The sequence below is a fragment of the Propionivibrio pelophilus DSM 12018 genome, assembly GCF_059569095.1.
On sequence record NZ_JCANUT010000008.1, the window covers coordinates 1 to 57,671 of the forward strand.

The window sequence follows — 57,671 nt, forward strand, 5'->3', positions numbered from 1 at the left end:
CTCTGACGTGGTCGCCAGCCAGCCCAAAGGACGCGAGATTCACGTCATCTGCGACAACGTCAGTAGCCACAAGACCGCGGCAGTCGATACCTTCCTCGTCGATCATCCCAACGTCTCGATGCATTTCACGCCCACCTACAGTTCTTGGTTGAACCAGGTCGAGAATTGGTTCGGCCGCATCCAGCGCGACGTCATTGCGCGCGGCATCTTCACCAGCACCTCCGACTTGCACAAAAAACTCATGCGCTACATTCGCCAGTACAACAAAAATGCCAAACCACTCAAGTGGAAGTATGCCGATCCGTCCCGCCATATCCGGTGCGATTCTTCTGGTTCAATGGACTAGTCGAGGTCGCGCAAAGCACGGTAAGCATGTACGAAGGGCTAGCCACATCTGGAAGACTAAGTCAGGACGAGGCCAAGCACTTGGCGATCGACGCAGTGCGTGCGATGCGCTACGACGAGACGGAGTATTTCTGGATCAACGATCTGAATTCGGTCATCGTCATGCATCCGATCAAGCCGGAACTGGATGGCAAGGATTTGTCCGATTTCAAGGACAAGAGCGGCAAGCGCATGTTCTTCGAATTCAGCAACGTGGCAAAAACCCGGGGCGCCGGGTTCGTCAATTACATTTGGCCAAAGCCCGGACTCAAGGACGAGGTCGACAAGGTCTCTTACGTGAAGAAATCCGATACGTGGGGATGGGTAATCGGCAGCGGGATCTACATCGACGATGTCGACGCGCTGTTCCGGAAAAATGCGCTGAAGCTGCTTGGCTGGATCGTACTGATCGGTGGATTCATGGCGGTAACGCTGACGTGGGTCGGACGCAGCGTTCTGAAAGCGATCGGAGGAGATCCGCAGGAAGTTTCACAGGTGACCCGCCGGATCGCCACCGGCGACCTGAGTACGGATGTCGACTGCGCCGAAAACGACATAGACAGCGTGCTGGCTGGAATGAAGGAAATGCAAAATACGCTGCGAGCGATGATCGAGGAAATCAGGCGCAGTTCCGGACAACTATCTACCGCCTCGAATCAATTGCTGAAGGCGTCGGAAGAAGTAGCCAGCCGCTCGCAACGACAAAGCGAATCTGCCTCTTCCATGGCAGCCGCTGTGGAGCAAATGACTGTCAGCATCGACCAGGTTTCGGAAAACGCCCGCGAGGCGCACACGATCTCCGTGCAGGCCAGCGATCTATCCGGCGACGGGGCCGAGGTCACACAAAATGCCTCGAAGGAAATGACAAAAATCGCGTCGACGGTCCAGGTGGCGGCGCTGGTGATCGAAGAACTGGGGCGCCAGTCCGACCAGATCACCTCGATCGTCAATACCATCCGGGAAATTGCCGATCAGACCAACCTGCTCGCGCTCAACGCGGCCATCGAGGCAGCGAGGGCCGGAGAACAAGGGCGAGGCTTCGCGGTCGTTGCCGACGAAGTCCGCAAACTCGCGGAACGGACGAGCGCATCGACCGCAGAAATCGCTTCGACGATCGGTAAAATCCAGTCCGGAACCCATGAAGCGGTTTCGAGCATGGAACGCGGCGTCCAGCAGGCTGGAGAAGGTGTTGCGCTGGCAGGTCAGGCCGGCGATTCGATCACCGAGATTCGCAGCGGCGCCCAACGCGTCATGCAGGTCGTAACCAGCATCTCGGAGGCGATTCGCGAGCAGAGCACGGCATCGGCTGACATCGCCAAGAACATCGAGAACATCGCCCAGATGTCGGAGGAAAGCGCGCGGGCCGTTGCCGAAACTGCAAAAGCGGCCAGGCACCTGCAGCAGCTTTCTTCTGAGCTTGAAACATCGGTGAGCCGTTTCAAGCTTCACTGACGAGTCACGAAATCGAAGTTGACCTCGTTATTCCGGCGAACGCCGGGGTGACGGATAATTCACGTTCTTTTTTCTAAAACGCTGGAACCGTTCGCTCGCCCCGGCGCCACCACTGAATCCATCAGCCACACCGTTCAAATGCCAACCTTGATCGATTTCCACAGTCATACCACCCGCTGCTGCCACGCCAGCGGCAGCATGGAAGCCTACGTCGAGCAGGCGCTCGCCAAAGGAATTGCCGAATTCGGCTTTTCCGACCACAGCCACTGGATGCTGCACGCCAAGGAGCAGCGCTACGCGATGCGCGCCGACGAGCAGGACGACTACGTTGCCGACGTGCGTCGCCTGCAGGAACGCTACAACCGCGACGGCGAGACGCCGTTCTGCGTCCGTCTGGGCATGGAGATGGACTTCATCCCGAGCCGCCTCGACGTCGCCCGCGACACGGCGCGCCGCTACGAATGGGATTACCTGATCGGTTCAGTGCACAACATCGGCTTCGAAAAAATGCAGGAACCGGCGATGTACGACGACTGGCGCATCGAGGACGTCTGCGAGATCTACTTCCACTTCGTCGGCATGATGATCCGCGAACGTTTCTGCGACGTCGTCGGCCACCTCGACTTGCCGAAGAAGATGGGCAGCATGCCGGCCGGCGGCATGCTGCGCTACGTCGAGCCGTTGATCCCGGATCTGCTGGCCAACGACATTGCTGTGGAAATCAACACCTCCGGACTCGACAACCCGGCGCAGGAATTCATGCCGGGCTGGGACGTCGTCGAAGCGCTTGCCGCCTGTGGGGTGCCGCTCACCCTCGGCTCGGACGCACACGCCCCGCACCAGGTCGGGCGGCATTTCGACAAGGCGCTGGAGGGTTTGCGGAAGGCCGGGGTGAAGGAACTGGTGCGCTTCGAACGACGCCGGATGATCGCCGTGCCGATTTTCTGAGCGTCAGCCGTTTCCACTGAAAGTTCCCGGCAGATACGCGCTGCTACACAAGGTCGGACAAAGGCCCAAACAATCGCCACACAGCGTAGAACCATTCTCGATAAGATGATTTCCGTCAGATGGTGATTGTTTTCACTATGTGACATCAACCAACCCTGATGAAAGGAAACATCATGAAACCGCGTATCGTTGATTTTCTTCTCGAAAACCACGTTTTCTCGTCCCTCGCCTCACTCGCCGTGCTGATTCTGGCCATCGCCACATCGTCGCTGTTCCTGCTGTTCGTCAGCGGCGTCATGGCTTACGGCTGGCCGTTCTTCTACGTCTACCTGCTGGACACCAAGGAGAAGCTGGCCAAGGAAAGCAAGGCACCGGTCAAGCGTGCACGTTCGATCCCCGCGAACATCGCTGCCGCTCACTGAGCGTGGCCGCATGAGTGGCCAGATCCCGACCGGGGAAGCGGCAGCGGCGGTTTTACCCGTCCGACTTGCCTGCGTGAAGCACGCAACTTCTCCGGTCGGCCCTTATTACCTCGGACCTCGCGCCGACATAGCCAGCACGACACCGAGCGCTGCCAACGAAGCGATCAATCCGCTGACGGCATTCCATCCACCGTACTGCCAGAACCAGCCCCCCATCGAGCCAACGATGCTCGACCCCATGTAGTAGAAGAGCAGATAAAGCGACGCCGCATGCCCTTTGGCCGTCCCGGCAAGTGGCCCGATCGAGCCGCTGGCGACCGAATGTCCGATGAAGAAACCGGAAGTCACCAGCACGATGCCGACGATGATCAGCAGCAGCGACCCGGCGAGCGTCAGCACCACGCCGCCAAGCATCGTCACGAATCCGGCCACCAGCAGCGGCCGACGACCGAAGCGGTCGGCCAGTCCGCCCGCCATCGACGACGACACCATGCCGAAACCGTAAGCCAGGAAAATCAGGCTGAGCGCCGTCTGGCTCAGGTGATACGGCGCCCCGGAAAGCCGGAAGGTGGCGTAGTTCATCAGCGTCACGAAGATGCTCGTCAGCAGGAACCCGCACCCGTAGAGGCGCAACAGGCCGGTATTGCGCAGATGCCGCTGCCACGTGCGCAGATGGAACAGCGGATCGAATCCCGGCCGCGCCACGAAATTTCTTGAGCGCGGCAGCAGGATCAGGAAGCCGATGGCCGCTGCCAGACACAGCCCCCCGAGAATGCCGAGCGCCCAGCGCCACGAGGTGAATTCGGTGATCACACCCATGCCGACCCGCCCCATCATCCCGCCGAAGGCCGTCCCGGCGACATAGAGCCCCATCGTCCGCCCGAGATTCGCTGGTTCGATTTCTTCCGAGAGATAGGCGATCGCCACGGCGGGAACACCGCCGATGACGAAGCCTTCAACCGCCCGGGCGACCAGTAGCAGGCGCCAGTCCGGCGCCGCGGCGGCCGCGAAATCGCAGAGCACGGCCAGCACCATCGAGCAGAACATCAGGCCACGCCGACCGAGGGCCTGCGAAAAGGCTCCGGCCAGCACGATCGAAATGGCAAGCAGTCCGGTGGTCAGGGACAACGCCAGCGAACTCTCGGCGGGACTGACGCCAAAGGACTCGGTAAATGCCGGCAACAGCGGCTGAACGCAGTAAATCAGGGAAAAGCTGGCGAAGCCGGCCAGGAACAGCGCGAAACCGGCGTTGCGATACTCCGCCGTTCCCAGACGGATCCACTGGGGAACAGGTTCGTTCTTCAGCGGCGTTGCTGTTGGTGACAAAGCGTCGATGACTGTCGTTGCGGAATTCATGGATCAGGCGTTCGTTTATTCGATACGAACGGAGTATATCGACGGCCATTTCATATTTCCAATATATACTTCCTACGATCTTTATCTGTTTTATATATACCTATGGAACTCCGGCACCTCCGCTATTTCCTGGCGATCGCCGAGGAAGGAAACTTCACCCGTGCCGCCGCGCGCCTGGGCATCGGGCAGCCGCCGCTCAGCCAGCAGATCAAGGATCTGGAGGCCGAGGTCGGCGCGCAACTCTTCCATCGGGTGCCGCACGGGGCGGAACTGACCGAAGCAGGAAAGGCGTTTCTGGATCACGTCAAGGGGATTCCTTCACAGACGGCCGACGCGGTGCGCGCTGCCCAGCGCGCTGCCCGCGGCGAGACGGGACGGCTCAGTTTGGGATTTACAGGAACGGCGGCACTGAACCCGATAGTTCCGGCGTGTATCAGGGACTTCCGGCGGGCCTATCCGGCCGTCGAGATCCGGCTGGAGGAAGCCAATTCGGTCGCGCTCATGAATGGTCTGCTCGATGGGCGCCTCGATGTCGCTGTCCTGCGCCCCAGTGAATCGGACCCGCCGGAGATGGATTACGTCACGCTGGCCGTCGAGTCGCTGGTGGCCGTTTTGCCTGCCGCGCACCCCGCAGCAACGTCAGGCCGGAGCATCGAGCTCGCCAGCCTGCGCGACGATCCGCTGATCCTGACCCCGCGTGCGATCGGCATCAGCCTGCACGACACCGCGCTGGCGGCCTGCCGCAAGGCCGGTTTCGAACCGACGCTCGGTCAGCCCGCGCCGCAGATCGCCTCGATTCTGTCGCTCGTCGCCGCCGAACAGGGCGTATCACTCGTACCCGACTCGATACAGCAGTTCAGCATCAACGGCGTCGTTTTCCGCAAGATCAAGGGGAAGGCACCCACCGTCGGTCTGGCTGTCGCCTCGCCGCGCATCGGGCTTTCGCCGCCCGCGAGCAATTTCGTGAAACTGGCGAAGTCGCTGCGCCAGAACCGCTAAGCAGCGGCCCGGCTAGACCTGCTTGCGATAGTTCCGCACCGCCCACTCCGCGCGCGGGTCGTGCATGCTCATCTGGCGAACCTTGATCCGGGCCATGATCTTCTCGTACTCGGCTTTCTTGTCGCGGTCCATTGCTGGATCGACATCGGTCGGTACCCATGGATGCAGGTAGACCACTTCGCAGATCTTGGCCTGCGCAATTTCCTTGGCGCAACCGAAGCACGGCTGCATTGTCGTGTAAAGCGTTGAACCCGCCACAGCGATGCCGAATCGGGCAGCGGACAGGATGGCGTTCTGCTCGGCGTGCACGCAAATGCACAAGTCGTACCCCGTTCCGCTCGGAAAGCGACCGCCCGGATTCTGGCAACGCAGACAACCACCATCGAGGCAGTTAGGCATGCCCTCAGGAACACCGTTGTAGCCGGTGGAAATCACCCGGTTGTCGCGAACGATCACCGCTCCCACCCGGTTCCCCGTACAGTTCGCCTTCTCGCGAACGGCAAAGGCAATGCCCATGTAATAGGTATCGGCATCCGGCAGTGTCTCGCTCATGGCAAACCCCGAGGGTGTTGGGTGATATAGATTGAGGCGGATACTAGCCGAAAACCACAGATCCTGCAGAAGCGACGTTACAACCGAAATCTCTTCAGTCTCGCCACCACGCCTGCCCGGCATGGGGAGAAAGCAGCCCGATACGCTCACCCATTTCGGGCGTCGACACCGCCACTCCTCGCTCCGACGCCAAGCGAGCAACCCGCTCCATCGGATCATCCCAAGCATGCATGGCGAGATCGAAGGTGCCGTTGTGGATCGGAACGAGCCACTTTCCGCGGAGGTCGCCAAAGGCTTGCACGGTTTGTTCAGGAAGCATATGCACGGCTTCCCAACGGGTGTCGTACGCGCCCGTTTCCACGAAGGCCACGTCGAAAGGACCGAACATCCGGCCAATTTCCTTGAAGCCGTCGGAATAGCCGCTGTCGCCGCTGAAGAAGAGATTGAATCCATTCCCGGTGATGACCCACGAGGCCCAAAGTGTGCGATTGGCGTCGCCGGTACCGCGCCCGGAGAAGTGCCGAGCCGGCGTGGCGACAACGCGGATGCCGTCAACGCTGGCTCGCTCCCACCAGTCCAGTTCCTGCACCTTGCCCGCCGGCACTCCCCACGAGACGAGCGTGGCACCGACGCCCAACGGTGTAATGAAATGCTTGACGCGCTCATGCAGCGCCATGATGGTCGCGTGATCCAGATGGTCGTAGTGATTGTGCGAGATGATCGCTGCCTCGATCGGAGGCAGTTCGTCCAGCGTAATCGGCGGCGCGTGAAATCGCTTCGGGCCGAACCACTGCACCGGCGATGAGCGCTCGCTAAATACCGGGTCGGTCAGCCAGAACTTGTCGTGCAGCTTGAACAGTAGGCTGGAATGCCCGAGACGCCAAACGCTGTTGTCGGGAGCGGCAAGCAGTTCGGACTGCGTCAGCGTGCTCACCGGAATGACCCGATCGGGCGTCGTCCCGGCGGGCTTGTCGAAGAGGAAGGCGTACCACAGCGCTGCCCCGGCAAGAAAACTGCGTGCCGGCCGCGGCACGGTATTGTGAAAACGGCCGTCACGATACTGTGGCGACAGGTCATAGGCGGGCGGCTGAAAGCGCATCGCCCAGGCAAAAACACTCATGATCACAACTCCGGTCAACACGACCATTATTTTCCATCGTGAAGATCGACGACGGAGGGGCGGTTCGAGCTCAAGTGCAATTTCCTGCTGCATGTATCAACCTCGTTTGATGAGCGATTCGGTACTCGCGGTTCGCGAACGCAACGATCTGCCGAAACGCAGGGCGTAGTACGCGACGCTCGCGTGAAACGCGACGATCGCCAAATACTGGACAAAAAATTCGGCGACGGATTCCGCGAAATTCCAGTCGCCGAAGGAGTAGTACGCGATCATTCGCGCATACAGGGAGCGATCCAACGCGGCATGGAAACCAAAGGCAGAGATGGCAATGACACCGCCGACGATCGGCATCGCCCCCCACGAATAAACAAGGCGGAGGCATTTAGGGAACAGCCGCCGCACCTCGGCCATGATTTGAGTCCAATGCAGGCCCAGATGGATCGAAGCCAGGACAACCAACCAGTAGGCGGAGGCCGTGTGCAACACACGCGGCATCAAATTCAGTTCGATACCCGTCGTGCGGAACAGCAATTGCGAATTGACGATCCCGCTGACCATCATCAGCACTGCCGAAATCAGCAATGACGCGTTGATCGCAAACGTGGCAAACCGTATTCCGCGGTAACGCCCTTTGAGCAACCCGGCGAACCACCGCCAATTCCAGCCACCGTGCAGAGCGAAAAGCCCGAGCACCCCGAGACCGAGCAATTCATGCGCCGTACTGCCGGTCAAGCCATAGGCGAACTCGGCCAGGATCAGCGCGAGCATCACGCCATCCAGCGCGAATTTCCTTGAGAGCTGCCCCGGCCCTTTCATGCCGCTGCGCTGGACCCCAGACCAAGGCCACGCAACCACCCGCCGATTTCCTTTTGCGCAGACTCCCGAGCTACCCGTTCCACCCCGCCGCCGCGCAAGGCCAATCCGTCGAGGATGCGCGCACTGCCGCAATTGGCGCGAAGGTCGTCCAGACTGCGTCCAAAGCCGCTGCCTTCATGAGTGCAGAAAGGGATCACCGTCTTGCCGTCGAGCGGGTACTGCTCGAGGAAACTGAAGAACGCCATGGGCATCGTTCCCCACCAGTTCGGAAATCCGATGAACACGGTGTCGTACGTTTCCATGGCATTCACCGGTGTTGCGAGTTGGGGGCGATACCCGTCCTCCAGCTCACGCTTGGCCTGTTGCGTCGTAGGACGGTATTCGTCCGGGTAGTGGTGCACCGTGCGCAATTCGAAAAGTGCACCACCCACGGTTTTCTGAATCTGCCTCGCCACTTCACGCGTAGTTCCCGTACGCGAGTAGTAGGCAACCAGGATGCGGCGCCCGCCTGCCGGCTGGGCCGCGGCCGGCGGCACAAAAGACAGTCCGGAAAGGCTGCCGCCCGCAATAAGTCCGGCGGCGAGTTTGATCAGTTTCCGCCGCCCTGCCATCTCGGGCGGTATCAACCCATCCACAGACGGTGAATTCAATATTTCCTTGCTCATTTCATTCATTCCTATCCGCTCTCACGTCCGGATTCGTCATTGATTCAGCCTCAGCGTCTGACAAGCTGCTGCAGATGCTGCGGGTAGCGCTCGCCTTCAACCCTGATACCGGCAAGCGCTGCCTCGATGCCCTGCAGATCTGCAGCACTCAGCTCTACGGCCGCCGCCGCAAGGTTCTCTTCCAGGCGGAGCAGCTTGGTCGTGCCGGGAATCGGCGCGATCCACGGTTTCTGCGCCAGCAACCAGGCGAGAGCGATCTGCGCGCGCGTTGCGCCCTTGGCCGTAGCGATATCGCCGAGAACGTCGACCAGGCGCTGGTTTGCCTGGCGAGCAGCTTCGGCAAAGCGAGGCACGACGTTGCGAAAATCGGTCGCATCGAACTTCGTATCGGCATTGATAGCACCGGTCAGAAAGCCCTTGCCGAGCGGGCTGAAAGGCACGAAACCGATACCCAGTTCTTCGAGCAACGGCAGGATTTCCTTTTCCGGTTCGCGCCACCACAGCGAGTACTCGCTCTGCAACGCCGCAACCGGCTGTACCGCGTGCGCCCGTCGAATCGATTCGGCGCCGGCTTCGGACATCCCGAAGTGACGTACCTTGCCTTGCGCGATCAGTTGTTTCACCGCACCGGCCACCTCTTCCATCGGCACATCCGGGTCGACACGATGCTGGTAGAAGAGATCGATGACGTCAGTTCTCAATCGGCGAAGCGAAGCTTCCGCCACCGCGCGAATGTTCTCCGGCCGACTGTCCACACCATCGGCGACCGTGCCGTTGCGAAATCCGAACTTGGTGGCAATGACCACCTTGCTGCGGAAGGGAGCCAGCGCCTCGCCGAGCAGTTCTTCATTGATACCGGGCCCGTAGGCCTCGGCGGTATCAAAGAAGGTGACCCCCAGTTCATAAGCACGGCGGATCAGCGCAGTCGCCTGCGCTTTGTCGGTCGCCGGACCGTAGCCAAAGCTCAGCCCCATACAGCCCAACCCGAGGGCCGAGACTTCCAGCCCGCTGGTACCGAGTTTGCGTGTTTGCATGATGATTCCTTTCCTGTTCGCTGAATCAGGTGTTGCGTAACGCTTCACCGAGCCATTTCACAATGGCGGGATCGCGGTGGTCGAAAAAGGCGCTCTTGCCGGTATCCAGTGCGGCGATCGCGGCCATGTCGTCTGTAGCTAGAACGAAATCGAAAATGTTGAAATTCTCAGCAATGCGCTCCGGACGAACCGATTTGGGAATCGCCACCACACCCCGCTGCAGCAACCAGCGCAGCACGATCTGGGCAACGCTGCGACGGTGTTTTGCCGCCAAGGCGGTCAAGGTCGGGTCGCCGAACAGGTTGTTGCGCCCCTCGGCGAAAGGCCCCCACGATTCGACCTGCACGCCGTTTTCCCGCAGGAATTGCGCCGTGGCCGTCTGCTGGCAGAAGGGATGCGTCTCGATCTGGTTGACCGCCGGGACGACGCGGTTGTGCACGATCAGATCCATCACCCGATCAGGATGGAAGTTACTCACCCCGATCGCGCGAATGCGGCCGGCATCGTTGAGTTCTTCCATGGCCCGCCAGGCGCCGTACACGTCGCCGTAGGGCTGATGAATCAAATACAGATCGAGATAGTCGAGTTGCAGCCGGGCGAGCGAGCGCTCGAACGCCTGGCGGGTTTTCTCGTAGCCGGCGTCTGAAAGCCACAGTTTGGTGGTGACGAACAACTCCTCGCGCGGAATGCCGCTCGTGGCGATGGCACGGCCGACGGCCTCTTCGTTGCCATACGACGCTGCCGTGTCGATGAGCCGGTAGCCGACGCGCAACGCCTCGGCGACGGCCGCTTCGCATTGCGCGGCGTCATTCATCTGATAGACGCCGAACCCCAGCATGGGCATTACAACGCCGTTGTTCAAAGTGGTGAATTGCATGGTGCTCTTTCCTTTTTTCTATCGGAATGACTTAGCTAGCGCTGCTGTCTTGCGCGAGCTGTGGTGTGTGCCGTTCCTGCGATTTCACTCTGTCGAAACGGATGAAGCGGGCCGACACGATGAGCGCCACGAGCAACAGCACGGCCGCGACCTCCATCGTGACACCGGTGTGCCGTGCGATGCTGGCTGGATCGAACACGCTCCCCTGACCGCCGGCATAAGCCACGACCAGAATTGCCAGCCCGAGCGAAGCACCAAGCTGGTGAGCGACATTGACAAGGCCGGAGGCCGCACCGGCGTTGTGGCTCTCGACGCCGGCGACACCGGCGACCGTCAGCGGCGCCAGCACCCAGCCTTGGCCCAAACCAAGCAGCAGCATCGGTCCGACCACGCCGCCGAGATAGGACATCTGTGCCTCGGTGACGCTGAGCCAGGCGAGGCCGAGAACGCACAGCGCCAACCCGGTGAGCAGCACTCGGCGCTGCCCGAAGTGGCCTGTTGCGCGCGGCACGCTGACCGAGGCAATGAACTGCGGCACCGTCACCGGGATGAAGGCCAGGCCGGCCTGCATCGGCGAAAAGCCGAGCGAGCGCTGCAGGTACTGCGCGGTGAAAAACCAGAATCCCGCCATACCGGAGAGAAACAATAGCCGCGCGCCATAGGCACCGTTGCGTTGCGCATTGGCAAGCATCCCGAGCGGCAGCAACGGCTGGCTGGCGTGTCGTTCGATCCACACGAAAACGGCGAGCAGGATCACCCCGGCCATGAGGGAGCCCTGCGTGAGCGGCGATGCCCAGCCAGCTTCGGCGGCTTCGACGATGCCGAACACCAGCGAGCACATGCCAAGCGTGGACGTGAGCGCGCCTGCCAGATCGAAACGACCGCTGTGGCGCTCGGTCTCGCGGATGTTGCGCAGGGTGCCGGCGATCAGCAGTGCGCCGATCGGCAGGTTGATGAAAAAGCCGGCGCGCCAGGAGATCAGGTCCGCCAGCAGACCGCCGAGCACCAGCCCCAGCGTGGCGCCGATACCGGCCGCAGCCGCATACCAGGCGAGCGCTCGGTTGCGCTCATGGCCTTCCTCGAAATGCGTGGTAATCAGCGCCAGCGTCGAGGGCGCCAGCACGGCAGCGCCAAAGCCCTGAACGGCCCTGAAGGCGATCATCCAGAAGGGCGAAGTCGCCGCGCCGATGGCCAGCGAGGCGAGCGTGAAGATGCCGAGTCCGGCGATGAACATGCGCCGCCGGCCGAGGATGTCACCGGCGCGCGCACCGAGCAGCAGGAAGCCGCCGAAGGCCAAGGTGTAGGCGTTCTGTATCCACGACAACCCGGCTGGCGTAAAGCCCAGCGCGGCCTGGATGCGTGGCAGGCCGGTAAGCACGATCGAGATGTCGACCACCAGCATCAGGTAGCTGGCCATGATGATGGCGAGGACGGTGCGGTGACGGGGGTTATGAGTCATGTTTCGTAGGTCGCGACGGAGTTTTGGAAGTGCTGATGTATTGAAGATTCGTCATTCCTGCGAAGGCCGGAATCCAGAAAATCCAACGAACCGGACCCCGGCCTTCGCCGGGTGACGAATGGTTCAGCGTCTCTTTGAAGCCTTACAGCGCCTTCCTGAGAATCTCTTCCAGCACATCCTGCGTGTACGTCTCGGCCAACCCGAACCACCGCGCGTTGCCTTCCAGATTTCCGAGGATGGCCGGCAGGTCGGCAGCGGTGATGTTGAGTTGCGAAAGGCGCGTCGGCGTGCCGATCTTGTCGAACCACTTTTCCAGCGCGGCGATGCCTTCTTCTGCCGTCTTCAGACCGAACACCTGCCTGGCAAAGCGCTCGAACTGCGCCGGATTGCGACCGCGGAACCACTTCATCCAGGCCGGCATTACCACCGAGAGGCCTGCGCCGTGCGGCACATTGAACAAGGCTGACAACGAGTGCTCGATCATATGGTTCGGGTAGCCGAAGCCCGACGTGCCGGCGTAGGTGATGCCGTTGAGCGCCAGCGTCGCGGCCCAGGCGAATTCGGCGCGGGCGTTGTAGTCGTGCGGGTCCGCGAGCAGCACCTCGGTGGTTTCGATCACCGTCGTGATCACCGATTCGACCAGGCGCGACTGGATCTTCAGCTGTACCGTGGCGGTGAAATAGCCCTCGATCGAATGCGCAATGACATCGGCTGCCGAATACACGAGGTAGTCGCGCGACACCGTTTGCATCAGTGCGGGATTGACGATGGAGACCTTGGGGAAGGTGTGCCCGGAACCGATGGCAAACTTTTCCTTGGTTGCTTCGTTGGTCACCACGGCCCCGCTGTTCATCTCGCTGCCGGTGGCCGCCAGCGTAAGAATCGAAAAGATCGGCAGCGCGGCTTCGATGGCGGCCTTGCCGATGAACAGGTCCCAGACGTCGCCTTGATACAGCGTGCCGGCGGCGATCGCCTTGGCACTGTCGAGCACCGAACCGCCACCGACGCTGAGGACCGCATCGACCTGATGCCCCCGCGCCAGCGCGATGGCTTCGCGCACTTTCGAGACGACCGGGTTGCTGACGATGCCGCCGCACTCGACGAACCCGATGCCGTGCTGGTTCAGGCTCGCGCTGACGGTGGCGAACAGGCCGTCGCGCTTGATGCGGTCGCTGCCGAAGCAAAGCAGCACTTTCCCGACACCGTGCTCGGCGAGGATCTGGCCGATCAGTTGCTCCTTGTCGGTACCGAATTCAATTCGGGTCGGGTTGAAAAAGGTGAAATTGTCCACTTACGCTTCCTTTTCGAGATAACTGGGAATGACTGGCCGATGCCAGTTGACGGCCCGAACTTTAGCGCGACGATATACATTCAACTAGACACATAATAGTTGAATGATTTACAACTTAAATATACAAATACTGACCCGGGACAACCATGTCGATCAACGAACTACGCTCCATCACCACCTTCGTCCGCACCGTCGAACTAGGCAGCCTGAGCAAGGCCGCGACATCCCAGAACATCTCGCCGCAAGCGGCAAGCAAGGCATTGGGGCAACTGGAAAAGTATCTGGGTGTGCGCCTCTTTCACCGCACCACGCGCAGCATGTCCCTGACCGAGGAGGGGCAGAGATTCCTGGAGGCGGCCCAGCCCGCCCTGTTCGGTTTGCAACAGGCGCTGCAAGGGGCGAGAAAGACACGGGAGGACATCGCCGGGCCGTTGCGCATCGTCGGCCCGCGCACGGTGCTGCAGCCGATCATCGGGCCGGTGCTCGACGAGTACTGCCGGCTCTACCCGGAAGTCCAGCCCGACGTGCAACTCGACGACCGGATCGGCAACTGGGTCGAAGACCGGGTCGACGTCGGCTTCCGCCTCGGCCACGCGCCGCAGGAGGGACTGATCGCCCGGCGCCTGTTCCCCCTTCAGCTCATTATCTGCGCCGACCGAAGCTACCTGCGCAAGTACGGCCGCCCGAAAAGCCTAGCCGATCTCGGCGCCCATCGCTGCAGCGCCTTTCGGCCCTCCAGCGTCGGCCACATTGTCCCCTGGCGCGTCCGGGTGGGCGAGAGCATCCAAGACCAGTACGTCACCCCGGCCTTCTGCACTAACGACGAGGCATTCGAGTTACGCGCGGTGCTCGCTGGCGAGGTAATCGGACAACTGGCCGCACCGACCGCCGCCTCGCTGATTCGCGCCGGTCGTCTGGTGCCGCTGCTTCTCGAACATATGACCGACGTTCACAACCTGTACATCTACTACGGCAGCCGAACTGCGCAGCCGGCCCGCGTGCGCGCCTTCATCGACCTGGCGGTCGAGCGGCTGACCGACAATGCCGAATTCGTCCTTACCAACGAGGAATTGGAGCGAAGCCACGCCAGAGGAATGGAAGCTCTTCGCCCCTGAAAGGTTGAAACATGGGGCATCCGGAATATGGAGGACGATAGTCCCCGGTGATGTTCACCAGACCACTTTGGATTCCGGATCATCGGGGAGGGGGACGATGCTCGGCGAAGTTGCAGTTACACGATGCTTACTTGAATATCCTGGGTCTGAATTCGGCCATGAGCTATCGGTTACTGTTACATTTCAACCGCCAAAAGCGAAGTGTCGACCTTCCCGAATCGCTTGCTCAAAGGAGTGCGTGGGCGTGGGGCCAGTCATGTCTCGTGCTGTCGTCAACCTATCCATGGGAGGCAACTTCAATCGGTTGGCGTTCGGCTTGATCGCGGACGACGTTGAACCATCCTGGCGTGTCTTCGATGATGTTCCACAGCTTCTGCGGAATGGCAAGGCTGGTGACGTCCTGCAACGAAACCGGGGGTTTGCCATCGCTGCCATACCCAGATCTTGCGCGCACAACCCAGTCCGGGTTCATCACCAGTCCCTGACCAACCGCGACAAGCGCAAGCCCTTCATCGATGCCCCGTTCGGCCTGTTCAGCCGTTCGGATCTGCCCCGCTGCGATCAGCGGAACGCGCCCGTCGATGTGATCATGAAGAATGCGCACGATCGTGCGTCCGGACCTGCCGTCGACCGGCTTCTGGTCAATCGCGCTGCTGAGCGACGCGTGAACGTAGCTCACGCCGCCGTCGATGAGGCGATCAATGAGCTGGAGCGAGTCCGCAATCCGCAGACCGCCCTCGTTTACTTCTTCAACCGAGATGCGGTAGCCCAGCGCGAAGGGCCGATCGGCATGTGCCTCAATCGCGCTCTTTACGGCAGCGACGACAGTGAGTGGAAAACGCATCCGGTTTTCGAGCGAGCCACCCCAACGGTCATTACGGCGATTGGTCTGCGGGGAGAAAAAATTCTGGATCAGGAAGCCGTGCGCGCCATGCAACTCGATGCCATCAAACCCCGCAATGATGGCGCGGCGGGTTGCATCGGCGAAGGCTTGAATGACTTCGAGTATTTCTTCTTCGCGAAGCGGGCGCGGCGTAAGGGCGGGGGCAAACGGACCGGATTCACCCTTTACTGCGCTCGCACCCACGACGTCGGAGACCAAAGCTGGCTGTGTTTTCACGCCCGCATGGAAAATCTGAAGAAAAGCGGGAGCGCCGCCGCTTTTGGCAGCTGCTGCCAATCTTGTCAGACTCGGAATGAAACGATCGTCATGGGCGGCAAATTCACCCGTGAAACCGACGCCATTCGCCTGTACATGGGTGCACCCGGTAATGACTAGGCCAACGTCTTTGGCTCGCCGCCGGTAATAGGCCTCTTCATCGTCAGACACCGTGCCATCGTCGTTGCTGGCCCACGTGGTCATCGGCGCCATCGCAATGCGATTGCGCAAAAGGAGGTTAGGCGCGAGTGTAATTGGCTCGAATAATTTGCTGTGTTTCACTTGGCAACTTGCCTTTTGTTAGCGTTGTTCGGCGGCTGCATTAGATCGACAGGCTTGATGGGCCTGTCGATCGCGATGCCGGCAGCCGTGGAATCAGATCGTGTAATCGATCTGGCTCATGTGCTCCTCGCCCATGCGGTCGCCGTACACGACAAACCTGGACAGCGAGGTTTCGATCTCCTGCACGTCTTCCGCCGTAAGATGAACGCGCTGCGCACCGAGATTTTCGAGCAGATGCGCCTCGTTGCGCGTGCCGGGGATCGGGACGATGTTCGGCCCCTTTGCCAGCAGCCATGCCAGCGCAATTTGCGACGGGGTCGCCCCTTTCTTGGCCGCATACGCTTTCAGCCACTCAACGATCGGCATATTCCTGGGCAGGAATTCGGCCGACAAGCGCGGGAAGCCAGAGCGGAAATCCGTCTTCGGATCGAATCGGGTATTCGTGTCGATCTTGCCTGTCAGGAATCCTTCCCCGAGCGGCGCCCACGGCACGAAGCCGATGTCCAGCTCTTTGCAGGTGGCCAGAACACCGTTCAATTCGACATTGCGGGTCCACAGCGAGTATTCGGTTTGAACTGCGGCAACGGGCTGCACGGCATGCGCGCGGCGGATGGTTTTTACGCTCGGCTCGGAGAGGCCGAAGTGCAGAACCTTGCCCTGCCGGATGAGGTCTTTCACCGCACCGGCGACATCCTCAATCGGCACACTCGGATCGACGCGGTGCTGGTAGTAGAGGTCGATGCGATCAGTCCGCAGACGCTTGAGCGATTCCTCGACGACTTTTCTGATGTGCTCGGGTCGGCTGTTCAGCGCGATCGTGCCGTCGATGGCGAAGCCAAATTTCGTGGCGATCTTGACCTGATCACGGACCGACTGGAGGGCTTCACCCACCAACTCTTCATTCGTGTAGGGGCCGTAGACCTCGGCCGTGTCAAAGAAGGTCACGCCATTTTCAAAAGCCTTGCGGATTGTTTTCAGGCCCTGTTCTTTCGGGGCGGGCGGTCCATAGTTCGAGCTGATGCTCATGCACCCGGCACCGATCTCGGACACCTGCATCGTTCCTAGTTTTCGTGGTTTCATCGTGGTGACTCCATTGGGTTTAGTGTTTCTGTCCTGCGCCTGAGCTGATCCGCTTGCGAGCACTGGGCCTATCGCCAGGGATGCACCCAGGAAAGCCGAATTCTTCAAGAACTGACGACGCGCGTTGTCTTCAGATCCGCGTCGATCAGGCGCTTGACCCGTTGGTCGACCAGTTTCGTCATTTGCTGCCATCGCCTTTGCCTCCTGTCAGCAAGGTTCGTCTGCAACAGGTATTGCAGAGCACGTCGTCAAAGTAGCACTCTGCAACCCATATGATTAGAGCCTATAATCTACTTACGCTTATAACGAGGTGTTATCAATGGCGCGGGCGAGTGTGGATGATTTGATCTTCTTTCTGGAGGTGGCCCGGGAGCAGAGCTTCACGCGGGCGGCCGCGAAGCTTGGCGTCTCTCAACCTGCATTGAGTCAGACGATCAGGACTCTTGAACAACGGCTGGGCGTGCGGCTGCTCACCCGCACCACGCGCAGCGTCTCGACTACTGAAGCAGGCGAACGGCTGCTCAACACGATCGGGCCGCACTTTGATGGCATCCACGACGGATTGGCGGCATTGAGCGAACTCAGGGATACGCCGGCAGGCAGGTTACGCATCACCTCGGTCGAACACGCCTCCCAGACAATTCTCGCGCCTGCACTGGCGAAGCTGCTGCCCGACTACCCCGACATCGGTGTCGAAATCATCAACGACTATGGCCTCACCGACATTGCGGCCGATCGCTTTGATGCGGGCATTCGCCTTGGCGAGCAGGTTGCGCAGGACATGATCGCCGTGCGCATCGGGCCGGACTTCGACCAAATTGTCGTGGGAGCGCCCTCGTACTTCAAGAAGCGCAGCAAACCAAAAACGCCGCACGATCTGACCGAGCACCATTGCATCGCGCTTCGCCTACCGACGTCTGGCGGCTTTTGGTCGTGGCCGTTTGTGAAGAATGGGCGCGAGCTGAAGGTGCGCCCTGAAGGACAGTTGGCGTTCAACACGATCGCGCTTCACCTCGATACGGCACTGGCGGGGCTGGGACTGGCCTATCTGCCCGAGGATGTGGTGAAAGACCATTTAGCGAAAGGTCGGCTCGTGCGTGTGCTCGCCGATTGGTCTGTGCGAATGTCAGGCTACCACTTGTATTACCCGAGTCGCCGCCAGAACACTCCCGCATTTTCCCTGCTCGTCGATGCGCTGCGCTATCGGGGATAGCGTAATGGACAAGCCCAAATTATGACTTTTGGATCCCCGTCCCTGCGCCCGTGGGTGTGAACGCTGAACGTTCGTTTCGGAGCAAGCCGACTGGCTCGTTTGAGTCGGACGCTGCCTGACCTGCACGCCTGTTTTCGAGCACGGCAATCGCATGAACATCAAACGAGTCCGAGGAGGTGTTCGCGATAAGCAACGGGGGTAGCGGCGATGAAACGCCGGGCCTTGATGCCGCCTTCACGCTTGATTGGATCGAGGCGGATGAGGTTAAGGGTGATGTGCTTGAGGATGGCGAGGTTATGCGCGGCATGCTTGATCCGTGCGCGCATCTGATCATCGGCAAAGGCGACGGGACGACCGCCCTGACCCAGCGCCGGAAGGCGGCTTCGAATTCGTCCGGGTCGATCAGGCCGAACAGGCGACCGAAGGTGTCGTGCGAGGGAACGCCGTTTTCCAGGCGCAGGTACCGGCGCAACCAGTCGATTCGCTCCCGCGCCCACAGCTCGATCTCGACAAACGTATCCGCACCGACCAGTACCGCGTTAACCGCGATCACCAGCAATTCGACAAGGTCGAGCTCCACCTTGCTCGATTGTCTCGGATCCGTGATCGACACAAAGACGTCCGCGAGTCGCAGTCGGTTTTCTGTTTCCATGTACCACTCCAAAAAGACAGAAAACTACACAATTCAAGGTGCTGTGAACACCCCCTTTGCAACTCGTTGATCGTCAACCACTATTCCAACTGTTAACAACAGCGTCATTCATGCGACTACCCTGGTTTTCGAGTGATAAAGCCCCGTGGCAAACGTGTATCATGCGAACCTTTCCGGCCCGCGTGGTCTGCGGCCGGGATGCCGCGTAGCCAGCCATACGGAAACACACGGACAGCCACGTCATTCTAGGGAAAGCCGGAATGATGGTTTCTGAAAGGTCCGTTTGATTCCTCGTGGCCAACTACCCGTTTCACCCGCCAACATCCTCAGAACAGACAAAGACAACCGCCCTGCCGGAGTACGCATGTCCCAACCCGTTCCCCGCCTGGAATTGATCGGAATCACCAAGCGCTACCCGACCATCGTCGCCAACGAGGACGTGAGCCTCAGCGTCCAGACGGGGGAGATCCACGCAGTACTCGGGGAGAACGGCGCGGGCAAGAGCACGCTGATGAAGATCATCTACGGCGCGGTGAAGGCCGACGCCGGCACGGTGCTGCTCGACGGACACGAGGTCAACATCGCCAACCCGGCGCAGGCCCGGCGTCTCGGCATCGGCATGGTCTTCCAGCATTTCTCGCTGTTCGAGACGCTGACCGTCGCCGAGAACATCGCGCTGGTGCTCGACGAACCGTTCGACCTGCCGGCACTGGCCAAGCGTGTCAAGGAAGTCTCCGAGCACTACGGCCTGCCGCTCGATCCGAACCGGATGGTGCATAGCCTGTCGGTCGGCGAACGCCAGCGCGTCGAGATCGTGCGCTGCCTGCTGCAGAAGCCGAAGCTGCTGATCCTCGACGAGCCGACCTCGGTGCTCACGCCGCAGGCGGTCGTCAAGCTGTTCGAGACGCTGCGCCAACTGGCCTCCGAGGGCGTGTCGATCCTCTACATCAGCCACAAGCTGCACGAAATCCAGTCGCTCTGCGACCATGCGACGATCCTGCGCAACGGCAAGGTCACCGGCAAGGCCGTCCCGCGCGAGGAAACGCCCGGCAGCCTGGCGCGGATGATGATCGGCCGCGAACTGCCGGTATGCGAAGCGCCGATCTACGAAGGCGAGCATCGCCCGGTGCTGACCGTGCAGGGGCTCAGCCTGGAACCGACCTCTCCCTTCGGCACAGCGTTGAAGGACATCTCGCTGATCGTCAACGCCGGCGAGATCCTCGGCATCGCCGGCATCTCTGGCAACGGGCAGGCCGAACTGCTCTCGGCGCTGTCCGGCGAAGTGACGGTCGACAAGGAAACGATCCGCCTCGACGGCAAGCCGATCGGCCATCTCAATTCCGGCCAGCGACGCAACCGCGGCATCGTCTACGTGCCGGAAGAACGCCTCGGCCGCGGCGCGGTGCCGCCACTGTCGCTCTCGCACAACGCGCTGCTCACCGCGCACCGCCAGGGCATGAAGAACTGGGGTCTGGTGCGCTACGGCAAGGCGCGGGACTACGCCGACGAATGCGTCAACCGCTTCGACGTGCGCGGCGCCGACGCGTCGACCAACGCCCGCTCGCTTTCCGGCGGCAACCTGCAGAAGTTCATCGTCGGCCGCGAGATCATGCTGAAGCCCGAGGTGATGATCGTCGCCCAGCCAACCTGGGGCGTCGACGTCGGCGCCTCCGCGATCCTGCGCCAGGCCCTGCTCGACCTCTCGCGCACCGGCGTGGCGATCCTGGTGGTTTCCGAGGAACTGGAAGAGCTGTTCGAGATCGCCGACCGCATCGCCGTGCTCGCCCAGGGCCGCCTGTCGCCGGCACAGCCGCGCGCGGAACTCAACGCGGAAAAGGTCGGCCTGCAAATGGCCGGCCTGTTCGACCATGCCGAAGACGGCAGTGTCCCCGCATCGATGGAGTTGACTAATGCATCTGCTTGAACCCCGGCCCCATCCCTCGCGCGTGATGCGCTGGACTGCGCCGCTGATCGCCGTGGCGGCAACGCTGCTGACCGGCTCCTTCCTGTTCTGGATGCTCAGCAAGCCGGTGCTGACCTCGTTCCACGTCTTCTTCATCCAGCCGCTGGAAAGCGGTTACGGCTGGAGCGAACTGCTGATCAAGGCCTGCCCGCTGATCCTCATCGCGCAGGGGCTGGCCATCGGCTTCAAGGCGCGCATCTACAACATCGGCGCCGAGGGGCAGCTGATCGTCGGCGCGCTTTTCGGCGGCGGCGTGGCGATCGCCACCGAGGGAATGGACGCGGCCTGGATCGTGCCGGCGATGGTTGTCGCCGGCGCCATCGGCGGCGCGCTGTGGGGCGCGATCCCGGCCCTGCTGAGGACGCGCTTCAACGCCTCCGAAACGCTGACCACGCTGATGCTCAGCTATGTCGCCAGCCTGATCCTCGCCTACATGGTCAACGGCCCGTGGCGCGACCCGGAGGGGATGAACTTCCCGCAATCGATCATGTTCGGCGACAGCGCCCTGTTCTCGATCCTGCTCGAAGGCTCGCGGGTCAATACCTCGGTGTTCATCACCATCGCCGCCGTTCTCGTTTTCTGGATCTTCAACGCCAGGAGCTTCATGCACTTCCAGATCGAAGTCGGCGGACTGGCGCCGGCCGCTTCGCACTACGCCGGCTTCTCGGCCAAGCAGACGGTGTGGTTCTGCCTGGTGATGTCCGGGCTGACCGCGGGCATCGCCGGCGTCGGCGAAATCGCCGGGCCGGTCGGGCAACTGAACCTGAACATCTCGCCGGGCTACGGTTTCGCCGCGATCATCGTCGCCTACCTCGGTCGCCTGCACGCGCTCGGCATCGTCCTCGCCGGCTTCCTGATGGCGCTGATCTATCTCGGCGGCGAAGCCGCGCAGGTCAGCCTGCAGATGCCCTACGCCATCACCGGCATCTTCCAGGGCATGCTGCTGTTCTTCCTGCTCGGCTCGGACGTGTTCATCGACAACCGCATTCGCCGGCTCGTGTGACCGAAAACCAGAAACATATGAAACATCCACCGTCATTCCGGCGAAAGCCGGAATCCAGAAATTCGGGGCGCCGAGTGGATCCCGGCCTTCGCCGGGATGACGAAGCCCTGTGATGTTCTGAACCGCTGACACTCAACGACAAACGCCCATGATCGACCATCTGATCCCCATCCTGGCCGGCACCCTTGGCGCCGCCGTGCCACTCATCTTCGCCGGCCTCGGTGAACTGGTCGCCGAACGCACCGGCGTGATCAACCTCGGTGTCGAGGGCATGATGCTGGTCGGCGCGATTGCCGGCTTCGCCGCCGCCGCCGAGACCGGCTACGGTGTCGCGGCCGGCCTACCCGCAGGTGCCCTGGCCGGTGCCGCCACCGCGATGATCTTCGGCTTCTTCGCGCTCTCGCTGGCGGCCAACCAGGCGGCCTGCGGGCTGGCGCTCACCATCTTCGGCATCGGTCTCTCCGCCTTCATCGGCCAGCACTACGTCGCCTACAGCCTGCCGGGCCTGAAGCCGATCGCCATTCCGCTGCTCTCCGACATCCCGCTGCTTGGCCCGATCCTGTTCAGGCAGGACTGGGTCGTCTATCTCTCGTTCCTGGCTTTCGCCGGCATTGCCTGGACGCTGGCCAAAACGCGCCTCGGCCTGCTGCTCAAGGCCATCGGCGAATCGCCGGAGTCGGCACACGCCATCGGCTACCCGGTGATCAGCATCCGCTTCGGCGCGGTGGCGTTCGGCGGCGCAATGGCCGGCATCGCCGGCGCCTACCTCTCCACCGTCTATACGCCGCTGTGGGTGCAGAACATGAGTGCCGGCCGCGGCTGGATCGCCGTGGCGCTTGTCGTCTTCGCCTCGTGGAAACCGGCGCGGCTGATGCTCGGTGCCTACCTGTTCGGCGCGGTGACGATCCTGCAGTTCCACGCGCAAGGCCTCGGCATCATGGTCCCGGTGCAGCTTCTCGCCGCCCTGCCCTACGTGGCGACGATCGTCGTGCTGGTCGTCATCTCGCGCGACCGCCGCGTGCTGCAGAACAACCTGCCGGCGTCACTCGGCAAGCCGTTCCTGCCGTAAAAGAAACGCTGAACTATTCGTCACCCCGGCGAAAGCCGGGGTCCCGTTCGTTGAATTTTCTGGATTTCGGCATGCGCCGGAATGACGAGTCTTGCCATTCACGCGAGATGCTTGCGGAAGTGCGCCAGCGTCCGCTCCCATGAGAGCTTGGCTGCCTCGGCGTTGTAGCGCGGGGTCGAGTCGTTGTGGAAGCCGTGCTGGGTCCCCGGGTAGGTATGCACCTGGTAATCGACGCCCGCGGCTTTCAGCGCCGTCTCGAACGCCGGATAGGTGGCGTTGATCCGCTCGTCGTTTTCAGCCAGATGGCACACCAGCGGCGCCTTGATGTTGGCGACGCTGGCCGTATCGGCCGCGACGCCGTAGTACGGCGCGCCGGCCTGCATGTCGGCACCAAGTGTTGCGGCAAGATAATTGACGATGCCGCCGCCATAGCAGAACCCGGTCACGCCCAGTTTCTTCGTCGACAGCGCATGATTCTTCAGGAACACGGCGCTGTTCAGGAGGTCGGTGCGCAGCTTCGCCTGGTCCAGCTTCATCTGCAGGGCACGCCCGTCGTCGTCGTTGCCGGGATAACCACCGAGCGGATGGAGGCCGTCCGGCGCGAGCGCGAGGAAGCCTTCGACCGCCAGCCGGCGCGCGACGTCTTCGATGTACGGGTTGAGACCGCGGTTCTCGTGAACCACCAAAACCACCGGGAACGGCCCGTTACCCGAGGGCTGGACGAGATAGCCGCGCATCGTCCCCGAATTTCCGCCGGGCGACGGATAGGTCACGTACGAGCCTTTCAGGCGGGTGTCGGTGAAGGAAATCGTCTGCGCCTGCGCGTAGTTCGGCAGCAACGATTCGGCCATGGCCAGCGCGGAACCGCCGACCACCACCATCGCGGCGGCACGCGAGAGAAACTCGCGCCGGTCGATGCGGCCGTGGCAGTACTCGTCGTAGAGATCGAAAACCCGCTGGTCGATTTCCTGCTGGGTGATGCCTTGCGGTGCAGCCGTGGGTTCATTGCGCGATTCGCTCATGATTTGGCTCATGGTTCGGCTCCTGGAAAAGTGATTGACCGGTGATTAACGCTGCTCGCGCTAGACAACTTTCTTGCCGGGAAGTGCCGAACGAGCCGGTAAAATCGGCGCCGTACACTTATTCACGGTCTCCCGCCCCCATGCCCTATCCTGCCCCCCGCGACCCGTCCCGCTTCCAGTCCCGTCTTCTCTGGCTGACCGTAGCCGCCGCCCTGCTGATCCTGCTCAACCATTTCCTGCCACGCATCGAAGCCTGGTTCGCTCCGAGCGACGCGGTGCCACGGACCGTCACGGCGCGCGGCGATCTCGCCGCCGACGAAAAGGCGACGATCGAACTGTTCGAGAAGGCCAGGGATTCGGTGGTGTTCATCACCACGCGTTCGCAGGGGCGCGACTTCTGGACGCGCAACGTGTTCACCGTGCCGCGCGGCACGGGGTCCGGCTTCATCTGGGACGATGCCGGTCATCTCATCACCAACTTTCACGTGATCGAGAACGCCAGCGAGGCGATCGTCCGCCTGGCCGATGGCCGTGACTATCAGGCCGCGCTGGTCGGCACCAGCCCGGCGCACGACATCGCGGTGCTGCGCATCGGCGTCGGCTTCAAGCGCCCGCCGCCAGTGCCGCTCGGCACCAGCAACGACCTGCGTGTCGGGCAGAAGGTGTTCGCCATCGGCAACCCGTTCGGCCTCGACTGGACGCTGACCAGCGGCATCGTCTCGGCGCTTGACCGTTCGCTCGGTAGTGAAGGAGGCAGAAGCGTGGAGCACCTGATCCAGACCGATGCGGCGATCAACCCGGGCAACTCGGGCGGACCGCTGCTCGATTCAGCCGGCCGGCTGATCGGCATCAACACGGCGATCTACAGCCCGAGCGGCGCCTCGGCCGGCATCGGCTTCGCCGTCCCGGTCGACACCGTCGCCCGCGTCGTGCCGCAGCTGATCGCCAAGGGCAAATACATCCGGCCGGTGCTCGGCATCCAGATCGACGACGGACTCAATGAGCGTCTGGTCCGTTCGTTCGCTACGCCGGGCGTCTACGTCCTCAAGGTCAGTCCCGGCTCGGCGGCGGATACCGCGGGACTCAAGGGGGCGCAAATCACCCGGGACGGCGGGATCGCACCGGGCGATATCATTACGGGGATCAACGGCAAACCGGTCGACGGCGTCGCTCGCTACCTGTCGCGCATCGACGATTTCCAGATTGGCGAAACGGTCACCGTGACGATCCGGCGCGGCGAGCAGCAACTCGACCTCCCGATCACCTTGCAACCTGAATCCTGAAAGCGGCCGACGATCACTATTGGTTCGGCGAGATAATGTTTGAATTCGTCACCCCGGCGAAAGCCGGGGTCCAGTCGGCGATTACTCTCAAATACTGGATACCGGCCTACGCCGGTATGACGGGGTCTTTAAATTTCATCGTACCGAAGCAATAAATCAACACTTCTCCCCTGAAATGCCTCTGCTGCCTCCTGCCCGCTCGTTCGATACGCTTTCGCTCCGCTACGGCGCCCGCTACAAATGGCTGGCGATGCTCGTCGTCGCCCTCGGCACCATCTCCGGCGTGCTGTCGACCTCCAGCTTCAACGTCGCCGTTCCGGCCTTGACCCGCGCCTTCGCCCTTGGCCAGGAACAGGTGCAATGGGTAATGACCGGCTTCATGGGGGCGATGACGGTTTCCATGCTGCCCGCGCCCTGGCTGCTCGAACGTCTGGGATTCCGCAAGCTTTTTCTCGGCGCGGTTCTCGCACTGCTGGTCACCAGCGTTGCCGGCTTTTTTGCACCGACCTTCCCGCTCGTGGTCGCCGCACGCATCGCTCAAGGCATCGCCACGGGGGTACTGCAACCGCTCGGCCCGCTGGCCGTAATGCGCCTGTTTCCGCCGGACAGCCAGGGCCGCGCCTCGGGGATTCTGACCTTCGGCATCGTGCTCATGCCGGCAATCGCCCCCGCCGCAGGTGGCGCATTGCTCGACGCTTTCGGCTGGAGAACAATTTTCCTGCTCAACCTGCCGTTCTGCCTCGCTGCATTGGTCCTGGCGCTGATTTTCCTGCCGCTGCCCCGCGAAATACAACGGAAGCCGTTCGACTGGACCGGGGTAGCGCTGCTGACACTGGCCTCCCTTGTCCTGGTCGAGACCGTGTCGAGCCTGCAGCACAGCGGGTTGCTGACGCTCTGGACCTTGGGGCACCTCGCGCTGGCCACTACCGCCATAGTGCTTTTCATCCGTCATGCCCGCCGCCGGAAAAACCCGGTCATCAGCCTTGGCCTGTTCCGCCATCGCGCCTTTTCGATGGGAACGATCGTCTCCTTCGCCTACGGGTTCGGCCTCTTCGGCTCGACCTACCTGATTCCCGTCTTCCTGCAGAACGCGCAGGGGTTCACCGCCGCCGCCGCAGGCTCGACGCTGATCCCGTCGGGGATCGCGCTGCTGGCGACGATCCCGATTGCCGGCCGGATGGCGGACCGCTTGCCGCCGCATTGGCTCACCGTCGCCGGCATGGGCCTGCTCGGGACCTCGTTCCTCGCCTTCGCCCTGCTCGGCGGAACGATCACCACGACCGGCATCATCGCCGTCACGGTGTGGGGGCGCATCGGCCTCGGGCTGATTCTGCCGGCGCTGACGCTTTCGGTGCTGCGCCATCTCGAACCGCACCAGCTCGGTCAGTCCTCGGTCGTCGTCAGCTATTCGCGCCAGCTAGGCGGCGTCATGGGCATTGCCGTCATTGCCGTCTTCGTCGCCTGGCGAGAAAGCATTCACGGAACAAGCACGGCGGGCATCCACACCGCCTACGCGCAAGGCTTTCTCCTGCTGGCCGCGGTATTCGCCCTGGCGCTGGCAGCCGCGCTACAGATGAAGCCTCCGCGCGCGCAACGTGGTTGAGCGCCCCTGAAGCCAGCTATCGCCACAAACCGCCGATCGTCCAGCGTGGGCGTTGCCTGACGTTTCCGAGCGTATCCGGACGCACCGTCCCGACGTCCTGCCAATAGGCGGATTCCGCCGCCGGAGCCAATTCACGCAAGCGACGGATACGCTCTTCGGTTTCCGGATGCGTACGCAACCAGGACGGTTCGGGATTGCCCCTGCCCGGCATGAAAAGGCCGCGCCAGGAGCGGCTGCGCCCTTCGATGCGCGCCAAGGCGGAGGCGAGGCCGCGCGGGTCGCCGGTCAGCGCCGCGGCGGTGAGATCCGCGTCGAATTCGCGTACCCGCGACAGGCCGAGCTGCGAAAGCATGGCCAGGTGCGGCGAAAATATCAGCAAGAGGAACCCGGCCCAATTGATCGTGCCCGCGCCGGTCAGCAGCGCCGGCAGGGAAAACAGGATGAGGAACTGCCCGAGCAGCGCAAACAGGCTGGTCAGCCGGCTGACGTAGTCGGCGAGGCCCATCACGCGCAGGTCGCCGTGCGCGATGTGCGCGGTTTCATGGGCGAGGACGCCTGCGATTTCCCGCGGCGGCAACTGTGCAAGCAGGCCGTGGGTGAGCGCGATGGCCGCGTGCCGGCGGTTGCCGACGGCGAAGGCGTTGATCAGCGGACTCGGAGCGTAATACAGCTCCGGCACCGCCGGCAGTCCCGCGCGCCGCGCGATGTCCTCCATCAGGCGCCAGAGATCCGGCGCTGCGTGCGGATGAATCGGGCGCGCCTGATACAGGCGCAGCGTCAGCCTCGATGCCGCCGGTTCGACCAGCAGCGCCACGGCGCAGGCCACCAGCGCCATCCACAGACCGTCCGGGCCGACCAGCAGAAAACCGGCCAGTGCGGTGATGCCGACCAGCGAAAGCACCAGCAGCGCCGTCTGGAGACGATTGCTCCAGGCGTGGCGGTGCCAGAGTTCGCTTGCCACGGTGGATTCACTCCCGCAAGTCGCGACCAGCGATCCGGCGCAACGCGTCCATTTCCTCGAGCATGTCGGCCACCAGCGCCGCCAGTTCAGGCACCGCGTCGAAATTGCGCTCCAGGTCGTGCATACGTCGGGCGCGCACCAGAGACGCGGCGGAAAAGCGCCAGATGCCGGCGACGCTCTCGGCGCCAGGAAGCAGCCCTTCGTCGAGGTGGCGCATCAGCCAGTCGGGCTCGACACGGCAGGCGGCCGCGATCTGTTCCAGCGTCAACCAGCTTTCTTCCATCAGCGTGCCGATCAGGATGTCGTCGTCGCGCATGGCTTATCTCCCTGTCGAGCGGCGCGGGTCGAACGGCAACTCGCGCGCCATGGTCTCGTAAATCTCGCGTGCCCGCGCCGTATCGGCCGGCGGCAGGACGACCTGAAGCGTCAGGAGCAAATCGCCGGGCGGATTGCCTGCGACGCTGCCCGGCAAGCCCTTGCCGCGCACGCGCAAGGTACCGCCGCCTTGCGCCCCGGCGGGCACCCGGACCTTGAGCGCCCCCGCCGGGAGATCGACCGTCACGACGGCGCCGAGCGCGGCTTCCCACGGCGCCACCGGCAGATCGAGATGCAGGTCGCGCCCTTCGACGCGCAGGCGCTCATGCGGCTGGAAATGCACTTCGAGCAGCAGGTCGCCGGCCGGCGCGCCGCTGTATCCCGGCGCCCCCTGCCCGGCCAGCCGGATGATCTGCCCTTCGCGGACGCCGACCGGGATCTTCACGTTCAACGTCCGCGTCTCGACGGTGACATGCCCCTGGGCGTCTACCCGGGGTACACGCAGGCTGATCTGCCGGGTAGCGCCATGGAACGCATCGTCGATGTCGAGGACGACCTTCGCATGGTGATCCTCGCCGCGTATCCTGAAGTTCCCGGCACCACGCCCGGCATGAAACGCGCCACCCATACTGCCCCCGCCCCCGCCCATGTGGCCGAAAAGCTGCGAGAAGAAATCGCTGAAGCCGGCGGCGTCGCCGGGCGAAAAGCCGTGCGTGGAGAACTCGAACCCCGTATCCCAGTCGGGCGGCGGCCGGAATTCCTGCCCGGGCTGATAACCGCTGCCGAGCTGATCGTACGCTGCGCGCCGCTCGGGATCGGAGAGGACCGTGTAGGCCTCGTTGATCTCCTGCATGCGCTGCTCGGCGTCCTTTTCCTTCGAAACATCCGGGTGGTACTTGCGCGCCAGCTTGCGGAAGGATTTCTTGATCTCCTCCGCCGTCGCCTCGCGCTTCACCCCGAGCGTCTGGTAATAATCCTTGAATTGCATGAAAGCTCCATTTCTACGGGCTCTCGAGTGGCCTTCGTCATCCCAAGATGGCATCTGCCGCGGCGCATTTCAAGTCTCTGAAAAAAACGAGGAATATCGTTTCAACGTGGATAACTCATCGGTCATTACGTATACTCGCAGCCTTCCCACTCCATCATGCCAAGGCAGGCTGCATGAACGACCGCACCAGCATCCGCGCAGCCCACTCGTGTGCGGAAAATGCCCAGGACGCCGTACGCGAATTTCACCGCGCGGTCTATCAGGACAACACGGCGCTGGTCGTCTTCTTTTGCTCGGCGGCGTACGACAGCGATGCCCTGGCGGAGGAAATGAACCGTCTGTTCCGGGGTGTTCAGGTGGTCGGCTGCACGACGGCGGGGGAGATTGGCACGGCCGGCTACCGCGACTTCAGCCTCAGCGGCATCAGTTTCTCCTCCAACGACTTCACCGCCGTCAGCGCCTGCACCGAAAACCTGCAGGCATTCGAAACCGTGCGGGGACACGCACTGGTCGATTCACTGCAGCGCGAGCTGGACAGCCGCCTGTTCCCGCAGGCCTCGGCCAACTCGAATTGCGTCGCCCTGCAGTTGATCGACGGGCTTTCGCTCCGAGAGGAGGCCGTTTCGCGTGTGCTGCAGAGCGCGCTCGGCCGCACGCCCCTGGTCGGAGGATCGGCCGCCGACAGCCTGAGCATGAAGAAGAGCCGCGTCTATTCCGGCGGGCAGTTTCACGATGACGCGTCCGTCCTGATCCTGCTGGCCTCGCGCGTTCCCTGCACCGTGTTCCGCACCCATCACCTTGAACCGATGCCGGAACGCCTGGTGGTGACGGAAGCCGACCCCGCCCGCAGAACCGTATTCGAACTCAACGGCCTCCCTGCCGCCGGGGAGTTGTCACGGGCACTTGGCCAGAGTCTGGAAGGCGCCGACTTGTGGCACATGCTCGACCGCACGATCATCGTGCTGATCAACGGCGAAAGCTACGTGCGTGCCCTGAACGCGATCAACCCCGACCACAGCCTGACCTTCTTCTGCGCCATAGAGAAAGGAACGGTGCTGCGCATCGCTCGCAGCGCAGGCCTTCTGCCCAAGCTCGAACGGGCCTTCGCCGACATTCGCGCCAAGGTCGGCACGCCCCAATGCGTGCTCGGCTTCGACTGTTCCCACCGCAAGCTGGCCATCATGCGCAGTCCGGAACGCGAGAAAATCGCGGCTCTGATGCTCGACAATCGCACCACCGGCTTCTGCACCTACGGCGAGCAGTATCGCGGCCTGCACATGAACCAGACGTTCGTCGGTATCGCTTTCGGCACTTCCAACGTTCCCGGCGAGAGAGGCCAATGATGCCAGCCAATCCGGGTGAAGCCAACGAAGCGTTGCTGCAGGCGGAAATCCTCCGCCTGAACAAGATCATCGACGTGCTGATGGACCGCGCCGAAAGCGGCTCCAACCGCTTCGATGCCGATTTCGGGCTGCAGCAGACGACGATCCTGCTCGAGGACCAGGTGCGGTTGCGTACCGCCGAACTGGAAGCGGCAATCCGCGAACTGGAACGCTCAAACCGCAGCCTGCGCGAGTCCGAGGAGCGCTTCTCGCGGATGTTCCGCGAACACGCCGCAACCATGCTGCTGATCGAACCGGCCAGTGGCAAGCTGATCGATGCCAACGAGGCGGCGCAACGCTTTTACGGCTACCCGCGCGACGTGTTGCTCGATATGAACATCGGCGACATCAACGTGCTCCCTGCCGGAACGTGCCGGGACAAGCGTTACGCCGTACTCACCGGAACGCAACAGACCTTCGTCTTCCCCCACAGGATCGCTTCCGGCGAAACGCGGACCGTCGAAGTACACAGCGCCCCGATCACCGTCGACGGCAGCACGCTGATCTTCTCGGTCATCCACGACATCAGCGAGCGCAAGCGGGTCGAAGACGAACTCGAACAGCACCGCAACCATCTGGAAGAACTCGTCGTCGCGCGCACGGCGGAACTTGCCGACGCCCGCGATGCGGCCGAGGCGGCCAGCCGGGCGAAAAGCGTCTTCCTGGCCAACATGAGCCACGAACTGCGCACCCCGCTCAACGGCATCATCGGCATGACCGAACTGGCCCGGCGCCGCGCCACCGACCCGGTCCTGATCGGGCAACTCGACCAGAGTGCCAAGGCGACGCGGCACCTGCGAGCGATCATCAACGACATCCTCGACATCTCGCGCATCGAGGCCGACCGTCTGACGCTGGAGAACTACGATTTCAACCTCGCCGACGCCGTCGACGAAGCCGTTTTCCTGCATCAGCCGCGGGCACAGGCCAAGGGACTCGGGCTGTCGGTGGACATTGCGCCGGCCATCCCGGCATTTCTGTGCGGCGATGCCTTGCGCCTGAAGCAGACGCTGATCAACTTCATCGACAACGCGATCAAGTTCTCGGAACACGGCGACATCCGCATCCGGGTTTTCCCGGTTGCCGGCGAGGAAACGGGCAACGTTCTCCTGCTGCGCTTCGAGGTCAGCGATCAGGGTATTGGCCTGACGCCGGAACAGCAAGCGCGGCTGTTCCAGCCCTTCACCCAGGCCGACGACTCGACCACCCGCCGCTTCGGCGGCACCGGTCTCGGGCTGACCATCGCCACGCGAATCGCCCGGCTGATGGACGGCGACACGGGAGTGGTCAGCGAGCACGGCCAAGGCAGCACGTTCTGGTTCACCGCCCGGCTGGGCAAGCGCAGCAAGCCGGAACAAGCTCGCCAGACGGATCAGGGTGACACCGGCACCAACGACGGAGGATTCACGGCCCGCCACCGCATCCTCGTCGCCGAGGACGATGCTGTCAGCCAGGAGGTCATCCGGATGCTCCTCGAAGACGCCGGCCTGGAGGTACACATCGCCGGCAACGGCCACGAGGCGGTCGAACGCGCACGCGACGGCGGCTATGCGCTGATTCTGCTCGACGTGCAGATGCCGGTGATGGACGGTCTCGAAGCCTGCCGACACCTCCGCAAAGGGCAGGAAACCCGCCACCTGCCGATTCTGGCGATGACCGCCAACGCCTTCGCCGAGGATCGCGAACGCTGCCTCGCCGCCGGGATGAACGACCACATTGCCAAGCCGGTCGACCCCGAAGCGCTGATCGCCACGCTGCAGCGCTGGATCGAAAAGGAAACGCTGCCCGAGTAGTGGGTTCAGGCGATCGACGCGCCGAACAATATCCCGACGCCGAACGTCACCGCCGCCGCGACACCGCCGAACAGAACCTGGCGGAACGCCGAATAGGCGAAGCTGCGGCCGTTGAACAGCGAGGTCACCGCGCCGACAGCACCGAGCCCGAACAGGCTCAGACCGATGCTGGCGACGATACCGACCGAGTTTTCCAGCCAGAAGAACGGCGCGACCGGAAAAATCGCGCCCACGGCAAACAGCAGCAACGAGACACCGGCCGCACTCCACGGGTTGCCGCCGAGTTCCGCCGGATCGATGCCCAATTCCTCGCGCGCCAGCGTCTCCAGCGCAGTCTCGCGGTTTTCCATGACCTTCGTGGCGATCAGCCAGGCCTGTTCGCGCTCGATGCCCTTGGCCTGGTAGATCAGCGCCAGTTCCTTCTTCTCGGCTTCCGGCGTCTGTTCGAGTTCCTCCGCTTCCCGCTCGATCTGCGTGCGCGCCAGTTCACGGGCGTTAGCCACCGACAGCCACTCGCCGAGCGCCATCGACAGGGCGCCGGCGACGAGTCCGGCCATGCCCGTCAGCAAAACAGTGGCCGAGGCGGCCCCGGCGCCGGCAACACCCATGACCAGGCAGAAATTGGAAACCAGCCCGTCGTTAACGCCGAGCACCGCGGCACGCAGCTCGTTGCCTGATCCGCCGCGGTGCCAGTGCTCGGCCCCGGCGATATCGGCTCCATCGACCGGCCCGCCATGCCCGGCCGCAGCGCGAATTACCGTCGCATGGCCGTGTTCATCCGCGGACAACGCCGCGGCATCGGGCTGGTTCGCGTACTTGTTGCGATCGGCGTACTCGTTGGCTGCGACAACCGGCAAGACGAATCGCGGACCAAAGCGTCGCGCCAGACGGATCAGCACCCGAGCCTTCAGCGAAGGATTCTGGGGGAAATCTGCGATTCCGGCCGCCAGCAGTTTGTCGCGCCAGACCTCCGCGTGTTCGTCCTCCGCCTGCGCCAGTTGCAGGAACAGATCCTTGCGCGTCGGATCGCTCTCATAGCTGGACAACGCGGCATAGAGCGCCGCGCCGTCGAGCTCATCCTGCAGGTTGTCACGGTAGCGTCGAATCGAATTCAATTTTCATCTCCCTTATTGACGGAATTCTTGCCGGCGTCCTCCACAAACTGCCGGCGCAAACGGTTCAACCCCTGCCGGAACGCCTCGGCGTCACCGTGATCGAAGAACTTCGGATAGCGCTCATGCGCCGCCTTGATCCGGCGCGCATGCTTGATCGGACACCAGTACTGCTCGGTCCGCGACGCCACCTCGCGGGTGTAGGCCGCCACGCCGTTGCCGTACGAGCAATAGAAACAATTGAATTTCTCGATCAGGTTGAGATACGGCAAATCGCCGCGGTCGAACACCAGAAAATCCGAGCGCTTCACCTTGGGAATGCGATAGACCGGGAAGCAGATCGCCTGATAGACAGTAACGAACAGATCCATCAGCAGAAACGGAATCCAGCCGCTGTAGACGATCGGTGCGGTGAGGATGTCCAGCAGATTGCTGCGCGCCAGGAAGCGGAACAATCCGATCTTGTAGCGCTTTTGCTGGCGCAGGAATTCTTCGGCCAGTTCGGCCTGTTTTGTCAGCAGATCCTCGCGAGCCTTGCGGTATTCTTCCTCGACGTCTTCCTGCAACGCCTGGATACGCGCCAGCAGGTCGTTCAGATTGTTCTTGAGCATGACTCTTCCCGGTCGGCAATGACCGGAGTGTAAGTCATCGCCACCGGCGCGGATACCCGGGCACGACTACCGCAGGGCACTCGCATGAACGCCCTCCCCCGCTCCTTCAAGGGCTGGCAAATACACACTACCCGCCCGTCATTCCGGCTCCAAACGAACGATGCGTCCATTGGCCGTGTCGGTCAGGAGGTAGAGGAAGCCATCGGGGCCGTTCCTCACGTCGCGGATGCGCCCAAGCTGGTTTTCCAGCAGCCGCTCCTCGCGCACGATGCGGTGGCCGTCGAGTTCCAGCCGGACCAGCATCTGCCCGCGCAAGGCGCCGACGAACAGGCTGCCGCGCCACGCCGGAAACTTGTCGCCGGTGTAAAAGGCCATCCCCGCCGGCGCGATCGACGGCGTCCACTGCAGGAGCGGCTGAGCCATGCCGGCCTTTTCGCTGCCTTCGCCGATGCGCGTGCCGCTGACGTAATTCCGTCCGTAGGTGATCACCGGCCAGCCGTAATTGCCCCCGGCGCGGATGATGTTGATCTCGTCGCCGCCCTGCGGCCCGTGCTCGTGCGCCCACAGTTCGCCGGTTTGCGGATGCAGCGCGGCGCCCTGGATGTTGCGGTGGCCAAGCGTGAATTTCTCGGGCAGCGCGTTGGCGACGCCGACGAAGGGATTGTCCGCCGGCACGCGTCCGTCGTCGTGCAGGCGAATCACCGAGCCGGCGTGGTCGTCGAGTCGCTGCGCGCGCGCCATCTCTCCCCGGTCGCCGAGGGTAATGTAAAGGAAGCCCTTGCGGTCGAAGACGAGTCGCGAGCCGAAATGCTGGCCAGCCCATGTCCTCGGGCGCATCGAGAATAGCACCTCGACATCGCGCAGCGCATGGCCCTCCAGCCGCCCGCGTGCCAAGGTTGTTCCATAGCCGCCCTCGCCCCCCGCGGCGTAGGAAAGGTAGACCCAGCCGTTCGTCTCGAAGCCGGGATGCAGAACGACGTCGAGCAAGCCGCCCTGCCCCGTGGCCGCCGCGGTCGGCACGCCGGCAATGGGGCGCGGATCGAGCTTTCCGTCACGGCCGATCAGGCGCAGCCGCCCCGGCCGCTCGGTCACCAGCATCCGGCCGTCCGGCAGGAAGGCGAGGCCCCACGGATACTCCAGCCCTTCGCTGACGGTAACGACGCGAAACGGTGTGACCTGCCCACGCGACTCCTCCGGCCACAAGAGCAGGAAGCCGGCGAGCAAGAGAAGGATGATCAGGAAAATCCAGCGAACTCGGTTCATGGGCGTCGGACCCATGAACCGAGCGCCGGGTTCCGCCCGGCTCCTATTTCGCCGCGGCGTGAATCTCCGGAATCGTCGCCATCGTGTAGCCGGCCTTTTCCAGCCCCTCGCGCAGCGCCTTCGCCGTCGCCACCGCTTCGGCGTTGTCGCCATGCACGCAGATGCTTTGCGGATTGACCGGGATGCGCTTGCCGGTGATCGAAATCAGCGCCTGTTCCTCGACCATGCGCATGACGTGCGCGAGGCTGGCTTCGGCGCCATGCACCATCGCGCCGGGCTGGCTGCGCGGCACCAGGTTGCCGTCATCAAGGTAGGCGCGATCGGCGAAGACTTCCTCGACGATCGGCAGTCCCTGTTCGCGCCCGGCCAGGATCAGCTGCGAGGCCGCCGGAGCGAGCAAAATGAGTGCCGGATCGAGGCGCTTGACGGCGCGGGCGATGGCATCGGCGACCTTGCGCTCGGCGCAGGCGATGTTCGACAGCGCGCCGTGCGGCTTGACGTGAGTGACCCGCATCCCCTGGGCGCGGGCGCAGGCCTCAAGCGCGCCGATCTGGTAGAGCATCATCGCTTCCAGTTCGTCGAGCGGGATGTCCATGCGCCGCCGGCCAAAGCCCTGCAGATCGGGAAAACCGGGATGCGCGCCGATGCTGACGCCGTTGTCGCGGGCCAGCGCCGCCGTCCTGAGCATCACCGACGGATCACCGGCATGGTAACCGCAAGCCACGTTGGCCGACTTGACGATGCCGAGCATCGCGCCGTCGCTGCCCATTTTCCACGGGCCGAAACTCTCGCCGAGGTCAGCATTCAGATTAAGCAGTTTGGTCATGTCCTTCTCCTGTCAGATCGCCGCCCACGCGGCTTCGTCGTCAGTGCCGTCGACTGGCGCATCCAGCGCAATGGTCTCCGCCCAGGCGAGCCAACGGCTTTCGAGTTCCAGCAAGGCAGCCTTCGCTTCCGCGGCATCGACGGCGCGAAAACGGAGCGCATCGCCCGGCTTGCGTTGCGCGAGGCGCGGCAGGTCGGCCGAAATCACCGTGGCGATCTTCGGGTAGCCGCCGACCGTCTGGCAATCGGCCAGCAGGATGATCGGCTGGCCGTTGCCGGGCACCTGGATCACACCCGGTGTCACGCCGTCGGAAACGATGTCCGCCGCTTCCGGCGTCACGTGCTGGAGCGGCGGACCGTCGAGGCGCATGCCCATGCGGTCCATCTGCGGCGTCACCGTGTAGGCCGAGTTCAGGAATTCCTGCAGCGCTTCCGCGGTGAAATGCTCCTGCTGCGGGCCGAGGATGACGCGGATCGGACTCTCGTCGTAGCACCACGGTGTGGCATGCCGTTCGCCCTGCCGGGGATCGGCCGGCACGCCGCAAGGCAATGAATCTCCCTTGGCCAGCAGGCGGCCGTCGATGCCGCCGATCAGCGCGCGCTGGTACGTCGAGCGGCTGCCGAGTTGCACCGGCGTGGCAAAGCCGCCGCTGACCGCGATGTAGGCGACGCCGCCGCGCACCGTTCCGGTTTCCAGCACATCGCCGGGTTCGAGCGCAAGACTCCGCCAGGCCGGCGCATCCTCCTGGCGCCCGTCCGCCCGGCGCACCTTCGGCGCCATGTTGCCGACGACGGCCACGCGCACCGCCCCCTGCGTAACCCGCAACGCCGGCCCCATGACGCGCACTTCGATGCACGCCGCGTCCGTGGCATTGCCCGCCAGCGCATTGGCGCAGCGCGCCAGAATCCGGTCGAGACAGCCGGAAACGGTGATTCCCATGTGCCGGTAGCCGAAGCGGCCGGCATCCTGGATGCCGTTGCCGAGGCCAGGATGGGTGACTTCCAGCACGCTGCTCATGACCGATCTCCTTCGCCGGTCACCAACAGGCTGTTCCGGTCGAGCATACCGGCCTTCGCCGCGGCCTCCATCTCAAGGTAGGTGCCGCGATCGATGGCCCGCCAGCGCACGCGATCGCCGGAAGCCAGCAACGCGGGCACCGGGTCGGCCGCCGAGAACATCGGCACCGGGGTGCGCCCGAGCAGACGCCAGCCCCCCGGACTCTCCCAGGGATAAACCGCGCACATCTCGCCGGCGACGGCGAGCGAACGCTCCGGCACGGCTTTGCGCGGCGACGCCAGCCGCGGCATCTGCAATTCGGGCGGCAGGCCGCCCATGTACGGAAAGCCCGGCATGAAGCCGATCATGTAGACGCGGAATTCGGCCGCGGTGAGCCGGTCGATCACCGCCTCGCGCGTCATTCCCTTGATGTGTGCCAGTTCGGCGAGATCGGGCGCGAACTCGTCGTCGAAGCAGACGGGCAGGCACCATTGCCGCCCTACCGCCTGTTTGGCACCCGACGTCTGCGCCAGGTGCAGCAGCGCCTCGCCGAGACGTTGCCCGTCGCAGCGCAGCGGATCGAAATGCACGGTCAGCGAGCGGAAGGTCGGCACGACGTCGACGATGGCGCTGAAAAGCGCATCTTCCCTCGTCTGCTCGAGCGCCTCGGCCAGACCGAGCACGCGCGCATGCAGCGCCGGATCGATAACGTTGCCGAACTCGACGGTCCACGCGGTATCGCCCACCGGCAGCAGGCGGGCTGAAAGCATCCCGCCGGTTTCATTGCTGTTCAACTCACCCTCCCATGTGTTGCGGTAACCAGTTGGTGATGTCCGGGACGAAGTACATCAGCAGAACCATCACCAGCATCAGAACGAACATCGGAAATGCCTGTTTCGACAACCAGGAAATTTCCTTTTTGGTCATCCCCTGCAGCACGAACAGGTTGAAGCCGACCGGCGGGGTAATCTGCGCCATCTCGACCACGAGCACCACGAAGACGCCGAACCACAGCAGGTCGAAGCCGGCCCGCTCCACGGTCGGCAGCAGCACGCCCATGGTCAGCACGACCATCGAGATGCCATCCAGGAAGCAGCCGAGCACGATGAAGAACACCATCAGCGCGAAGATCAACGCCAGCGGCGGCAGATGCAGGCTGGTGATCCATTCGGCGAGATGCCGCGGCAGCCCGATATAGCCCATCGCCAGCGTCAGGAACGCCGCGCCGGCCAGGATCAACGCGATCATGCAGTAGAGCCGCGTCCCGCCGAGCAGGCTTTCGATGAAATTTTTCCAGGTCAGCGCCCCCTGGAACGCGGCGATGGCCATCGAACCGACGACGCCCAGTGCCGCAGCTTCGGTGGCCGTCGCGATGCCGGTGTAGATCGACCCCAGAACGGCGGTGATCAAGGTCACGACCGGAATCAGATGGCGCGACTCGTGCAGTTTCTGGCGGAAGGTCAATTCGCGGTCCGGCTGGGGAATCTGCTCGGGATGCATCAATGCCCAGACCATCGTATAAGCCATGAACAGCCCCGCCAGGATCAGCCCCGGGAACACCCCGGCGATGAACAGCTTGGCGATCGAGACGTTGGCCGTAACGCCATAGACGATCATGATGATCGACGGCGGAATGAGCAGTCCGAGCGTCCCGGCCCCGGCCAGCGTGCCGATGGCGATCGAGTCCGGATAGCCGCGCTTTTTCAGTTCCGGCAGGGCCATCTTGCCGATGGTCGCACACGTCGCGGCGGAGGAACCCGACACCGCGGCGAAGATCGTGCAACCGATGATGTTCGTATGCAGCAGACGCCCCGGAATCTTCTCCAGCCACGGCGCCAGCCCCTTGAACATGTCCTCCGACAATTTGGTGCGGAAGAGGATCTCGCCCATCCAGATGAACAGCGGCAGCGCCGTCAGCGTCCAGGACGATGACGATCCCCAGATCGTCATGACCATCGCGTCGCCAACCGGTCGCGAGGTGAACAACTGCATGCCGACCCAGGCCACGCCGGCCAGTGACAACCCGATCCAGACACCGCTGCCGAGAATGGCGAACAGGACGACGATGAGAAAGGCGGTAATGTAAAAATCCATGATTCGTCCCGTTGGGCTATTCGACGCGCGCCGGTTCGCCCTCTTTCGGCGCCTCGACGATTTTCCGTCCGGACACCAGATCGGCGAGATCCAGCGCGAACGCCAGGGTAAAGATGATCGTCCCGATCGCCATGCCCAGCTGCGGAATCCACAGCGGCGTGGCATCAAGGCCGGTCGAGATGTCGTTGAAGGCATACGACTGCATGACCAGGCGGATCGAGTACCACGCCAGCAGCGCCGCCACGCCCAGCGCGACGATATGGCAGAACACGTCCAGCCACTTCTTGGCCCCCGGCGGCAGATGGTTGATGATCAGCGTCACCCGGATATGCTCACCGCGGCGCAGCGTTGCAGCGAGCGCCAGAAAGGCCGACGCGGCCATGCAGTAGCCAGCGTAGGCATCGGCACCGGGAATTTCCAGTGCCGGGAAAATCCGCCCGAAAATGCTCGAAAGCACGGCCAGCAATGTTCCGATCATGAACACACCGGCAAGATAGCCTGTCGCATTGAACAGGCCGTTCAACAAGGAACGCATCGACTTCCCTCGGAAATGAAGCGGGCGACCGGTGGTCGCCCGCGGGTTGGTTTCAGGCCCGGATCGAAAACGACGTCACGACGTTTTCCGCTTTCGGTTGTCCGTTGTCCGCGGAATTACTTGCGGAAGGCGTCGATGATGGCCTGCCCTTCGGCCCCGGTCTGCGTCGTCCAGTCACCGATCATCGTCAAGCCGACCTTCTTGAAGTCTTCGCGCAGTTGCGCGGAACCGGCCTCGACCGTCATCCCGTTCTTGGCCAATTGTTCCTTGTACCAGTTGTTCTTCTCGGTGCTGGTCTTCCAGCCACGCTCCTCGGCCGCTGCAGCCGCCTTGAGGACGGCGTCCTGGGTCGGCTTGTCGAGCCGCGAGAACGCCTTCTGCGAAACGATGATCAGGTTCTTCGGCAGCCAGGCACTCACGTCATAGTAGTACTTGACCTGCTCCCAGACCTTGCTGTCGTAGCCGGTCGCACCGGAGGTCATGAATGCCTGCACCGCGCCGGTCGCCAGCGCCTGGGTCAGTTCGGCGGCCTGGATTGTCACCGGTTGCGCCCCGACGAGTTGTGCGATCCGGCTGGTGCCCGGGTTGTAGGCACGCCATTTGACGCCCTTCAGGTCAGCGGCAGAGTTCAGCGGCTTGGCGCTGTAGATGCCTTGCGGCGGCCACGGCACCGAGTACAGCACCTTCAAACCCTGCTTGGCCAGACGCGCTTCAGTCGCCGCCTTGGACACTTCCCAGAGCTTCTTCGACTCCGCGTACCCGGTCGCCAGGAACGGAATCGAGTCGACGCCGAACATCGGATCCTCGTTAGAGAAGCCGGAGATGATGATCTCGCCGATGTCGGCCTGCCCGCCCTGCACGGCGCGCTTGATCTCGTTGGCCTTGAACAGCGAACCGTTGTCGTGCACGGTGATCTTCAGCTTCCCGCCGGTCGCCTTGTCGACGTCGGCAGCGAACTGAACGATGTTTTCGGTGTGGAAATTATTGCCCGGATAGCCCGTCGGCATATCCCATTTCTGCTGGGCAAACGCGCTGGAACCGGCCAGCAGCGCCGTCGTGGCGGAACAAACGGCAACAAGCGTCTTCAACATAGAGTTCTCCATAACCAGGGTAACCAGAACCGGCCGGTCGGCGACCGACCGGGGCAAGAGTGAAACCGATCGCAAAATCAGGTGACACGAAAAGCAGTTCAGATACCGTGGGTCAAAAGCAGAACTCATCCCAGACCACGGGGCCTCAACGTTAATAAATCGTCAATGTATTGTCAATTTAAAACTCTTATAATGCCTCGCTGTCCCGCGCTTTTCACCCCCTCCCCCGTCACGGAATCGCCATGGATCTCACCCCCAAAAAACTCGAACCAGGCCAGAAGCGGCAGCGCATCGTTTCCTCTGCGCATCTCGTCTCGCCCAAGTCTCCTGAGCTCTCGGAGATCGAATTCGGCCTGATCATCGCCACCAACGCGTTCAACCGCTGGATGATCCGCTGCATGACCGCCGCCGGCGCCAAGGATCTGACGCCCACCGACGTGCTGGTCATGCACCACATCAACCACCGCGGAACCGAGAAGCGGCTGGCCGACATCTGCTTCGTGCTGAACATCGAGGACACCCACGTGGTGTCGTATTCCGTCAAGAAATTGATCGGAATGAAGTTCGTCGCCAGCACCAAGCGCGGCAAGGAAGTCTATCTGGGCGTCACCAAGGAAGGCGCCGCGCTGTGCGAACGCTACCGCGAGGTGCGCGAGTCCTGTCTGATGCCCGGATTCTCCGGCAAGGAAGAGGAAAACCAGCGCTTCGGCGAAGTGGCGCAACTGCTGCGCGCCCTGTCGGGCCGCTACGACCAAGCCGCCCGCGCCGCGTCGTCTTACTGAATGAAAGTTGCGGACAGGGCGTGTCGCCAGCGCCCTCGCCCGCACCTGCAGCGGGTCAGCGCCCGTGCAACACCAGCTTCGGCTGGAAATCAGCCAGGATCTTCTGCATCCCCTTGCGGCTGTTAAGGTTCAGGATGAGTGGCGAGCGGGTGTTCGCCGCGATTTTCCCGTCCTGTGCCTCATCACGATAAACAATGACAACCACGGCGGCATCCTCGGGCTGCGCCAGTTCCAGCAGGGAACAATCCTCGTCGCTGAGTTCGATCTGGTATTCGAGATCGAGCCGTTCCGGAAAAACCACGGGAAAGACGACAGATGAATCGTCTACGGATTGCAGCCAGAACACCGTCGGCTTGCCTTCCTCGTGGAACAGCTTGAAGCGGTGACACTGTTCGAAACCGGCCAGACCCTTCGGGAAATCGAAAAGCGTTTCCGGATCAACGTCAACGTCCTTCAACCCCAGACGCTCAATATCAATTTTCATGGACACTCCCTGACAAGGTATGGATGGACAGGCAGATGGCATTTAACTCCATCGACAAGGGAGCACGCAAGGCGTGGGGTCGCACTTGACTGCATGCGCTTGAATTTTCCGCTCCGATTGCGCATAGTTCGCCCTTTTTTCCTCGTCCCTGATCGCTGATGGCTTCCTCCGCAGAACTCCGCATCACCCAGAAGATCGCCGAAGAAATCGGCAGCACCCTACATCAGGTCGTCGCGGCCGTCGGCCTGCTCGACGAAGGCGCCACGGTGCCGTTCGTTGCCCGTTACCGCAAGGAAGTGACCGGCGGCCTCGACGACACGCAGTTGCGCACGCTCGACGAGCGCCTGACCTACCTGCGCGAACTCGAAGATCGCCGCGCCGCGATCCTCGCCTCGATCGACGAACAGGGCAAACTGACGCCGGAACTCGCCGCGCAGATCAACGATGCGGAAACCAAGCAAAGCCTCGAAGACCTCTACTTGCCGTACAAGCCCAAGCGCCGTACCAAAGCGCAGATCGCCCGCGAGGCCGGCCTCACACCGCTCGCCGAGGCGCTGCTCGCTGATCCGACGCTGAAACCGGAGGACGAAGCCGCGAAGTTCATCAACGCCGAAGCCGGCTTTGCGGATACAAAGGCCGTGCTCGACGGTGCCCGCCAGATCCTCATGGAGCAGTTCTCCGAAGACGCCGCGCTGCTCGGAAAATTGCGCGAATACCTCGACGAACACGGCGTCGTCAAATCGACCGTTGTCGAAGGCAAGGAAACCGACGGGGCCAAGTTCCGCGACTATTTCGACTATTCCGAGCCGGTCAACACCGTGCCGTCGCACCGCGCGCTCGCTCTTTTCCGCGGGCGCAACGAAGGCGCGCTGCAAGTCTCGTTAGTCCTGGATTCGGAGTTGGACGAAGCCAACAAGCCAGTCGGCCACAACCCTTGCGAAGCGCGCATCGCTAGGCATTTCGGCATCGCCGATCAGGGCCGCGCCGCGGATAAGTGGCTGGCCGACACAGTACGCTGGACGTGGCGCATCAAGGTCTTCATGCACCTCGAACTCGATCTGATGAACGCCCTGCGCGAGCGCGCCGAGGAAGAAGCGATCCGCGTCTTCGGCACCAACCTGCACGATCTGCTGCTCGCCGCGCCGGCCGGCCAGCGGGCGACGATGGGCCTTGACCCCGGCATCCGCACCGGGGTCAAGGTCGCTGTCGTCGACGCCACCGGCAAGCTGCTCGACACCGCCACCATCTACCCGCACGAACCGCGCCGCGACTGGGACGGTTCGCTGCACACGCTGGCCGTGCTGGCCAGGAAGCACAACGTCGATCTGATCAGCATCGGCAACGGCACCGCCTCGCGCGAAACCGACAAACTCGCCGCCGATCTGATAAGGAAATTGGGGACAGACCCCAATTTTCACCCAGTTTCCTTGACCAAGATCGTCGTTTCCGAAGCCGGCGCCTCGGTCTATTCCGCCTCCGAGTACGCCGCGCGCGAATTCCCGGAACTGGATGTGAGCCTGCGCGGTGCCGTGTCGATCGCCCGGCGCCTGCAGGACCCGCTCGCCGAACTCGTGAAGATCGACCCGAAGTCGATCGGCGTCGGCCAGTACCAGCACGACGTCAGCCAGACCAAGCTGGCGCGCGCGCTCGACGCCGTCGTCGAGGACTGCGTGAACGCCGTCGGCGTCGATGTGAATACGGCCTCCGCGCCGCTGCTCACCCGCGTTTCGGGCCTCAACAGCACGCTCGCCGCCAACATCGTCAGCTACCGCGACAAGAACGGTGCCTTCCCGAACCGCAAGGCGCTGCTCGACGTTCCCCGCCTCGGCGAGAAGACTTTCGAGCAGGCCGCCGGCTTCCTGCGCATCACCGGCGGCGACAACCCGCTCGACGCCTCTGCCGTCCACCCGGAAGCCTATCCGCTGGTCGAGCGCATCCTCGCCGACATCAAGAAGGGCATCAAGGACGTGATCGGCGACTCACGCCTCGTCAAATCGCTGCAGCCGGCCAAGTACACCGACGAGAAATTCGGCCTGCCGACCGTGCAGGACATCCTCAAGGAACTGGAAAAGCCGGGCCGCGATCCCCGCCCCGAGTTCAAGACCGCCGTGTTCAAGGACGGCATCGAGGAGGTCAAGGATCTGCAGCCGGGGATGATTCTCGAAGGCGTCGTCACCAACGTTGCCAACTTCGGCGCCTTCGTCGATATCGGCGTGCACCAGGACGGCCTGGTGCATATCTCGGCGCTATCCAACAAATTTGTGAAAGACCCGCACGAAGTCGTCAAGGCCGGCGACGTGGTGCGCGTCAAGGTGGTCGAGGTCGACCTGGCCCGCCAGCGCATCGCCCTGACCATGCGCCTGACCGACGATGCCACGCCCGCCGGCATGAAGAAAGGCAACGTGCCGCTGAGCAACAAGGCCAAACAGCAACAGGCGCGACAACCCGAAACGCAAGGCGCGATGGCGGCGGCGTTCGCCAAGCTCCGCCGCTGACCCTGGAGGGGAAAATGACCGCACGCTACTACCTGCTGCTGGGTTCACCCGAGCCTGTCGCCTGGACGGTGGACGTCGCCAGCGAAAGCGAAATCATCGCCCGGGCCGAGGAGGAATGCCGCCTCAGCGGCGAAGACCTCGAATTCCTCGCCGGCTTCGAACTGATCGGCACCGGCAAGCGTGCCGGGAGCATCGGCGTACACGCGCTGGGCTGGTCGCGCGACTGGATGCCCGGAGAGAAACTCAGGACATCGCTGCTGAAACTCGGTGACGAAGGACGCACCTGCAAGGCCTTCGATGCGGCCGACCCAGCGCAGGTCAGGGATTTTCTCGAGCAGGCGGAAGCCGTGGGGCTACGCGCCGACGCCAGGGCACTGGCGAAGTTTTCCGTGGTTTAGCCGGCAATCCAGCCGACGACCGATCGCAGCCGCCTGCGCAGACTGGTTGCGCAACTGTCCATAGCCGGGGACGACAAACTGGCTACAAGCGGCTTTCCATTTCCAGCGCGCCGTCGAAATCGAAATCATCGACTTTCGACGCGAGCTGTTCATAAGCGCCCCCCCAGGCAGAGCGAAGCAGTGCTGCGTTCTGCTTCAGCGTTTCATGGCTCATTGGATCGGCGCTCTGCAGTTGTTGCCGCAGCGTTGCACGCACTTCGCCCAACCGGGACGGATCGCCCTGCTCCACGACCGACACATCGACCTCCTTTTCACGGGGGAGACGTGCGTCGATCGCCGCTATCAGCTTCGAAAGATTTGGAGCCAGCCGCGCCAGGACCGTTGCCCCCTCTGCTTCCCAGCCCGCGGCATGCCTCGTTGCCAGCGACTCAAGTTGCTCCGCATAGCCGCTCAACTTTCCGGCGCCGAGTTGCGCGGCAACCCCGCGCAATCCATGCGCGATCAAGCCGACGTTCTCCCAGTCGGCGGCGACCAGGGCATCGCCGACCCGCTTCGGGAAGGTCTCATGGCGGACGGCGAATTTCCGCAATGCATGCCGGTAGGCAGCGGCATTCCCCATGAACAAGCGTAGGCCGGTCGTCGGATCGAGACCTTCGATCCCGGCAAGGCGGTCGACATCCGCGTTGCCCGGGGCAGCGACCGCCGCCTGGGTGGGAGAAACGGCCTCTTTGTGTGCCGCTGCTGGACGCGGCTTTACCCAGCGCAGCAGTTTTTGCAGCAGTTCCTCCGGATCGATCGGTTTGGGAAGGTGGTCGTTCATCCCGGCCTGCAGGCAGCGCTCGCGGTCGCCGGGCATGACATTGGCGGTCATCGCAACGATGGGGAGGTTTGCGTAGCGGGGCATTTTCCGGATCGCGCGTGTTGCCGTCACGCCGTCCATCACCGGCATTTGCATGTCCATGAACACGATGTCGTAAGCCGTACCGCGCGCATCCTCGAGCATCTCCAGGGCGATTTGACCATTCCCGGCAATATCCGCCTGCAAGCCGAACTGACCCAGCAACTCCGAAGCGACATCCTGATTGATCTCGTTGTCTTCGACCAGCAAGGCACGCGCACCGGCAACGGCGGACGCCTCCGTCCCCCGTAGCGGGGATTCGATTTCGGGCAACTGCGTCGTCGCGCTATCGCCCGGCACCGCACCGAGAGTCCGCATCAGCGCATCGAACAGCTGCGACGGCGACACGGGCTTCACCAGCAATTCGGCGATGCCGACTTCACCGGCCGCAGGCGATACCTCATCGCGACCGTACGAGGTGATCATGATCAGCGGCGGAAGACGCCCGGCCATCACCTTCCTGAGCTCCTGCGCCGTTGCGATTCCATCCATGACCGGCATCTTCCAGTCGAGACAAACCACGTCATAGGGAACGCCGACCGCCGCCGCGCGCAGCACCTCGGCGACCGCGTCACGCCCCGACGCAACGGATACGGCGACAAAGCTCATCGAATGCAACATCCCGCAGATCACTTCCCGGGCCTGTTGATTGTCATCGACGACCAGCACGCGACGGCCATGGAGATCCGGGGGAAGCAACGGCCGGCTCACCGTCCTCGTACCCCGCCCCAACGGCAGCACAAGCCAGAACACGGAGCCTTGGCCGAGGGAGCTGTCCACACCGACCTCGCCGCCCATCAAGCTGGCGAGCCGCCGGGAAATGGCCAGCCCGAGGCCGGTCCCGCCGTATTTCCGCGTCGTCGACGCATCCCCTTGCTCGAAGCTCTCGAACAAGCGTCTGCACTGCTCCTCGTCGATGCCAATCCCGGTGTCGCTGACGGAAAACCGGAGCACGACCTCTTCCGCCGACGCCTCGACGACGCTGACGCCGAGGGTGACCTCGCCGGATTCGGTGAACTTCACCGCGTTGTTGGCGTAATTGATGAGCACCTGTCCGATGCGCAGCGGATCGCCCAGCAAATACGGCGGCACGTTCTCATCAACCCTGACGATCAGCTCCAGCCCCTTGTCCTCGGCCCGGCCACCGATCACCCCGACAACATTGTCGAGTACCTGCGCCAGGTCGAACTCGACACGCTCCACACCCATCTTGCCGGCTTCGATCTTCGACAGATCGAGGATGTCGTTGATTACGCCCAGTAGGTGCTGCCCGGACAACCGGATCTTGGCCAGATAGTCGCGCTGGCGCGGCGACAGCTCGGTATTCATGGCCAGGTGCGCCATGCCGAGAATCGCATTCATCGGCGTCCTGATCTCGTGGCTCATGTTGGCCAGGAACTCCGACTTCGTCCGGGCCGCCGCCTCGGCCAGCGCCCGCGCGCGACGGATTTCGTCCATCGCTGCGCGTTCGACGGTGATGTCCTCAAGCATTCCGACAACACCCTTGCTCATATCGTCGGCATCAATGGCGCGGGCCGACAGCCTGACCCAGAAGGTGCTGCCGTCCTGACGCCGACACAGCAGTTCTCTGATGTAACTCTCGTTGCGGCTGAGCGTGGAATAGATCGCCTGGCCGGCCGCCGCCCAGTCGGCGGGGTCGGCGTAGAGGCAGCGGGTCGGCTGGCCGTTGAGTTCGCCGGGCATGTAACCCGTCAGTTCCTCGAGACGGCGGTTGCAATGCTCGATCACCCTGTTGCGAATCAGCATGATGCCGGCACTGGCCGCGTCGAAAATCGCCTGCTGTCTCGCCAGGGACTGTTTCAGCACTTCGGCCGCCTCGCGTTCGTCGGAAATATCGTCGATGATCACCACCAGGCCGTCGTCGAGACGATCCGGATTGATCGCCCGGCTGGACACGCGACACCAGACGCCCTCGCCGTCCTTGCACCGGAAACGCATTTCGCGAACGTCGATTTCGCCCCGCCGCATGCGCGGATATATCTCGCAACCGATCTCGTCGTAACTTGCCTCGTCGAAATACCAGATTCGGGTCGGCTGACCCAACTGCGCCCCCGGCGCGTAGCCGAGCATCTCGTCAAAGCGGCGATTGCACTGAACGATTGTCCGCTCCCGCAACAGGACGATCCCGGCGCTGGCCGCCTCGAAAAGCGCGCTCATCTCCTGCAGGGCTCCGTCGAGTTCCGCCGTACGGCGTTCCACGAGTTGCTCGAGGTGAATGCGGTGCTGCTCGAGCTCTTCGGCCATGCGTTTCTTTTCGGTGATGTCCTCCTTGATTGCCAGGTAGTGGGTAATACGGCCATCCGGCTGGCGGACCGGAGCGATCGTGGCGAACTCCACGTAGTCGCTGCCGTCCTTGCGCCGGTTGATCAATTCGCCGCACCAGACGTCGCCGCGCGACAGGCTGGCCCACATCGAGTCGAAGGTTTCCTTCGGCGTTCTTCCAGAGTGGAGAACGCGCGGGTTCTGCCCGATCACCTCATCCTTCGTGTAGCCGGTATTGCGCAGAAATGCCGAATTCACGTATTCGATTTCGGCATCCAGGTTGGTAATGACGATACTCTCCGGACTTTGCTCGACGGCCAGATAGAGTTTGCGCAGTTGCTCCTCGTGCTGCTTGCGGGCGGTGATGTCCTCCTTCACCGCGACATAGTGGGTGATCTGACCGTCGTGCTGGCGCAGCGGCGCGATGATCGCCGATTCGATCTGCTCCTCGCCGTCGCGCGTCCGGTTGATGAACTCGCCTTTCCAGGGCTCGCCACGCAGCAGCGTTTGCCACATCGCGTCGTAGGTCGCCTTTGGCGTTTTTCCCGACTTGAGCAGACGCGGGTTCTGCCCGAGAACGCTCTCACGCGGATAACCGGTCGCCCGGGAAAACGCCGCATTGACGTATTCGATGCGGCAATCCAGATCGGTAATGATCACCGGGTTCGGACTCTGCTCGACAGCCAGCGACAGCTTGCGCAATTCGGACTGCGCCTGTTTTTCCGCCGTGATATCACGCCAGATGGCAACGAAATACTCTTTTCCGCCCTGCCTCACCGGGCGCACGCCAACCCGCGCATCGATCAGGCAGCCATCCTTCCGCCGATGGCGCGCCTCGAACACTGCGCCCCCCGATGCGATTATTTCTGCGGTTACGGTCTGGAGTTGTGCGTCGGTCATGTCCGCCTGGAAGTCGGATACCGTCTGCAGCAACCGTTCCTCCCGCGAATAGCCCAGCAGCCGGCAACTGGCTTCGTTGACCTCGATCATGCGCAGTGTCCGGGCATCCGCCAACTCCATTGCATCCGGCGCCTGATTGAAGATCGCCTGAATCAGTGCATGCTTGTCCTCCGCCAAGGACACCGCCTCCCGATGCGCGATCACCCCGCTCAGCCGGACGGCAATGGCGTCGATGAGGTCGATTTCCTCGGCCAGAAACGGTGCCCCGGTAACGTCACCGGGGAGTTGCGAATAGCACACGCCGACGCGGGCCGCCTGCCCGCCGATGCCCGTGAAGCTCGCCCAAAGCTGAACCCCGTTCGGCGCCGGGCCATAATGGGTGTCGCCGCATTCGATGATGCCGGAACACCGCTCCGGGAACCGCATTGCCTTGGGAAGGCGCTTGGCAACCAGGCGGAACATCTGCGCCGTATCGATATCGTCGCGTTCGGTGATCCGGAACACGTCGTACAGGCACGACAACTCTTTCATGCGCTCGCGCAGGTCGGCCTCTTTCGCCAGCAGCGTGCGCCGCTGCTCGTCGAGTTGAGCGACCGTTGCCGAGAACGCCTCGCCCAGCTCGCGAACCTCGCCGAAACCGCCGGCCGAGAAGGAGAAATCACCGCCCTCGCGCAAACGCTTGCTCGCGTCGGTCAACTGCCGCAACGGGCGCACCAGGGAGACGAACACCCAGAGCGCCAGCGAAACGGCGAACGCCAGGAGAATGGCAAGCAGCGGCAGCTGATCGACGAAATGCCGGTGCTGGTAGGCTGCCAGCGCGTCACCGAAATCCATCGCCACGAACACCGCGCCTTGTTCCCGCGCCCCCGCGCGAGACGACGGGAAGGTGAACGGCACAAGAACATCGACGTAGGGTAATCCGGCATCACCGGAATGACTCTCCGCACGCTTCGATGTTGTTTCGCTGAACCGCTCTGGCTTGATGGTTGTCAGGCGCTCGTCGAAGCGGCTGCCTTTCCAGCCGCTATCGTGCGCGAGCACGATGCGTCCGGCCGGATCGAGGAGAACGACGGCGGTGGCGCCTGTCAGACGGGTGCTGAGCATCAGGTCCTCTTCAAGCGGGCCGGGGCGCTCAACCAGATCGACCTCCGCTTTTTTCGCCAGTCGTGACGCCAGCCGCGATGCCTGCGCACTGACCTGACGGAACATGTCGTCCCGATCCTGGATCAGCGTGTGGTGGAGCAACGCCCACAACAGGGCAGCAAAGGCCACGAAGACCACGATCGGCACGAAAACCAGGATCGAAATTCGCTTCTTCATGCTCCGGCATCTTTCCTGACTGTGAGGAGGTTACCGCGATCGATGAGGTCGTTCAGAACCTCGCCAGACCACCGGTTCACGCCGCAGAAGACTCGACAGCGGACTCGGCAGCGGCTTCGTTCCGGATATCCAGGCGCACGACGGGCAGCATAACGCGGAATGTTGTCCCCCTGCCAGACTCGCTGTCGACCTCGATCCGTCCGCCGTGCCGCTGGATGATCCCGTAGGAGAGCGACAATCCCAGCCCGGTGCCTTTGCCCACGGGTTTTGTCGTGTAAAAGGGATCGAAGATCCGCGGCAAGGCCGATGGCTCGATCCCGCAGCCCGTGTCGGCGATCTCGACACAGACCGCCTCGCCTTCCCGGCGGGTGCGCACGGTGATGGTTCCCTGCGCGTTTTCCGGCATCGCCTGCGCGGCATTGACCAGAATGTTCAGGAAGACCTGGTTGATTTGCGAAGGAATGCATTCGACCTCGGGAATCGCCCCGTATTCCTTGAGAACCACGGCCTTGTACTTGATTTCGTTGGTGGCGATGTTCAGCGTCGAATCGAGGCATTCGTGCAGGTCAGCCAGCATCCACAGCTCGTTCGGATCGACGTGGGCGAAGCACTTGAGGTCCTGGACGATCCGGCAGACACGCGCGAGTCCTTCAAGCGACTCTTCGATAAGGAGCGGCGCGTCATCACGGAGGTAGTCCAACTCCAGCTCGGTGCGCAACTGCATCAGCCTGGCATCGACCTGCGGATCGCGCGCCGATTCGCAGCACGCCGACTCGTAGGCGCGCATCATGCGCAGGATGTCCTTGACGTAGCCTTTCAGCGTGCCCAGATTGGCATTCACGAAGCCGACGGGATTGTTGATTTCGTGCGCCACCCCCGCCGCCAGTTGGCCGATCGCCGCCAGTTTCTCGGAATGCAGCAGCTGATCCCGCAACTCGCTTACCTGCTGGTTGGCGCTTTCCAACGCATTGGTCCGGCTGACGACCTGGTCGGCGAGCCGGTCCTGGCATTTCTTCAGTTTCAGCAGGTTGTGGATGCGCGCCTGCAGTTCGGCGCGCGCGACGGGCTTGGTCAGGAATTCCTCGGCACCGTTGTTCAACGCCGTCAGACGCGAGTCGCTGTCACCCAGCGCCGTGAGCATGATGATCGGGACACTGGCCGTGCGCTCCTCCGACTTGAGAATCTCGGCCACGTCGAAACCGCTGATCCCGGGCATCATCACGTCGAGGAGGATCAGATCGGGCAAGCGCCGGTCGATCAGCTCCAAAGCCTCTTCACCACTGGCCGCCGTCAGCAGCTCGTAGCCCTCGCTCGCCAGCTGGGCAACCATGACGTTGCGGTTGTTAACTTCGTCATCGACAACCAGGATGGTCGCCTTTCCCCCTGCCATGATGGATGCTCCTCTCACTCCAGCGTTTTGCGTTGCAGACTCCAGCCGTTGAAATAGGCCCGCACGACGGCGAGCAGATCGGGAATCGGCACCGGTTTGTGAAACAGCACCACGCCTTCCGGCAAGCCGCCCTTCTCCAGGATCTCCTCGTCACTCATCGCTGTCACTACGATGACCTGCATCGGCCTGACCAACGGACTGGACGTCAGGGTGGACAGCAGGTGGAATCCGTCGACGCCCGGCATCATCAGATCGGTGATCAGGATTTGCGGCTGCCGCTCGCCGATCTTGATCAACCCTTCGACACCGTTGTAGGCCGTGCGCACGCTGATTTCCTTGGAAACGCCGGCGACCTTAGCCTGGAGAATCTGCCGCTGGATGCGCTCGTCCTCGACAATCAGGACGTCGAAGATCGGCGCGCCGCCACCACATTCCTTTTCACGCGCACGCAACTCGGCGTTGACCGATTCGCTCAGGATGCGCCGATGCCCGCCTGGCGTTTTCCACGCCCGCAAGCGCCCCTGTTCCACCCACAACTGGGCAGTACGGACGCAGATTCCCAGAGCCTCGGCGGCTTCCCGGGTCGAACACGATTGATCATTCATGGCTGTTCTGTAATTAGATATTTATCGTTTTTTTCAAATATATCGTTTTTTTCAAATATATCGTTTTTAACGCTAAAATCAAGTGCAGTACTAATTTTACGAGTTATCGGCCGAGTCCAGAAGCCAGTTCGAAAAGGAAATCCCATGACACGCATGCCTTGTTTTTTCGCTGCACTGTCCGCCCTCCTGCTTTTCGGCTGCGGACAACAGGAACCGCTGAAGATCGGCTTCATCGGCGGTCTCTCGGACCGCAATTCCGACAACGGCCAATCCGGGCTCAACGGCACCACCCTCGCCGTCGAGCAGTTCAACCGGAGCGGCGGCGTCGACGGCCGTTTGGTCGAACTGATCGCACGGGACGATGCGCAGGCCCCGGAAACGGCGGAGAAAGCGGCGAAAGAGCTGGTCGACGCGAAGGTCGAGGCGGTGATCGGCCCCTTCACCAGTGGCATGGCCGAAGTGATTGTCCCGATCACCGGCCAGGCAGGCATCTTCCAGATCAGCCCGACGATCACGTCGATGGCCTTCTACGGCAAGGACGACAACCTCTTCCGCATCAACCGCACGACGCGCGACAACGCCCAGGAGTACGCAAAGGTGATGGTCGGTCTTGGCCAGCGCAACATCGCCGTGGCCTACGACCTGCGCAACCGCAACTTCACTGAATCGTGGCTGAACGAATTCCGTACGGCAATCGCCGCCGAAAAAGCCACCATCGCTGCCGCCGTCCCCTACGAATCGGCGGCCGACACCGACTTTGCGAAAATTGTCGGAGAGATGCTCGCCGCAAAACCGGACAGCCTGTTCTTCATCTCCGGCGCGCTCGACGTGGCGCGTTTTGCCCAGGCCGCGCGCAGACAGGCCCCGGCCTTGCCGATCGGCGCGGCGGAGTGGGCGGCAACGGAGCAGTTGATCGATCTTGGAGGCGAGTTCGTCGAAGGACTGCTGATCGTGCAGAACTACGACCGCGAGGATCAGTCGGGACGCTACCGCGACTTCGCCGAAGCCTATTTCAAACGCTTCCAGCGCCCGCCCGGGTACAGCTCGGTCTCCGCGCACGATGCGGCAACCGTCGTGCTGACCGCGCTCAAACAGCGCAAGCGCGGCGAAACCCTCAAGGACGCTGCGCTCCGCGCCGGGCCGTACCAGGGACTGCAGCAGGAGATCGCTTTCGACAAGAACGGAGATACCCGGCGACGGGTGTTTTTCCGGGTCATTCGCATGGGCAGCTACGCCAAGCCGGAATGAGCGGCACCGTTGGCCACTCGACAACGCGACGACAGATGATGCGTACTGCGACAAACCTGGCGAGATGGCGGGCGTGGTGGACGCATTCGCTGCGCACGCGGCTGGTTACCCTGAGCCTGGTGCCGCTGCTGATCGCCTTTCCGCTGATCATGGCCGCGTTGATCGCCGTCGGCGGCTCGAGTTTCGACCGCGCGCTGGCGTCGAACGCGCTCGGCAAGGTGGAAGGCGTACGCACCTACCTCGACCAGATCAAGGCCCGTTCGCTCGATACCATCAAACAGCAGGCCGGCTCGGACCGCTTGACCCGCGCCCTCACCGGACACACCGCAAACATCGCGCCGAAAACCGAGCTGGCCGACGCGCTCGCCGGATTGGCACGCGAAAACCAGTTCGATTTTCTCCTGATCGCCAGCCACGACGGGAAGATCATCGCCGCCAGCACGAATGCCGAAGCCGGCCAGCCGGTCCCGGATACCTTCGTCACCCGGCAAGCCCGGACCGGGGTCGCCACGGTCGAATACGAGACCTTGAGCGCCGCGCAACTGACCTTGATTTCGCGAACGCTCGGCCAAAGAGCACAGCTTGAAATGCAGGGCGACAAGGCCGGCATGCGCCGCGCCCTGCTGATCAACTTCGCCGTGCACTTCCCTTTGTCGAGCAAACATCCCGACGCCATCCTCTTCGGCGGCATCCTGCTCAATCGCAACCTGGGCCTGATCGACCACATCCGCGACATCGTTTTCCCGGTCAATCCGCAGATCGGCAGCGTCGCCGGCTCGACCTCGATTCTCCTGGACGATGTCCGCATCGCCACCAACCTCGTTCTTCCGGACGGGAACCGCGCCATCGGCACGCGCGCCAGCACGGAGGTGGTCAACGAGGTGCTGCAGGGCGGAAAAACCTGGGCCCGACGCGCGCAGGTGCTCGACAGCTGGCAGATTTCGGGCTACCAGACCCTCCGCGACGGCGAGGGGCGCACGCTGGGAATGATCTACGCCGGTTTCCCCGAGGCGCCCTACACGCGCGAAAAGCGGCTGCTGCTCGGCAGCGTCGCCGCCCTGCTGGCGCTCTCGATGCTGGCGCTGACTGCGCTGCACCTGTGGAGCGCGCGGCAGCTGACCACCCGGCTCTCCAGTATCGCGCAAGGCATGGCCGCGCTGCGGCGGGGCGATCGCTCGATCCGCGTCGGCAAGGACCGCCAGGGCGACGAGATCGGGCGACTGGCCGGCCATTTCGACGAGCTGATCGTTGCCCTCGCCGCGCAGGAGGAAGCCCAGCGCCAGACGGAAGCGCAGATCGCCGCCGAAGCCTCGCGCCGGCGCGCGTTGTTCGAACACATGCATGACGGCGTGGTGGTGCTCAACGATGACGGCAGCGTCTTCGAATCGAACAGCCAGTTCGCCGCCATGCTCGGCTATTCCACCGAGGAAATTCGCCGCCTGCACTTCGCCGACTGGGAAGCGAGATACAACCGCGAGCAGCTCATGGAACTAGTCAGGAACGTTTCCTCCGCCGGTCAATTCTTCGAGACCGTGCAAAAACGCAAGGACGGCAGCCTGTTCGATGCGGAGGTCAGCGCAACGCGCATCGAATGGGGTGGCCGTTACTACGTTCTGTGCATCGCGCGCGACATCACCGAGCGCCTGCGCCTGGCCGCCGAACTCGAACGGCACCGTGACCACCTGCGCGAGCTGGTCGACGCGCGCACCCGCGATCTGGCCGCCGCACTCGAAGAGGCAAAGAGCGCCAACCGGGCAAAAAGCGATTTCCTTGCCAACATGAGCCACGAGATCCGCACGCCGATGAACGGCATTCTCGGCATGACCGAGGTCCTGCTCGACTCGCCGCTTTCCGAGGAGCAACGCGAGTATCTGGGGATCGTCAAGACGTCCGGCGACAATCTGCTGACCATCATCAACGACATCCTCGACTTCTCCAAGATCGAGGCCGGCCGGCTCGAAATCGAGCACATCCCGTTCGATCCGCGCAAGACAGTGGCATCGATCGTCTCCTCGATGCAAACACAGGCGCAGGCCAAGTCACTTCGACTTGATCTCGATGTCGACACCTCCGTGCCGCCCGCGGCATACGGCGACCCGGTGCGTTTCGGGCAGGTCGTCACCAACCTGCTCGGCAATGCCATCAAGTTCACGGAACGGGGTAGAGTGCGCGTCCGCCTGACGAATCTCGCCCCCGTCAACCAGAACACAGCCTGCCTGGAAGTCGCCGTCAGCGATACCGGCATCGGCATTCCCCCCGCCAAGCTCGAGCGCATCTTCGAGGCCTTCGTGCAATCGGATTCGTCAGTCACCCGTCAGTTCGGTGGCACCGGCCTCGGCCTGAGCATTTCGCGCCAACTGGCGGCACGCATGGGGGGCTCGCTCCGGGCCGAAAGCGAACCGGGGAAAGGCAGCACCTTCCGCCTCACCCTTCCCTGTGCGGTCGCCGCCCCGAACGCCATGCCGACCGTGAGCCAGAGACGCCACGAAGCCCCCGCCCCGACGCCCGGCCGCCGCATCCTCATCGTCGAGGACAACAAGGTCAATCAACGGCTGCTGGCCGCCATCCTGAAGAAGCTGGGGCAGCGGGTGACGGTTGCCGGCTCCGGCCAGGAAGCACTCGACCTGCTCGGATCGGAGTCTTTCGACATCGTCCTGATGGATATCCAGATGCCGGAAATGGATGGCGTTGAAACCACGCGGCAAATCCGCGCACGCGAATCGGGCTTGTCGCGGCACCTGCCGATCATCGCGGTCACCGCCCACGCCATGGCCGGCGACCGCGAGCGCTACCTGGCGGCCGGCATGGATGACTATCTGACCAAGCCGATCCGGCGCGGCGAATTGATCGCGGCCATTGCGCGCCTCTACGATGCGAACGACACCCCTGTCGCGCAAACCGCCAGAACGCTTCCCGCATAGCTCTTTGACACGGAGGTATTGACGATGAAAATCCTTCTGGTCGACGATTCTCTTTCCGCCGCTGCCGTGTTCGCCATGCGTCTCGGCGAGATCGGCCACGAGGTCGTTGCCGCCGAGAATGGCGCCATCGCGGTGGAAAAATTCCGGACAGAAGCGCCGGATCTAGTACTGATGGACATCGAGATGCCGGTGATGAACGGCTTCGAGGCAACCAACCGCATTCGCCAGGTCGAGTTATCGCAGCGATGGGCATGGACGCCGATCGTTTTCCTGACCTCGGTCGATACGCCCGAGAACTTCGTCACCTCCATCGACGCCGGCGGCGACGACTTGATTCCGAAGAACGTGCCGGAACCGGTATTGCGCGCCAAGCTCAAGGCGATGGCCCGCGTCGCCGGGTTACGCCGGGAACTGATCGCCGCCAACCGGCAGATGGAGGACGATATTCGCGCCCGGAAGGCGGCGGAATCCGAACTCTCGTGCCGGCTTGTCGAGCTCACCGAACTCAACCAGACCCTGTCGAACATGCATCCGCACCGGCGCGCGCGACGATGCAGTATGGGTGGAAATCAGCGACAACGGCTGCGGTATCGCGGAAGACATCCGGGCAAGGATATTCGATCCTTTCTTCACCACGCGGCCCGTGGGCCAGGGAGCCGGACTCGGTCTGGCGCTCTCCTACGGCATCGTCCAGAGCCACGACGGACGCATCGAAATGGAAAGCGAAACGGGGGGCGGCACCTGCTTCCGCCTGGTCCTGCCGATGCGCCGCACCGGGACAACACACGCAAAACTCGGCTATGCTTGCGCAATCAAAACGCAGGTTCGAGCACGGGAAACAAACGACAGGTAACCACGGAGAAATTGCAATGCCGGTATCCGTCCTGGTGGTCGATGATTCACCGATCGCCCGAAAAATGCTGATCAAGGCCCTGCCGCCGGACTGGGACATCGAGATCACGCAGGCCGCCAACGGCATAGAGGCGCTCGCCGCCTATCGTGCCGGTCGCGTCGACGTGATGTTCCTCGACCTGACCATGCCCGACATGGACGGTTACCAGGTGCTCGAAACGCTGCGCAAGGAAGACCTGAACTGTCTGGTGATCGTCGTTTCGGCGGACGTGCAGGAAAAGGCGCAGGAACGGGTGCTTGCCATGGGCG

Annotated in this window: 49 protein-coding genes and 2 pseudogenes (1 of these 51 running past the window's edge); 21 read left to right on the forward strand and 30 right to left on the reverse strand. The window is 62.9% G+C overall.

The genetic code is table 11. From position 1 onward, the window contains the following. From BO74_RS05730 to BO74_RS05745, 4 genes are all read left to right on the forward strand, one after another. The coding region (locus tag BO74_RS05730) for a transposase (protein WP_496440729.1) at positions 1 to 346 on the forward strand (346 nt) is incomplete at its 5' end. Then, complete coding sequence (locus BO74_RS05735) at positions 319 to 1,836, forward strand: methyl-accepting chemotaxis protein (RefSeq protein WP_496440730.1); 1,518 nt, start codon at positions 319 to 321, stop codon at positions 1,834 to 1,836. The genes BO74_RS05730 and BO74_RS05735, both read left to right, overlap by 28 nt. A 138-nt stretch (positions 1,837 to 1,974) precedes the next feature. Then, a complete protein-coding gene (locus BO74_RS05740; RefSeq protein ID WP_496440731.1) occupies positions 1,975 to 2,784 on the forward strand; it encodes a histidinol-phosphatase HisJ family protein in 810 nt (269 codons plus the stop codon). Positions 2,785 to 2,957: 173 nt separating this feature from the next. Then, complete coding sequence (locus tag BO74_RS05745) at positions 2,958 to 3,206, forward strand: hypothetical protein (protein ID WP_496440732.1); 249 nt, start codon at positions 2,958 to 2,960, stop codon at positions 3,204 to 3,206. Positions 3,207 to 3,311: 105 nt separating this feature from the next. On the opposite strand, the gene BO74_RS05750 is transcribed toward BO74_RS05745, so the two are convergent. Beyond that, a complete protein-coding gene (locus BO74_RS05750) occupies positions 3,312 to 4,562 on the reverse strand; it encodes an MFS transporter (RefSeq protein WP_496440734.1) in 1,251 nt (416 codons plus the stop codon). Between the two features lie 102 nt (positions 4,563 to 4,664). On the opposite strand from BO74_RS05750, the gene BO74_RS05755 reads away from it, so the two are divergent. After that, complete coding sequence (locus tag BO74_RS05755; RefSeq protein WP_496440735.1) at positions 4,665 to 5,561, forward strand: LysR family transcriptional regulator; 897 nt, start codon at positions 4,665 to 4,667, stop codon at positions 5,559 to 5,561. A gap of 12 nt (positions 5,562 to 5,573) precedes the next feature. Here BO74_RS05755 and BO74_RS05760 read toward each other — a convergent pair whose 3' ends face one another. The 8 genes from BO74_RS05760 to BO74_RS05795 all read right to left on the reverse strand — a co-directional run bounded on the left by BO74_RS05760 (position 5,574) and on the right by BO74_RS05795 (position 13,375). Beyond that, on the reverse strand, positions 5,574 to 6,113 hold the full coding sequence (locus tag BO74_RS05760; RefSeq protein WP_496440736.1) for a deoxycytidylate deaminase: 540 nt from the start codon (positions 6,111 to 6,113) through the stop codon (positions 5,574 to 5,576). Between the two features lie 94 nt (positions 6,114 to 6,207). Next, complete coding sequence (locus BO74_RS05765; RefSeq protein WP_496440738.1) at positions 6,208 to 7,233, reverse strand: MBL fold metallo-hydrolase; 1,026 nt, start codon at positions 7,231 to 7,233, stop codon at positions 6,208 to 6,210. A gap of 96 nt (positions 7,234 to 7,329) precedes the next feature. After that, the gene (locus tag BO74_RS05770) at positions 7,330 to 8,088 is read right to left on the reverse strand and encodes a DUF4405 domain-containing protein (RefSeq protein WP_496440739.1); all 759 of its coding nucleotides are present in this window, start codon (positions 8,086 to 8,088) and stop codon (positions 7,330 to 7,332) included. Then, positions 8,046 to 8,714, reverse strand: a complete 669-nt coding sequence (locus BO74_RS05775) for a flavodoxin (RefSeq protein ID WP_496440740.1) — start codon at positions 8,712 to 8,714, stop codon at positions 8,046 to 8,048. The genes BO74_RS05770 and BO74_RS05775 overlap by 43 nt, the downstream gene beginning before the upstream one ends. Before the next feature lie 50 nt (positions 8,715 to 8,764). Continuing rightward, the gene (locus BO74_RS05780) at positions 8,765 to 9,748 is read right to left on the reverse strand and encodes an aldo/keto reductase (RefSeq protein ID WP_496440741.1); all 984 of its coding nucleotides are present in this window, start codon (positions 9,746 to 9,748) and stop codon (positions 8,765 to 8,767) included. 25 nt (positions 9,749 to 9,773) lie between these two features. After that, a complete protein-coding gene (locus tag BO74_RS05785; protein WP_496440743.1) occupies positions 9,774 to 10,625 on the reverse strand; it encodes an aldo/keto reductase in 852 nt (283 codons plus the stop codon). 31 nt (positions 10,626 to 10,656) lie between these two features. Beyond that, the gene (locus tag BO74_RS05790) at positions 10,657 to 12,084 is read right to left on the reverse strand and encodes an MFS transporter (RefSeq protein WP_496440744.1); all 1,428 of its coding nucleotides are present in this window, start codon (positions 12,082 to 12,084) and stop codon (positions 10,657 to 10,659) included. Between the two features lie 142 nt (positions 12,085 to 12,226). Continuing rightward, positions 12,227 to 13,375 carry an iron-containing alcohol dehydrogenase gene (locus BO74_RS05795; RefSeq protein ID WP_496440745.1) on the reverse strand — a complete coding sequence of 383 codons (1,149 nt, stop codon included), beginning with the start codon at positions 13,373 to 13,375 and terminating at the stop codon, positions 12,227 to 12,229. A gap of 146 nt (positions 13,376 to 13,521) precedes the next feature. Between BO74_RS05795 and BO74_RS05800 the strand changes: the two genes are divergently transcribed. Further along, positions 13,522 to 14,490 carry a LysR family transcriptional regulator gene (locus tag BO74_RS05800; RefSeq protein ID WP_496440747.1) on the forward strand — a complete coding sequence of 323 codons (969 nt, stop codon included), beginning with the start codon at positions 13,522 to 13,524 and terminating at the stop codon, positions 14,488 to 14,490. A 277-nt stretch (positions 14,491 to 14,767) separates the two neighbouring features. On the opposite strand, the gene BO74_RS05805 is transcribed toward BO74_RS05800, so the two are convergent. Both BO74_RS05805 and BO74_RS05810 read right to left on the reverse strand, forming a co-directional pair. Then, positions 14,768 to 15,931 (reverse strand): NADH-dependent flavin oxidoreductase, encoded by a 1,164-nt coding sequence (locus BO74_RS05805; protein ID WP_496440749.1) that lies wholly within the window; start codon positions 15,929 to 15,931, stop codon positions 14,768 to 14,770. Between the two features lie 93 nt (positions 15,932 to 16,024). Next, positions 16,025 to 17,203 carry an aldo/keto reductase gene (locus BO74_RS05810; RefSeq protein ID WP_496440750.1) on the reverse strand — a complete coding sequence of 393 codons (1,179 nt, stop codon included), beginning with the start codon at positions 17,201 to 17,203 and terminating at the stop codon, positions 16,025 to 16,027. A 127-nt stretch (positions 17,204 to 17,330) separates the two neighbouring features. Here BO74_RS05810 and BO74_RS05815 point away from each other — a divergent pair, with 127 nt between their 5' ends. After that, positions 17,331 to 18,224 carry a LysR family transcriptional regulator gene (locus BO74_RS05815; RefSeq protein WP_496440751.1) on the forward strand — a complete coding sequence of 298 codons (894 nt, stop codon included), beginning with the start codon at positions 17,331 to 17,333 and terminating at the stop codon, positions 18,222 to 18,224. 158 nt (positions 18,225 to 18,382) lie between these two features. Here BO74_RS05815 and BO74_RS05820 read toward each other — a convergent pair. Together BO74_RS05820 and BO74_RS05825 are read right to left on the reverse strand one after the other, a co-directional pair. Beyond that, positions 18,383 to 18,571, reverse strand: a pseudogene (locus BO74_RS05820) (ISAs1 family transposase); the annotation flags it as partial. Continuing rightward, positions 18,568 to 18,876 (reverse strand): annotated as a pseudogene (locus BO74_RS05825) (ISAs1 family transposase); the annotation flags it as partial. The pseudogenes BO74_RS05825 and BO74_RS05820, both read right to left, overlap by 4 nt. A gap of 364 nt (positions 18,877 to 19,240) precedes the next feature. Between BO74_RS05825 and BO74_RS05830 the strand changes: the two are divergent. The 3 genes from BO74_RS05830 (at position 19,241) to BO74_RS05840 (ending at position 22,911) form a co-directional block, all read left to right on the forward strand. Continuing rightward, entirely contained in the window at positions 19,241 to 20,800 is a 1,560-nt protein-coding gene (locus tag BO74_RS05830) for an ABC transporter ATP-binding protein (protein WP_496440753.1), read from the forward strand. Next, the gene (locus BO74_RS05835; protein ID WP_496440754.1) at positions 20,787 to 21,842 is read left to right on the forward strand and encodes an ABC transporter permease; all 1,056 of its coding nucleotides are present in this window, start codon (positions 20,787 to 20,789) and stop codon (positions 21,840 to 21,842) included. Before BO74_RS05830 ends, BO74_RS05835 begins: the two co-directional genes overlap by 14 nt. Positions 21,843 to 21,990: 148 nt before the next feature. Continuing rightward, positions 21,991 to 22,911, forward strand: coding sequence for an ABC transporter permease (locus BO74_RS05840; RefSeq protein ID WP_496440756.1), 921 nt, complete (start codon positions 21,991 to 21,993; stop codon positions 22,909 to 22,911). 98 nt (positions 22,912 to 23,009) lie between these two features. Here the strand turns inward: BO74_RS05840 and BO74_RS05845 are convergent, their stop codons facing one another. After that, positions 23,010 to 23,945: a dienelactone hydrolase family protein gene (locus BO74_RS05845; RefSeq protein ID WP_496440757.1), complete on the reverse strand. Its 936-nt coding sequence runs from the start codon at positions 23,943 to 23,945 to the stop codon at positions 23,010 to 23,012. A gap of 128 nt (positions 23,946 to 24,073) precedes the next feature. Between BO74_RS05845 and BO74_RS05850 the strand changes: the two genes are divergently transcribed. Both BO74_RS05850 and BO74_RS05855 read left to right on the forward strand, forming a co-directional pair. Then, entirely contained in the window at positions 24,074 to 25,216 is a 1,143-nt protein-coding gene (locus tag BO74_RS05850; RefSeq protein ID WP_496440759.1) for a S1C family serine protease, read from the forward strand. Between the two features lie 175 nt (positions 25,217 to 25,391). Further along, the gene (locus BO74_RS05855) at positions 25,392 to 26,819 is read left to right on the forward strand and encodes a DHA2 family efflux MFS transporter permease subunit (protein WP_496440761.1); all 1,428 of its coding nucleotides are present in this window, start codon (positions 25,392 to 25,394) and stop codon (positions 26,817 to 26,819) included. A 16-nt stretch (positions 26,820 to 26,835) separates the two neighbouring features. Here the strand turns inward: BO74_RS05855 and BO74_RS05860 are convergent, their stop codons facing one another. From BO74_RS05860 to BO74_RS05870, 3 genes are read right to left on the reverse strand one after another with little or no spacing between them, the layout of a single operon-like run. Beyond that, positions 26,836 to 27,780: a zinc metalloprotease HtpX gene (locus BO74_RS05860; RefSeq protein WP_496440763.1), complete on the reverse strand. Its 945-nt coding sequence runs from the start codon at positions 27,778 to 27,780 to the stop codon at positions 26,836 to 26,838. A gap of 7 nt (positions 27,781 to 27,787) precedes the next feature. Beyond that, positions 27,788 to 28,096: a chaperone modulator CbpM gene (locus BO74_RS05865; RefSeq protein ID WP_496440765.1), complete on the reverse strand. Its 309-nt coding sequence runs from the start codon at positions 28,094 to 28,096 to the stop codon at positions 27,788 to 27,790. A gap of 3 nt (positions 28,097 to 28,099) precedes the next feature. Next, the gene (locus BO74_RS05870; RefSeq protein WP_496440767.1) at positions 28,100 to 29,083 is read right to left on the reverse strand and encodes a DnaJ C-terminal domain-containing protein; all 984 of its coding nucleotides are present in this window, start codon (positions 29,081 to 29,083) and stop codon (positions 28,100 to 28,102) included. 173 nt (positions 29,084 to 29,256) lie between these two features. Here BO74_RS05870 and BO74_RS05875 point away from each other — a divergent pair, with 173 nt between their 5' ends. Beyond that, a complete protein-coding gene (locus tag BO74_RS05875; protein ID WP_496440768.1) occupies positions 29,257 to 30,426 on the forward strand; it encodes an FIST N-terminal domain-containing protein in 1,170 nt (389 codons plus the stop codon). Next, positions 30,423 to 32,258, forward strand: a complete 1,836-nt coding sequence (locus tag BO74_RS05880) for a PAS domain-containing hybrid sensor histidine kinase/response regulator (RefSeq protein ID WP_496440770.1) — start codon at positions 30,423 to 30,425, stop codon at positions 32,256 to 32,258. The genes BO74_RS05875 and BO74_RS05880 overlap by 4 nt, the downstream gene beginning before the upstream one ends. 5 nt (positions 32,259 to 32,263) lie before the next feature. Here BO74_RS05880 and BO74_RS05885 read toward each other — a convergent pair whose 3' ends face one another. From BO74_RS05885 to BO74_RS05925, 9 genes are all read right to left on the reverse strand, one after another. After that, positions 32,264 to 33,373, reverse strand: coding sequence for a VIT1/CCC1 transporter family protein (locus BO74_RS05885; protein WP_496440772.1), 1,110 nt, complete (start codon positions 33,371 to 33,373; stop codon positions 32,264 to 32,266). Further along, entirely contained in the window at positions 33,370 to 33,981 is a 612-nt protein-coding gene (locus BO74_RS05890; RefSeq protein WP_496440773.1) for a hypothetical protein, read from the reverse strand. Before BO74_RS05890 ends, BO74_RS05885 begins: the two co-directional genes overlap by 4 nt. A gap of 138 nt (positions 33,982 to 34,119) precedes the next feature. Next, positions 34,120 to 35,244, reverse strand: a complete 1,125-nt coding sequence (locus BO74_RS05895) for a PQQ-dependent sugar dehydrogenase (RefSeq protein ID WP_496440774.1) — start codon at positions 35,242 to 35,244, stop codon at positions 34,120 to 34,122. A 43-nt stretch (positions 35,245 to 35,287) separates the two neighbouring features. Beyond that, positions 35,288 to 36,070 carry a LamB/YcsF family protein gene (locus tag BO74_RS05900; RefSeq protein ID WP_496440775.1) on the reverse strand — a complete coding sequence of 261 codons (783 nt, stop codon included), beginning with the start codon at positions 36,068 to 36,070 and terminating at the stop codon, positions 35,288 to 35,290. A gap of 12 nt (positions 36,071 to 36,082) precedes the next feature. Continuing rightward, positions 36,083 to 37,087, reverse strand: coding sequence for a 5-oxoprolinase subunit C family protein (locus BO74_RS05905; RefSeq protein ID WP_496440776.1), 1,005 nt, complete (start codon positions 37,085 to 37,087; stop codon positions 36,083 to 36,085). After that, entirely contained in the window at positions 37,084 to 37,860 is a 777-nt protein-coding gene (gene pxpB, locus BO74_RS05910) for a 5-oxoprolinase subunit PxpB (protein WP_496440777.1), read from the reverse strand. Before pxpB ends, BO74_RS05905 begins: the two co-directional genes overlap by 4 nt. Before the next feature lies 1 nt (position 37,861). Beyond that, positions 37,862 to 39,160 carry a TRAP transporter large permease gene (locus BO74_RS05915; protein ID WP_496440778.1) on the reverse strand — a complete coding sequence of 433 codons (1,299 nt, stop codon included), beginning with the start codon at positions 39,158 to 39,160 and terminating at the stop codon, positions 37,862 to 37,864. 16 nt (positions 39,161 to 39,176) lie between these two features. Next, complete coding sequence (locus tag BO74_RS05920; protein ID WP_496440779.1) at positions 39,177 to 39,695, reverse strand: TRAP transporter small permease; 519 nt, start codon at positions 39,693 to 39,695, stop codon at positions 39,177 to 39,179. 116 nt (positions 39,696 to 39,811) lie between these two features. Continuing rightward, positions 39,812 to 40,786 carry a TRAP transporter substrate-binding protein gene (locus tag BO74_RS05925; RefSeq protein ID WP_496440780.1) on the reverse strand — a complete coding sequence of 325 codons (975 nt, stop codon included), beginning with the start codon at positions 40,784 to 40,786 and terminating at the stop codon, positions 39,812 to 39,814. A 242-nt stretch (positions 40,787 to 41,028) separates the two neighbouring features. Between BO74_RS05925 and BO74_RS05930 the strand changes: the two genes are divergently transcribed. After that, a complete protein-coding gene (locus BO74_RS05930) occupies positions 41,029 to 41,568 on the forward strand; it encodes a winged helix DNA-binding protein (RefSeq protein WP_496440781.1) in 540 nt (179 codons plus the stop codon). A gap of 55 nt (positions 41,569 to 41,623) precedes the next feature. On the opposite strand, the gene fliW is transcribed toward BO74_RS05930, so the two are convergent. Then, positions 41,624 to 42,052 carry a flagellar assembly protein FliW gene (fliW, locus tag BO74_RS05935; RefSeq protein ID WP_496440782.1) on the reverse strand — a complete coding sequence of 143 codons (429 nt, stop codon included), beginning with the start codon at positions 42,050 to 42,052 and terminating at the stop codon, positions 41,624 to 41,626. Between the two features lie 158 nt (positions 42,053 to 42,210). On the opposite strand from fliW, the gene BO74_RS05940 reads away from it, so the two are divergent. Both BO74_RS05940 and BO74_RS05945 read left to right on the forward strand, forming a co-directional pair. Beyond that, entirely contained in the window at positions 42,211 to 44,547 is a 2,337-nt protein-coding gene (locus BO74_RS05940) for a Tex family protein (protein WP_496440783.1), read from the forward strand. 14 nt (positions 44,548 to 44,561) lie between these two features. After that, a complete protein-coding gene (locus tag BO74_RS05945) occupies positions 44,562 to 44,945 on the forward strand; it encodes a hypothetical protein (RefSeq protein ID WP_496440784.1) in 384 nt (127 codons plus the stop codon). Positions 44,946 to 45,027: 82 nt separating this feature from the next. On the opposite strand, the gene BO74_RS05950 is transcribed toward BO74_RS05945, so the two are convergent. The 3 genes from BO74_RS05950 to BO74_RS05960 all read right to left on the reverse strand — a co-directional run bounded on the left by BO74_RS05950 (position 45,028) and on the right by BO74_RS05960 (position 52,341). Then, positions 45,028 to 50,346: a PAS domain S-box protein gene (locus BO74_RS05950; RefSeq protein ID WP_496440785.1), complete on the reverse strand. Its 5,319-nt coding sequence runs from the start codon at positions 50,344 to 50,346 to the stop codon at positions 45,028 to 45,030. 76 nt (positions 50,347 to 50,422) lie between these two features. Continuing rightward, positions 50,423 to 51,736 carry an ATP-binding protein gene (locus BO74_RS05955; protein WP_496440787.1) on the reverse strand — a complete coding sequence of 438 codons (1,314 nt, stop codon included), beginning with the start codon at positions 51,734 to 51,736 and terminating at the stop codon, positions 50,423 to 50,425. A 14-nt stretch (positions 51,737 to 51,750) separates the two neighbouring features. After that, positions 51,751 to 52,341, reverse strand: a complete 591-nt coding sequence (locus BO74_RS05960) for a response regulator (RefSeq protein WP_496440789.1) — start codon at positions 52,339 to 52,341, stop codon at positions 51,751 to 51,753. Positions 52,342 to 52,485: 144 nt separating this feature from the next. Between BO74_RS05960 and BO74_RS05965 the strand changes: the two genes are divergently transcribed. The 4 genes in view from BO74_RS05965 to BO74_RS05980 are tightly spaced (at most 38 nt apart) and all read left to right on the forward strand, a layout consistent with a single transcriptional unit that may run on beyond the window. Beyond that, complete coding sequence (locus BO74_RS05965) at positions 52,486 to 53,589, forward strand: ABC transporter substrate-binding protein (protein ID WP_496440790.1); 1,104 nt, start codon at positions 52,486 to 52,488, stop codon at positions 53,587 to 53,589. A gap of 38 nt (positions 53,590 to 53,627) precedes the next feature. Further along, a complete protein-coding gene (locus BO74_RS05970) occupies positions 53,628 to 56,510 on the forward strand; it encodes a response regulator (RefSeq protein ID WP_496440792.1) in 2,883 nt (960 codons plus the stop codon). 24 nt (positions 56,511 to 56,534) lie between these two features. After that, on the forward strand, positions 56,535 to 57,434 hold the full coding sequence (locus BO74_RS05975) for a response regulator (protein WP_496440793.1): 900 nt from the start codon (positions 56,535 to 56,537) through the stop codon (positions 57,432 to 57,434). Continuing rightward, positions 57,380 to 57,671, forward strand: the 5' portion of a protein-coding gene (locus tag BO74_RS05980) for a response regulator (protein ID WP_305073475.1). 77 nt of this gene lie beyond the right edge of the window; the window shows 292 of its 369 coding nt (coding positions 1-292); the start codon lies at positions 57,380 to 57,382; its stop codon lies beyond the right edge, outside the window. The genes BO74_RS05975 and BO74_RS05980 overlap by 55 nt, the downstream gene beginning before the upstream one ends.

Excerpts from the sequence above, each read along its gene's own strand:
- BO74_RS05810 (WP_496440750.1), bottom strand. The coding sequence starts at position 17,203 with ATGGCAGCAAATGACGAAACTGGTCGACCAACGGGTCAAGCGCCTGAT.
- BO74_RS05930 (WP_496440781.1), top strand. The coding sequence starts at position 41,029 with ATGGATCTCACCCCCAAAAAACTCGAACCAGGCCAGAAGCGGCAGCGC.
- BO74_RS05955 (WP_496440787.1), bottom strand. The coding sequence starts at position 51,736 with ATGGCAGGGGGAAAGGCGACCATCCTGGTTGTCGATGACGAAGTTAAC.
- BO74_RS05740 (WP_496440731.1), top strand. The coding sequence starts at position 1,975 with ATGCCAACCTTGATCGATTTCCACAGTCATACCACCCGCTGCTGCCAC.
- BO74_RS05855 (WP_496440761.1), top strand. The coding sequence starts at position 25,392 with ATGCCTCTGCTGCCTCCTGCCCGCTCGTTCGATACGCTTTCGCTCCGC.
- BO74_RS05840 (WP_496440756.1), top strand. The coding sequence starts at position 21,991 with ATGATCGACCATCTGATCCCCATCCTGGCCGGCACCCTTGGCGCCGCC.
- BO74_RS05965 (WP_496440790.1), top strand. The coding sequence starts at position 52,486 with ATGACACGCATGCCTTGTTTTTTCGCTGCACTGTCCGCCCTCCTGCTT.
- BO74_RS05880 (WP_496440770.1), top strand. The coding sequence starts at position 30,423 with ATGATGCCAGCCAATCCGGGTGAAGCCAACGAAGCGTTGCTGCAGGCG.
- BO74_RS05800 (WP_496440747.1), top strand. The coding sequence starts at position 13,522 with ATGTCGATCAACGAACTACGCTCCATCACCACCTTCGTCCGCACCGTC.
- BO74_RS05915 (WP_496440778.1), bottom strand. The coding sequence starts at position 39,160 with ATGGATTTTTACATTACCGCCTTTCTCATCGTCGTCCTGTTCGCCATT.
- BO74_RS05865 (WP_496440765.1), bottom strand. The coding sequence starts at position 28,096 with ATGCGCGACGACGACATCCTGATCGGCACGCTGATGGAAGAAAGCTGG.
- BO74_RS05755 (WP_496440735.1), top strand. The coding sequence starts at position 4,665 with ATGGAACTCCGGCACCTCCGCTATTTCCTGGCGATCGCCGAGGAAGGA.
- BO74_RS05960 (WP_496440789.1), bottom strand. The coding sequence starts at position 52,341 with ATGAATGATCAATCGTGTTCGACCCGGGAAGCCGCCGAGGCTCTGGGA.
- BO74_RS05790 (WP_496440744.1), bottom strand. The coding sequence starts at position 12,084 with ATGACTCATAACCCCCGTCACCGCACCGTCCTCGCCATCATCATGGCC.
- BO74_RS05895 (WP_496440774.1), bottom strand. The coding sequence starts at position 35,244 with ATGAACCGAGTTCGCTGGATTTTCCTGATCATCCTTCTCTTGCTCGCC.
- BO74_RS05815 (WP_496440751.1), top strand. The coding sequence starts at position 17,331 with ATGGCGCGGGCGAGTGTGGATGATTTGATCTTCTTTCTGGAGGTGGCC.
- BO74_RS05900 (WP_496440775.1), bottom strand. The coding sequence starts at position 36,070 with ATGACCAAACTGCTTAATCTGAATGCTGACCTCGGCGAGAGTTTCGGC.
- BO74_RS05870 (WP_496440767.1), bottom strand. The coding sequence starts at position 29,083 with ATGCAATTCAAGGATTATTACCAGACGCTCGGGGTGAAGCGCGAGGCG.
- BO74_RS05785 (WP_496440743.1), bottom strand. The coding sequence starts at position 10,625 with ATGCAATTCACCACTTTGAACAACGGCGTTGTAATGCCCATGCTGGGG.
- BO74_RS05970 (WP_496440792.1), top strand. The coding sequence starts at position 53,628 with ATGCGTACTGCGACAAACCTGGCGAGATGGCGGGCGTGGTGGACGCAT.
- BO74_RS05760 (WP_496440736.1), bottom strand. The coding sequence starts at position 6,113 with ATGAGCGAGACACTGCCGGATGCCGATACCTATTACATGGGCATTGCC.
- BO74_RS05780 (WP_496440741.1), bottom strand. The coding sequence starts at position 9,748 with ATGCAAACACGCAAACTCGGTACCAGCGGGCTGGAAGTCTCGGCCCTC.
- BO74_RS05850 (WP_496440759.1), top strand. The coding sequence starts at position 24,074 with ATGCCCTATCCTGCCCCCCGCGACCCGTCCCGCTTCCAGTCCCGTCTT.
- BO74_RS05750 (WP_496440734.1), bottom strand. The coding sequence starts at position 4,562 with ATGAATTCCGCAACGACAGTCATCGACGCTTTGTCACCAACAGCAACG.
- fliW (WP_496440782.1), bottom strand. The coding sequence starts at position 42,052 with ATGAAAATTGATATTGAGCGTCTGGGGTTGAAGGACGTTGACGTTGAT.
- BO74_RS05905 (WP_496440776.1), bottom strand. The coding sequence starts at position 37,087 with ATGAGCAGCGTGCTGGAAGTCACCCATCCTGGCCTCGGCAACGGCATC.
- BO74_RS05875 (WP_496440768.1), top strand. The coding sequence starts at position 29,257 with ATGAACGACCGCACCAGCATCCGCGCAGCCCACTCGTGTGCGGAAAAT.
- BO74_RS05925 (WP_496440780.1), bottom strand. The coding sequence starts at position 40,786 with ATGTTGAAGACGCTTGTTGCCGTTTGTTCCGCCACGACGGCGCTGCTG.
- BO74_RS05835 (WP_496440754.1), top strand. The coding sequence starts at position 20,787 with ATGCATCTGCTTGAACCCCGGCCCCATCCCTCGCGCGTGATGCGCTGG.
- BO74_RS05845 (WP_496440757.1), bottom strand. The coding sequence starts at position 23,945 with ATGAGCCAAATCATGAGCGAATCGCGCAATGAACCCACGGCTGCACCG.
- BO74_RS05775 (WP_496440740.1), bottom strand. The coding sequence starts at position 8,714 with ATGAGCAAGGAAATATTGAATTCACCGTCTGTGGATGGGTTGATACCG.
- BO74_RS05950 (WP_496440785.1), bottom strand. The coding sequence starts at position 50,346 with ATGAAGAAGCGAATTTCGATCCTGGTTTTCGTGCCGATCGTGGTCTTC.
- BO74_RS05975 (WP_496440793.1), top strand. The coding sequence starts at position 56,535 with ATGAAAATCCTTCTGGTCGACGATTCTCTTTCCGCCGCTGCCGTGTTC.
- BO74_RS05765 (WP_496440738.1), bottom strand. The coding sequence starts at position 7,233 with ATGAGTGTTTTTGCCTGGGCGATGCGCTTTCAGCCGCCCGCCTATGAC.
- BO74_RS05945 (WP_496440784.1), top strand. The coding sequence starts at position 44,562 with ATGACCGCACGCTACTACCTGCTGCTGGGTTCACCCGAGCCTGTCGCC.
- BO74_RS05940 (WP_496440783.1), top strand. The coding sequence starts at position 42,211 with ATGGCTTCCTCCGCAGAACTCCGCATCACCCAGAAGATCGCCGAAGAA.
- BO74_RS05920 (WP_496440779.1), bottom strand. The coding sequence starts at position 39,695 with ATGCGTTCCTTGTTGAACGGCCTGTTCAATGCGACAGGCTATCTTGCC.
- BO74_RS05890 (WP_496440773.1), bottom strand. The coding sequence starts at position 33,981 with ATGCTCAAGAACAATCTGAACGACCTGCTGGCGCGTATCCAGGCGTTG.
- BO74_RS05745 (WP_496440732.1), top strand. The coding sequence starts at position 2,958 with ATGAAACCGCGTATCGTTGATTTTCTTCTCGAAAACCACGTTTTCTCG.
- BO74_RS05830 (WP_496440753.1), top strand. The coding sequence starts at position 19,241 with ATGTCCCAACCCGTTCCCCGCCTGGAATTGATCGGAATCACCAAGCGC.